Raw genomic sequence first — 57,671 nt, forward strand, 5'->3', positions numbered from 1 at the left:
CGCCACCCTGCCGCACCTGTTGCCACAGATAGGCGCGAGCAGACCGAGCCGCTCTTACTGCAGCAGCTTGAGCGACTCCCCCAGCGCCTCGGCCGAGCGGTGCAGCAGCGCGACTTCCACGTCATCCATCGGCACGTCGACCACGCGCTCCACGCCGCGGGCACCCACGATCGAGGGAACGCTCAGGGCGATGCCGTCGATGCCGCGGTATCCGTGCAGCACGCTCGACACCGGCAGGATCGCGCGCTCGTTGCGCAGCACCGCCTCGACGATGCGGGCGCCGGAGAGCCCGATCGCGTAGTTCGTCGCACCCTTGCCGGCGATGATCTTGTAGGCGGCGTGCACGACATCGTCGGTCAGCGACTCCAGCCGCTCGCGCGGGAACAGCCGCGTGCCGGCCTCGTCGGTCCAGTCGCGCAGCGGCGTCTGGCCGATCGTGGCATCCGACCAGAGCGGGAACTCGCTGTCGCCGTGCTCGCCGACGATGAGCGCGTGCACATTCTGGGACGCGATCCCGGCCGCCTCGGCAATCAGCCAGCGCAGCCGGGCCGAATCCAGCACGGTGCCGGAGGAGAAGACCCGGCCAGGCGGAAGATCGACGAGCCCCTCGGCGACCACCGTGAGCACGTCGCAGGGGTTGGTGACGAGCACGAACACGGCGTTCGGGGCGAGGGCGACGAGGCGCGGCATGAGCTGCTCGAGGATGCGCGCATTGGTCCCGGCGAGCGCCAGACGCGTCTGCCCCGGCTCCTGTTTGGCGCCCGCGGTGATGACCACGACATCCGAATCGGCGACGAGTTCGATGTCGCTGCCGCCGCTGATTCGGGATGCCCCGGTGAACGGGGTCCCGTGCGCCAGGTCGAGCACCTCCGCCTCCGCTTTGGCCTGGTTCACGTCGTACAGCACCACCCGCTGGGCCGAGTTGCGGATCAGCGCGGCGTAGGCGAGGGAGGACCCCACGCTCCCGGCGCCGATGACGGACAGTTTGGTCTCGCGCACGAAGCTCATGGCTCCATTGTTGCGGCTGCTCCGGCCTCCGCACGAGCCTCCGTCCCGGATCTCCCGCCCGATCCCCCGACCCGGCGCCCGAGTCCCGGCCGCGCCCTGTGGCCAACTCAGGAGAATCGGGAGATTGCGGGGGCGGGCCCGCGGAATCACGCGGCCGCGGTCTGCGACATGACGGAATCTCCTGAGTTAGCCACAGCGCGCGGGGCCGACGACGGATGCCGGAGCCGATCTCGGCACGCTCGATCTCCGGGTCACGACAGGTGCCCTGTGGCCAACTCAGGAGAATCGGGAGATAGTGCGTTCGGGCCCGCGGAATCACGCGGCCGCGGTCGGCGACCCAACGGAATCTCCTGAGTTAGCCACCGGGCGCGGCGAGCACTCGGGCGGCGGGATCCGGGCGGGCTCGATCACCGGACGGACTCGATCACCCGACGGGCTCGATCACCGGGCCCTCGCCCAGCGCAATTGGGTAGTGTGAAGGGAATCCTACACGGCCCTGCCCGGGCCCCAACCGGAGGAGTTTCATGCCCATCACCGTTCAAGGCGTCATCGTTCGTTCGAAGGGTGCCCCGGTGGAACTCACCGACATCGTGATCCCCGACCCCGGACCCGGCGAGGTCGTCGTCGATATCGAGACCTGCGGCGTCTGCCACACCGACTTCCACTACAAGGAGGGCGGCATCGGCGACGACTTCCCGTACCTCCTCGGCCACGAGGCCGCCGGCCGGGTCAGCGTGCTCGGCGCCGGCGTCACCCACGTCGCCGTCGGCGACTTCGTCGTGCTCAACTGGCGCGCGGTCTGCGGCGACTGCCGCGCCTGCAAGCGCGCCGAGCCCTGGTACTGCTTCAACACCTTCAACGCGGGCCAGAAGATGACCCTCGCCGACGGCACCGAACTCAGCCCGGCCCTCGGCATCGGCGCCTTCGCCGAGAAGACCCTCGTGCACGAGAAGCAGTGCACCAGGGTGGACGCGAGCGCCGACCCCGCAGCGGTCGGGCTCCTCGGCTGCGGCATCATGGCCGGCATCGGCGCGGCCATGAACACGGGCAACGTGAGCCACGGTGACTCGGTCGCCGTGATCGGATGCGGCGGCGTCGGCAACGCGGCGGTCGTCGGGTCGAAGCTGGCCGGGGCATCCGTCATCATCGCCATCGACCGCGACGCGAAGAAGCTGCACAAGGCCGAGCAGCTCGGCGCCACGCACACGATCGACTCGTCGGGCCTCGACGAGGCCGGCGTCGTCGCGGCCGTGCAGGCCCTGACCGGCGGTTTCGGCGCGGATGTCGTCATCGACGCGGTCGGACGTCCCGAGACCTGGCGCCAGGCGTTCTACGCCCGCGACCTCGCCGGCACGGTCGTGCTGGTCGGCGTGCCGACGCCCGAGATGATGCTCGAGATCCCGCTGCTCGACGTGTTCGGGCGCGGCGGCTCACTCAAGTCGTCCTGGTACGGCGACTGCCTGCCCGAGCGCGACTTCCCGATGCTCACCGACCTGTATCTGCAGGGCCGGCTGCCGCTCGAGCAGTTCGTCAGCGAGCGCATCGGCATCGGCCACATCGAGGAGGCCTTCGAGAAGATGGCCCGCGGCGAGGTCTTGCGCTCCGTGGTGGTGCTCTGATGGGCGCGCGCATCGAGCACCTCGTCACGTCGGGGACCTTCAGCCTCGACGGCGGCACCTGGGCCGTCGACAACAACGTCTGGATCGTCGGCGACGATGCCGAGTGCGTCGTGATCGACGCCGCCCACGACGCCGACGCCATCCTCGCCGCCGTAGGTAGCCGCAAGCTGCTCGGCATCCTCTGCACGCACGCGCACGACGACCACATCGGCGCCGTGGGCGAGGTGCTGGCGGCGCGCGATGCCCCCGTTTTTCTGCACCCGCGCGACGCGATGCTGTGGGACTCGATGTACCCGGATGCCCCGCCGCACCCCCTCGCCGATGGCCAGCGGATCGCGGTGGCCGGCCTCGAGCTCGAGGTGCTGCACACCCCCGGCCACTCCCCCGGCGCGGTCTGCTTCTACGCGCCGGCGCTCGGCGCATCGGGCACGCTGTTCAGCGGCGACACGCTGTTCCACGGCGGCCCCGGCGCGACCGGCCGCTCGTTCAGCGACTTCCCGACGATCGTCGAGTCGATCACGAGCAAGCTGCTGACCCTTCCCGCCGAGACGGTCGTGCTCACGGGGCACGGCGAGTCAACGACGATCGGCAACGAGGCCGGGCACCTGGAGGAGTGGATCGCCCGCGGCCACTAGCGCCGGCCGGTTGTCCGGCAGGACGGGTAGGCCGGTTTTTTGCTGCGGGCTAAGATCCCCTGCCGGCGCCGCTCACCGGTGGCCGCGCTGACGCGTGGCCAACTCAGGAGATTCCGTTGTCGCGCCGCACGCAACCCCGTGTTTCCGGGCCCGGATGACACTGCGTACCCGATTCTCCTGAATTAGCCACCATGGGAGGCGATGCCCAGCCGGGGCCGTGGTGGCCGCGCCGGCCTGTGGCTAACTCAGGAGATTCCGTCGTCGCGCCAGGCGCGACCGCGTGTTTCCGCGGCCGGAAACCGCGGCGCACCCGATTCTCCTGAGTTGGCCACCGTTCGGGGCGGGTAATCCAGGGTGGGCGGGGGCGTGCAGGGGCTACGGCGGGTCAGCGGCGCACGACGGAGCGCATCAGGCGCAGGGCCACCGAGAGGGATGCCATGTCGTCGCGTCCGAGGGCGTTGACCTCCTCGAAGACGCTCCGTGACCGGCTCAGCTGCTCCGCGTTGAGGGCCTCCCAGGCGAGCATGCGTTCCTCCGCGGTGCCGGCATCCGTGGATTCCAGCACGCGCGTGGTCATATCGGCCACCGTCGAATAGAGGTCGTCGCGCAGGGCCGCGCGGGCCAGCGCCTGCCAGCGGTCCTTGCGCGGCAGCGCCGTGATGCGCTCGAGCAGGTTGTCCACCCGGAAGCGGTCGTAGACCGTGTAGTACACCGCGGCAACATCCTGCATCGGCGCGTTGGCCTGGGTGGCGATCTTGGCCACGTCCAGAAGCGCGAAGGCCTCGAAGAGCTCGATCCACCGGCGTCCGAGATCCTCCGGAACGCCCCAGTCCTTCGCCGTCTGCAGCAGGGAGTGCATGCGCTTGAGGTCCTCGCCCTGCACGTAGTCCACGAGGTGTGCGCGCATGACGTCGGTCTGCGGCTTGTACTGGGCGACGACCTCCGCCACGGCGGGCGACCCGCCCTGGTTGACCTGCCAGCGCACGGCACGGTCGAGCAGGCGACGGATGTCGAGGTGGATCGCCGACCAGTGTTCGGTCGGGAACGACGACGGCAGCGCGTTGAGCTCGCCGACCATGATGTCCAGCTCGAAGACCTCGCGCAGGGCGACGAACGCCCGCGCAATCGTGGCCGGGTTCGCGGAGGTCTCCTCCATCGTGCGGAAGGCGAAGGTCACGCCGCCGAGGTTGATCATGTCGTTGGCCACGACCGTGGCGATGATCTCACGGCGCAGCGGATGCGTGTCGATTTCGGCGTCGAAACGCTCCGACAGCTGCCTCGGGAAGTAGCGTCGCAGGGTCTTGCCGAACCACGGGTCGTCGGCCAGGTCGCTGTCCCGCAGCGCCGTGGCCAGCTCGATCTTGGCGTAGGCGGCCAGCACGGACAGCTCCGGCGAGGTCAGGCCCTGCCCCTGCTCCAGCCGTTCCCGCAGCGTCGCCGTCGTCGGCAGCGCCTCGAGGTCGCGCTTGAGATCGCCGGATGCCTCCAGCCAGTCCATCAGCCGTTCGTAGCTGGGGCTCCAGTTGACGACCTTCACCCGGTCGTTGAGCAGCAGGATGTTCTGGTCAACGTTGTCCACCAGCACCAGCCGCCCGACCTCGTCGGTCATCGAGGCGAGGAACTCGGTCCGCTCCGCTGCGTCGAGCTTGCCCGCCGCGACCATCCGGTCGACGAAGATCTTGATGTTGACCTCGTGGTCGGAGCAGTCCACCCCGGCGGAGTTGTCGATCGCGTCGGTGTTCAGGATGACGCCGTTCAGGGCCGCCTCGATTCGACCGAGCTGGGTCATCCCGAGGTTTCCGCCCTCGCCAACGACCTTCACGCGCAACTCCCGGCCATCGACACGGATGGCGTCGTTCGCCTTGTCGCCAACCTGCGCGGCCGTCTCACTGCTCGCCTTGACGTAGGTTCCGATGCCGCCGTTGTAGAGCAGGTACGCCGGCGCCGTGAGGATGGCGCGGAGCAGTTCCGGCGGGCTGATCTTCGTCGTGCCGCCCGGCAGTCCGAGCGCCACCTGCACCTCGGCGGAGATCGGGACCACCTTGGCGTGGCGCGGATAGACCCCGCCGCCCGCGCTGATCAGGGCCTCGTCGTAGTCGCCCCAGGAGGAACGCGGCAGGTCAAAGAGCCGCCGGCGTTCGGCGAAGGAGGCCGCGGCATCCGGGTTCGGGTCCAGGAAGATGTGCCGGTGATCGAAGGCCGCGATGAGACGGATGTGCTCCGACAGCAGCATGCCGTTCCCGAACACGTCGCCGGACATGTCGCCCACCCCGACGACGGTGAAGTCCTCGGTCTGGGTGTCGACGCCGAGCTCGCTGAAGTGGCGCTTGACCGACTCCCACGCGCCGCGGGCCGTGATGCCCATGGCCTTGTGGTCGTAGCCGACCGAGCCGCCCGAGGCGAAAGCGTCGCCCAGCCAGAAGCCGTAGTCGGCGGCCAGCCCGTTGGCGATGTCGGAGAAGGATGCCGTTCCCTTGTCGGCGGCGACGACCAGGTACGAGTCGTCGTCGTCGTGTCGCACGACGCTGGCCGGCGGCACGACCTGTTCGCCGTCGGCCGTGGCGACCAGGTTGTCGGTGAGGTCCAGCAGTCCGCTGATGAAGGTCTTGTAGCTCTCGACGCCCTCGGCCATCCAGGCCGCGCGGTCGACGGCGGGGTCGGGGAGCTTCTTGGCGAAGAATCCGCCCTTGGCGCCGGTGGGCACGATGACGGCGTTCTTGACCGTCTGTGCCTTGACCAGGCCGAGGATTTCGGTGCGGAAGTCCTCCCGGCGGTCCGACCAGCGCAGGCCGCCGCGGGCGACCTTGCCGAAGCGCAGGTGCACGCCCTCGACGCGCGGCGAGTACACCCAGATCTCGTACTTCGGCCGTGGGAAGGGCAGCGACTCGATCAGGGTCGGGTCGAGCTTGATGCTCAGGTACGGCTTCTGCTGGAAGAAGTTGGTGCGGAGCGACGCTTCGATCAGGTCGATGAAGGTGCGCAGCACGCGGTCGGCGTCGAGGGTCGCGACCTGCTCCATGGCGGCGGTGAGCTCGGCGCGCACGTGCGCCAGGCCGACGGTGCGTTCGTCGTCGGTCAGCTTGGGGTCGAAGCGCGCCTCGAAGAGCGACACCAGGCCGCCGGCGACGGCCGGGTTGGCGAGCAGCGTGTCGGCGACGAACTCGTAGGAGTTCGTGTTGCCCATCTGGCGCATGTACTTGGCGTAGCTGCGCAGGATGACGACCCGGTGCCAGGCCATGCCCTCCCGGAGCACCAGGCGGTCGAGGCCGTCCGATTCGACGGCGCCGCGCACGGCGGCGCCGAAGGAGTCGGCCAGGAGCCGGCCGGTCGCGACCGGGTCGACGCCGGCCGGGTAGTTCAGGCCCAGGTCGTAGAGGAAGAAGTCGCGCCCGTCGGAGGTCTCGATCTCGAAGGGGACCTCGTCGAGAACCTCGAGGCCGAGGTTCTGGAAGTACGGCAGGATCTGGCTGAGGCTCTGCGACTCCATCATGTAGAGCTTGACCCGGGCGTCTTCCGCCTCGGGTTCGTCACGCGACGCATCCGGCAGATACACGTACAGCCCCGGCGCCGCGGGCCCGTCGCCGGATGCCGCGGCCGCGGTGGCCGCGGTCGCGCACGCCTCGAACCTGCCGATGTCCTCGAGCGCATCCTCGATCTCGTAGTCGACCCGGTAACTGTCGGGGAACGCCTCGGCCCAGAGGGCGGACAGGTGCTCCGCCTCATCGAGCGAGCGGTGTTCGCGGAGTTCCTCGGTGATGCCCTCCGACCAGGCACGCACGGCCATGACCAGGCGGCGCTCGAGCGCGACGGCGTCGACGCCCGCGACCTGGGCATCCTTCGGCAGGCGGATGCGGAAGAACAGGCGGGCCAGGGCGGATTCGGTCATCCGGGCCTCGAAGTCGAGGGACTCCGCGTGGAAGGTCTCGCGCAGTTCCTTCTCGATGCGCAGACGCACGGCCGTGGTGTACCGGTCGCGGGGCAGGAAGACCATCGCGGACATGAAACGGCCGTAGATGTCGGGGCGCAGGAAGAGGCGGGTGCGGCGGCGTTCCTGCAGGCGCTGGATGGCGAGGGCCGTGGTGACCAGGGCGTCGACATCCATCTGGAACAGCTCGTCGCGCGGGTAGGTTTCGAGGATGCCGAGGAGGTCTTTGTCGCTGTGCGACCCGACCGGGAAGCCGATCTTGGCCATCACGGCGTCGACCTTTTCGCGCAGGATCGGCACGGCCCGCACGGAGCTCGTGTAGGCGCTGGCGGCGAAGAGTCCGATGAAGCGCTGCTCGCCGTTGACGTTGCCGTTCTCGTCGAAGCTCTTGATGCCGATGTAGTCGAAGTAGGCGGGGCGGTGCACGCTGGAGCGCGAGTTCGCCTTCGTGATCACCAGGGCGCGTCGCTCGCGCGCCATCAGGCGGCCGGCCTCGGTGAGGTGCTGGATCTGGTGGCCGTCTTCGGAGGAGCGCAGCAGGCCGAGGCCGCTGCCGTCACGGATGGTGAGCACGTCTTCGCCGTCAACGGTGCCCAGGTCGTACTCCCGGTAGCCGAGGAAGGTGAAGTTGTCCCGGTCGAGCCAGCGCAGCAGTTCCTGGGTCTGGTTGAGGTCCGGGATGCCCTCGGCGTGGGCGACCTTGCCGAGCGCGTCGGCGATCAGCACGGACTTCGCGCGCATCGGCTGCCAGTCGTCCACCGCGGCGCGCACGTCGCTGAGCACCCGGGTGAGGCCGGCGATGAGCTTGCCCTGCTGCTCGTCGGTGGCGCGGTCGATCTCGATCGCGATCCAGGACTCGAGGTGCGGGGCGTCGTCGTCGTTGCCGAGCAGGTGCGAGATGTCGGGCATCGCGGAGGTGTCGCCGCTGGAGATGCCGACGCTGGACGGAATCCGGTTGACGTCGATGAGGTCGTTGGTGACCCGGTTGCGGGTGACCGCGAGGAGGGGGTGCACGACCAGGTGGATGGCCGAGTGCTGGCGCACGAGTTCGGCGTTGACCGAGTCGACGAGGAAGGGCATGTCGTCGGTGACGATGTAGACGACGCTGCGGCCGGATTCGTCGCGGATCTCGACGTTCGCGGTCTTGGGCCGCCGGTTGCGGGCCACCTGCCAGTGATAGCCGGCCCGGGCGCGCAGCACGTTCACGTCGTAGGCCTGGGCGTCTTCACCCGCCAGGTGCTCGTAGTAGTCGGCGATGAAGGCCTCGAGCTCGCTACCCGTCGGGGACTGACCCGTACGGGTGGATTCTGACGACATGAAAAGAAACGCCTCCATTATGTGCTCTGATCTTCGCTGATCGGGCCTGCCGATCCGGCGGTAAACGTGGAGGCCCCTTGCTCAACCCATCGTAGTTTCGTTGAGCAGGATGCGCACATCGAACCACCGCAGGGTCTGCGATTTTGCGGTGGTGATCGGGCTTGTCGAGATCCCGCAAGCCCCGAGTGTCAGAGGCCGGTGTGACAGCAGATCTACAAGCTCACTCCCGAGGAAGGCCACCCTATGTCGACGACCACCACCAGCATCTGCCCCAAATGCGGCAACGACACCGGCATCTCGATCGCGTACGGGACTGCTCGGCATTGAGCTCCTGGAGTCCGCCCAGCGAGGCGAAGTCGCTCTCGGCGGATGCATCGTGATGCCCGAGAATCCGCGGTGGCGGTGCACGCATGCTGGGTGCGCGCACGCATGGCGAGCGTCCGTCGCGCGCGCTCATTCGGGGCGCTGCCGCAGGTCAGCTGACACGCCGGCGATTGCGCAAGCCGCAGGGAGCACTCCGATAGGATCAAACAAGAATGAGCGCACGCGAGATCAGAGTCCTAGACCTATTTGCTGGAGCAGGCGGGCTAACGGCCGGCTTTCACTCAGCCTCTTCACGATTCACGACTGTACGAGCAGTCGAGATGGATCGTGCGGCGGCGGCTTCGTACGAGGCAACGTTTGGCAAGGGCATCGTCTACCCGGGCTCCATTCAAGACTGGTTGGCGAACGAGACCGTCCCGGAAGTAGACGTCATCATCGGCGGCCCCCCGTGTCAGGGTTTTTCCACCCTGGGCAAGCAGGACGTAGAGGACACGCGCAATTCACTTTGGAAGCAATACGCGGAGACAATCATTCGCGCCAAGCCGAAGTACTTCGTTGTCGAAAACGTGGCGGCCTTCCGCAAGTCTCATCAATACCAGGACTTCGTTGACGCGACCGAGAAGGGCGGTCTCCTTGAGAACTACACGTTCGAGGATGACGTTCTCAACGCAGCCGACTTCGGCGCCTTTCAAGCACGGAAGCGAGCGGTGCTGATTGGGTACAGAAGCGACGTTGAGCCGTCCGGTCTCCCCCGAGCGACACATGCCGGCAATCACAAGACCGTTCGTGAGGCATTCGAGGGAATCGCCTTGGGCGCCCCCGCATTCGACCTTCCTCAAAGCCGCAAGATTCGTTTCGATGGAGAGACGTTCAATGGGGCGTTCATCGCAAGCGAACTTCATTTTGGTCGAAATTACAGGCAGCTGTCGCTAGATAGATTCGATGCGATACCTCCAGGCGGAAACCGATTCAATCTCCCGGAGGATCTCAAGTCGCCGTGTTGGAAGAAACACACGACCGGGTCGGGCGACGTGATGGGTCGGTTGCACTGGGACAAGCCATCCGTGACCATCCGGACAGAGTTTTTCAAGCCTGAGAAGGGTCGATACTTGCACCCCACTGCCAGGCGTGCGATCACTCACTATGAGGCAGCCGTCCTGCAAGGATTCCCGCCGGACCATCGGTTCGTTGGATCCAAGATCGCGATTGCGCGCCAGATTGGCAATGCCGTTCCCATACCTCTGGGCGCCGCGATTGCGCGCTCCCTTGACGCGCGCCTCTAAGGACGCTCATACGGCGGCGAAATCACTTGCCGGGATGAGGAGCCCCGGGGACTATTCGCTATAGCTGCCTTCGAATCTGCGATCAGCTCGCAGATCGCCCTGCGGCCAGGATTGAATCAAAGAATCCGGGGGTTCCGTCCGATCCAACAACGAGACTGCGATCGAGGAAGAGGTTTGAGTTCTCGCATGATGTCTCGGGAGCGAGCGCGCATCCGTGACATGCAGCAAGGTTTAGAGCGTTCATGCCTTGTCCTTTGCTCTCGCGGCAAACCGGATCATTCGAGCACCAATCGCTGTCCTCAATCGCTGCCAGCAGCATGCGGGCTAGCCGGGGCGGTTCCCCCTGACGAACAAGCCCGCCCAAGGTGCCTTCGCTGTCACCCGAGGCTGTGTAGATGAGAATCCCTGCCTGGCGATCGGCCCCTGCGACACTTGAATAGACCCTTTCCCGCAGAGCCGCCGACGCATAGCCGCTGTTGAAGGCAAGTCGGCGCATGATGAGGTGGGCGAGCGTGTGGAGCATGACCGATCTCGGCGTAACTTCATTGTGCCGAGACGCAATGTGTGAATCCAGCCGCCGTCGCTCGAGCACGGATGTGCGCTCCTGGACCGACTGCGCAGATTCCCAGTTCGACATTGCAGCTTCGGCTATTGAGAAGAAGATCCCTTCGCCAAACGATTCCATCGCTGGGTACCACTGCTCCGTTCCCTTTGGGGCGAAGCTCACCGGTATGACATTCGAGTCGGGCGAATACCGCCGGAACCCTGTCATCGCCCGAACCTCCCGCAAACGTCGTACAAGCACGACGGAGGAAATGAGATCGCCGAGCTTCTGGAGAACGGGTGCGTCTGAGTGACGCACGAAACCTGTCGCCTCCGTGATGAAGTCGGGGCTGGCCGCAGTGGAGGGCGTCTGGAATGCTGCCCATTCTCCGTCGAGAAGGCCAGACCTTGCGGTGGCAAGGTTTCCATCCGAGATCGCGTCATTTGACATCGCAACTGCCTTGACGATTTCCGGTGGAACGTCAAGCTCCTTCGCGATCAGCTCGCGCAGATACTCCGAGATTGGGCCGTCAGGGTCGGAGCTCAGCGCACCAAAAGAGCCGTGGTTCCGGACCTTCTCGGCATGGACAAGACTCATCGGTTTGGCCTCAGGGATGTCTATGGCTGAGATCACGTCCGCCATATGGACGTTCGTTGCCCCGCGTTGCACTACCTGTACGGTTGCGTCGCAGTCAATTGCCTCAAACTTTGACTGCCAAGGCTGCTTGCCGCTGCACTTGATGCCATCGCCCTTCAATGCGCCCTTCGCGGACAACTCTCCAAAGTTGCGCCGAACACCGCAGGATTTGCAGTGAACGCTCAACCCCGAGAGCCCCTCATTCCCGTTCTCGGACGTGCGGAAGAATAGGTTCTCACTATCGACACATTTTTGCTGCGCTAGAACTGTCGCGGCTCGGTGGGCCCACCACCTCCAGGAAATGTCCTGTACGTGACTGCCCTTGTCGCACAGCGCGATGAAGCGCATCGGAACCCGCGGGCCAGCGCATTTCGCGCATCGCGGCGATTTTCCCGTCTCCTCTCCCGCGTTCAACTGTCGGAGCGCCCTGCAGTTCTGACAGAACAGCCACGAGGGGAATCGCTGAAAGGTAAGCCCGGGTGTCTTCTTAGAGGGATATGACGGCACGCTGGGCGGCGATTTGAGGGCCCTCCCGCGAAGCTCCCGCTCAAGGCGATCACAGGTCAAGCGAGGTGAGTTCTTGGGCCACCAGCTAATGTCTGTCGCCATCAACGAGTCACCCGCAATATCGACAATTGCACCGACCCCGAAGGGTGCAATTGTCTCGCTGAGTCGCAGGGTCCTCAAACCGTCCTGCGTCATGCGGGGGCTTTCTCGCCGCGCACGATTACCCGCACCGCGCGGTCAACTGACCGCATTGAGTTCATGACGGGCCACGCCTCACCCGAATCTCCAAAGTTTTTAAGCAACGATGTCCCTTTCTTTGCTTCGTACTGCAGCGTTTCCCCTTCTGCGGCCGCGTCTGCCACCCTCATCGTCCAGTGGGAGATGAGGGCATCGAGCTGTGCGAATGCATTGTCGGCTTCATCCGGGTCGACCTTCTTGAGGAGAGTCTTTAGAACCGTGATCGCATGATTCACCTGCAGATTGGAGGCGTCGAAGTCCCCACACGCACTGTTCGTCCGCAGCCCAGCGCCGTGCCGAACAAGCAACACGAGGGCGGCTGCCAAGGCGCGATTCCGGGACTGTACCGACCACGGCGTCACGCTCGTCGGCTCGACATAGCGATAGAGCGCTTCGTGGTAGCCACGGAAGGTCTCATAGTGGGATCTATCCCGCGGTTTCGTGGCACGGAACAGGGTAACCACGATCCCAGGAACGTCACGCCCTCGTCCCACACGACTCGTAGCCTGGATGTATTCGGAAGTCGTCTTTGGCTGGCCATTCATGAGCATGACGCCGAGCCGACTAACGTCAATCCCGACCGAGAGCATATTCGTCGTTGCAGCAACATCCACGGCCTCGCCAGAACCGTATCGACGTTCGAGCCGCGCGAGAATCTTTGGAAGCTGATCCGCCTGCACATGGCTTGTGAGTTCCTCGACGCCGTCTCCGCGGATGCTTCGGACTTTCTCGCCTCCGACGCCGCGAGTGCGCAGCAGGCTCTCGACGTCGTCGCGTGCGATTGTCACGGTCCGACCGAGCTCACGAAGGCTGTTGTGATAGGCCACGACTGTCCAGTACGCGTCGAGATCGTCGTCTGTGGCATCCAGGAGGGAGAGAGGAGCTTCCAGTAGCCCAGTCAGACTGCGCACAACCGATGAAGATTGGGTGAACGCTTGAGGCATCAGTCCGATGTACAGACGTCCCGGAGCGTCCCTGTCAACCCTGGCAAAGTAACTGTCGTCAGCCGAAATGCCACTCGCCGGGTACAACTCGACCTCAGCCGCGAACAGGCCCCTAACTTGCTCCGACGCCGCTCGGATTGTGGCCGTTGATGCGACTATTTTCGGCGGCGACCCGCCCCAGCTCAGCACGCCCTGGATCGCCGCCTCGTAGACGGCAACAGTCGTCCCCAACGGCCCCGACAGGAGGTGCAACTCATCCTGAATGATGAGCGACGGCGCATCGAATGGGGACGACCCACGTCCCAGGAGCGAGCCTGCCGATTCAGAAAGCGGCAGGCGCGCGAACTTGTCCACCGTGCCCATGAGCATCGTCGGAGGCGTCCGATACATCTGTTCGTCGACAACGTCAATCGGCAAGCGGGTCGAGAAAGCACATTCTCGGTGCGGGCAGTAGAGATAGAAGTCGTTCTTAGTTGCGTTCGCGCCGTAGGCACTTCTGTCGTCCACGCGAGTGTCGGGAATGATGTTGGTTCCGCACCAGGGGCAGGCCTCCAGCTGGAAGGGGTTCTCCGGCTTGAGAGCCTTGTAGGTCTCGTCCAGCCGGCTCAGCGCATCGTTGAGCTTGTTCGGGGTTGTCGCGTCGCCAAGCCACAATCCGATGGTGAAGGCGGGGAGCCGCTGAAGGTCCGGCTCTCGCGCCCGGAGGAGCTCAAGCGCACAAATGAGGGTTGCCGCCCGTTGAAACTGCTGAGTGGTGAGGAGCCGCAGCGTGTACCTGGTGATCACGGCCGTGCCGCCTCCATCGACTCCTCGCGTGAGCCGGCGTCTCACCATTTCGAACGCAGCGAGCGCCAAGTACGCTTCGGTCTTGCCGCCACCGGTCGGAAACCAAATCAGGTCCACGACTGAGCGATCTTCATGCCCCTCATACGCGGTCGATTCCAAGGACACGAGAAGGAAGCCCAATTGAAAGGGAAACCACTCAGGTTCCCTGAGACCGACAGGTCGAGCGATCAGCGGATGGCTTCGCTTTCCTGGATTTGTACGGGCGTGTCCGGATTGCAACATCTGCTCCCGCATTGCGACCATCGCGAGCCGAAAGGACCTCAAGACGATTGGATCGGTTTTCAACACCTTGATGCTACCGCGCATACGACGAACTGCCCGACGCATCCGTTCGATGAGACGCAGCGCTGCCTCTGAATGCTCAGCGGGAAGACCACGTGATTCGACCTCCCGCTCATCGACCCATCTCTCGTAGTCAGATACGAAGTCGTTGAGGTGTTCCGCCAGTGTTTCGGGGCGCACGGAAGTATCGCTCAGGAAGGACAGTTGAAGTGTGTCTCCAGCGCCAGCCACAGCGGCAATTGCGGGCACTGTCACTGTTGGAAGAAAATCAATCGCAACTGATCGCACGGATCCATCACGGGCGTCCCAAGCTGCGGAGGTTCCATGCCCAACGGCATACACGCGCGCATCCCGATAACGGAGCGCAAGCTCACATTCCTCGGGGTCCATGTTCACCGAAGCCGTGGTGCGATAGGGCAAGACTTCGCCGCCGATCGGCACGCACAAGAGCTGAGTCTGGAAGATGCAGTCCTGAGTTTCGATCTTGTCCTCGGGATCGCTGCGTTCGATTAGGTTCTCGATCGCAACTGTCACCATCCATTGGTCGAGGACTCGCCTCCACCTTGAGGTGACGCGCACTCGGGCACCCGCTACCTCCGGGATGAAGAAACTCTTGCCGGGGCTCAACGAAAATGCCGGCACAGTGACGGGCGACCTTCGCCAGCTTGATCCGGGGCCCTCATTGTCTTGCTTCGCATAGGTCGCGAATGCTGCCGTGCACTCAAGAGAATCGCCATCATGGATGAACGACAAGGCGGCGGAGGACGGATGCCAGTCGTTGGCGGCCTCAATCGCTTCATCCCCGTCTTCGCTCCCCACGTCACCGTCGTTCACATCCACGTCCGGATCAGTTGCCGCCCTCCCTCGGGGGAAGAGCGTGCCGACGAGATAGGTCTTGTCGGGTTTGCTGGCGAGTAGCTCGTCGTTCTCGCCGGAAGGGCCTAGATACTGAGACCTCAGGTAATCGACGTACTGCTGTCTGCGTTCTGTCTTTGCATCCAAGGGTCTAGATTCCTTTCCCGGCCAGCGCCGGCCCGCGGGTGCGTAGTTGCTTCCACGCGCGGTCTGAATACGCGACCCAAAGGCTCACGCGCGGGCGGGTCATGGCTACGTAGAGTTTCGGCAGCGCCGCTTCTGCATCGAGGTCGTCCACGTCGATGACGCATACGTGTGGCGCTTCCAGACCCTTGATTTCCTCCGGACGATAGAGCGTCGCAGAACCAGTGCGGCGACCTTCCGCGGCAAGTACGATCCCTTTCCGGCCGTAGGCCGCGCTGCGAACTGCGGCGCTCGCTTCGCCATACGGACGCAACGAAACGATTGCCACATCCTCCAAATCGACGCCTTGTTCGACAAGCATCGCCAATCTCGCGTCAAGGGCGGCTCCAGCAATCGAGTCGTTTCCGACCGCGAGCGACACCACCTTCGGCCCTGCGCCGACCCTTGGAGTACCCAGATCCGCCCCAGTCAGCATCTGTGTCTGGATAATCACGGGCGCGGTATTGCGGCAATTCAGAGTTAACCGACTGCGGCTCGCCAGACTTCTAATCTCATTGTGGGTTGCCTCTGAAAACCGACCGTCAACGTGCGCCTGGTTATTCGTGTCGCAGAAGAGCCGCCAGCTTCCAGCCTCGATTCCGCCCTCAACTGCCGAATCGAGAAGGAGTATGTCCAACTCATTCATGACGTCTTGCGCCTCGTCAACGACAAGAACCTCACAAGGCCCGCTTGTCGGAAGCTGCGAGAATGCGACACATCTGACCGTCGTCTCGGATAGCAGAGCGGCGACGTAATCGACCACGGCCTTAGATCGGCAAACGAAGAGCACATTCTTGCCTGCCGCGGCTGCACGGCGCGCTGTCTCTGCAGCGAGAAGCGTCTTGCCCGTGCCCGCCCCTCCCTCACACAGAATTCGCGCGTTGTCCTCCGCCGCGAGCAGCACCGCATATTGGGCCTCCACGAGCGCTATGTACTCCCGCTCGAGAGCCTCCGCTTGAACGCTCAGCCGCGGCACGCGATCGAAGTCGGGGCGAAGAATCTGGAGAAGTCGGCTGTATTCCTGCCCACGAGGCACTCGAGAGTTAGCCTTGCGGGCATGGGATCGAGCTTGATCCAGAACCTTCTTCAAACCGTTCACAGTCATCGACATAGGCCCGGCATGTTCCCACGGCTCCCACTCGGTGTCGTTAGGTAACGCCTGGTCGGGAGTGATGACGAGGAAGGCGAAGGACACGTCCAGAGCATGATCCACTTTCTCGAGACGTTCCTTGAGAGCGAACATCGCTGACCGAGCCTGATCAAATGGCCCCTCCGCCCTGAAGGTCTGCTCTCCATGTCGATTCGTGAAGCTCCAAGAGCCGCCAGCGCGGGCAACGCGCCCACCCTTCACCTCGATGGCGAGGACGCAGTCCTCCCAGACGACGACAAAGTCGACTTCCGACATCCGTTTGTATTCGTGTTCGGTCAGGTGAACGGAGTAGAAACACGCCACCGGTTCCTCATACCCAATCTGGGAGATTAGGTGGGCGACACGGATTTCGGCGTTGCTCTTGACATGAGTGAAGGAGCTTTCGGGCGGGAGCATTCTCATTTCGTCGCCGCCTCGGTGCTATCCCACAGCCCATCAAACTCAGTGAAATCAAGGTTTCCGGAGAAGTTGGAAAAGGTATCCTTCAGATTGACGATGAGGCACTCGGCCTCTCCGCCGTTCAATGGGCCGCGCAAGCCTCTACCGACCATCTGAATATATGCATTTGGACTCAGTGTCGGCCTGGCGATGTACAAGGCGCGCACGCCGGGAGCGTCGAAGCCCTGCGTGAGTACGTCGCAGTTCGCCAACACTCGGATCTTGCGATCCTTGAAATCCTGAATTATTCGGCGCCGTTCTTGGCGTCGCGTATTCCCACTCACAGATGCAGCCGAAATACCTTGCGCCTGCAACAGAGCCGCCAGCACTTGGGCTGAAACAACGGAGGAGGTGAAGACTAGAACCGGCCACGTCGGGTCAAGTTCGCTGATATGTTCAACAATCCGAATCGTGCGGTCTTCGTCGTTGCCGACGCGTGTCATGACAGTGAATGAAAGTCGAGACCAGCTCGCCGCGTCCTCAAGCTCCTGTGGGCTCAATTCGACATCAGCACCTCGCAGTTCGTCGTACCGCACCTTGGCCAACACGCCCATGTCCTGCAGAGCCCCATAAGGATCCGACCCAAGAGCGTTCAGCCGATTGCGCCCGAAGCGCGCCACCAAACTCTTAGTTCGACCCTCGCTTCGGTTCTTGAATGTCGTGGCACTCAACCCCAGAAGTGGCTTTTCGGCCGACCGACCATCGACGCCAAGCCAACGGAAAATCCTCGTGTAACGCGGAGAGTCGCCCGCCACATGGGCCTCGTCTACGATCACAGCGGTAGCTTCTGCCAACCACTTGTACTCAAACTTCCCAAGAAGCTTTTCCAGCTTCGCGTCGGTCGCGACAATAATGCTCAAGTCATTTTCGAAATCGCTAACAGTGTTTGATCCCCAGAGCCGGCCGATCGTCAGGGTTCGGGAATCCGCGAGTTCACGCCAAACGGCACTCCATGTCTGAACTGCCTGTTCACACAACTCCTCGGACTGCGCGATCCAAAGCACGGGTCCAACGAGGCCATCCTCAAGGAACGCCTGCACGATTGCCTCGACAGTAACCCGGGTCTTTCCCGCACCAGTTGGCAGGAAGAGCATCGCTTTCGCCTCGTCTCCCCGTTTCGCCCTAAGAACGTCCCTGATTTTGTGCGCAAGTTCGACTTGATACCCGTGAAGCGCAGGCAATTCCGGCCGGCCCAACACCTGGATCGAAGCGGCGAGGGGGCCGCCCTTCTCCTGAGCGTAGGCAGGCTTGAATCCGAGGTCTCGGACGAACTTGAGCGCGTCGAGGGATCCTGCCCAGCGATCCGGGCAAGGAAAACCCTTGCGGACGAAGTCGTTCTTGAGGACGTTTAGGGAGTCAAACCCATGCACGTTCAAGAAGAGTCGAGACACGTCCGTGGGGCGCGTTGGCGCTCCAAGCCGTCGAACGGATTTCAGAAGTCCGACCGGTAAGGCCGTTTCAAGCTCATCTGATGTGAAGAGCATCAAGAGTCTCTTGACTTCGTCATCCTCGAGTTGGCAACGCTCCATCAGCAGCTTCATGTCGAGTTCGATGGAGACGTTGAGCAGCTTGGATAGTTCGGGGACACTCAGTCCGAGAATGAATTCTTTGTTGATCAGGAACATCAGTTCATCGGGAACCAGGTCACGCTGGTAGTAAATCGTCGATCCCTGACGGTAGTGCGTGATCGGCTCGTCCTCGACGCCGCCAGCTGCAGTAACGCGCTTCGCAATTCGATCACACGCGATGAGCTGAACGTCTCTGAGGGCGGCGCCAGGAAGGCGTTTGAAGCCTCGGTAGCGGTCCCATAGGAGCGCAGCTTCTGAGACGCCTTCGGTCACCACGCTGAAAGCTACCTGCTCGCTCGCCCGCAAGGCGCCCAGACGCTCGACGAGGTACTCCGCCTCGTCATCCTCGACGATGTGAAGGAATGGAGTGGCCTTTGCCAGCAAGAATGTGATCTCCTGCACCGTCGTCGCGACCTGCACATCTGCGGCATCAACAACGGAAACGCCCGCGCCGATAATTGCCGGAATGCGACTTATTGGGAACGACGGCGGAAGCCTACGGGCGGCCGCGAGAACTAGCGCACCCAGGTTCTGCGGGTTGACCGCATGAGGCACAGTCTCAAGGAACTTTTCCCACACCGGCGGTGGGACGTCCTTCAACTCCTTGGCGAGGCCCAACTTGGTTGCCTGCCCGGTGAGGGCAACCGGTAGGTAGTCACGATACTGAATGAGAGCTGGGTCCAGCGCGAACTTGGCCTCAATGGGACCCCAGGTCGTGGCGACAAGCCCGTATTTCTTGATCGCCCAAAGGTGCGGTGCGATGAAGTCCATGGGGCTCGCTCGAGGATCCCCTACTCGCGTCATGGACCACGTTCGATCAGCATCAGCTCGAAGGAGAGCGGCCGACCAATCCGCCTGCGCTTCGCTGTCGCCATCCGTGTGGAGGCGCTGCAGAAGCTGAATTGGACCCGGACCCTCCTCCTCCACGAAGGTGGCTTCTCCCGTCGTTGCAGTGGAGTCTCTTGACAGGCGCTGCTGATACTTTTCGTTGGCCCAGGCTCGGTACTCCTGGTACAACGGCTCGTATCGAATCGGGAACCGGGCATCGACGCCGCACACCACTCCCATCGACTTCAAGACCTCGACATTTGAACCGTGAAATGTTGTGTCCAGGCGCAAGCGAAGATCAGCCGGGGCGAAGTTTGTACCCGTGGCTAACATCAGCGAGCGTGAATCCCGCCAGGAACCATCCTGAGCGCGCAACTTCATGGCACCGTCGCCGCGTTGGTGCATGGAGAGAAGCTGGCGCGCTTCCGGGATCGGAACGTCGTCCATGACGTTCCAGAGCTCCTCCCACTGGGCATCGCTCCAATCCTCGGCCACCGTACGGAGCAATGCCCGGAACTCCTGCGACGGAGTGAGGTTATGAAAATCCAGCGCTTTGAGGATCTCTTCGACTTTTGGAAGCGCTAAGAACCGCGGGTCGACTAGTTCAAGATCGGATATCCGCCCGACACTCTCGCCGCGCAAGTACAGCTCAAACGTCGCATTGGCCTTGAACAATTTGCCAGATGCAGATGGAACGATGCGCGCTTCCGTTCCGAGTACGCGAGTGGTGCGGTCCCTCTGGAAATTCAGGATCCGCAAAGCGATCTGAAGACTCTGAAAGTCAGAACCATGAGCGAGGACGGTCAGCCATTCCGCGAAACCGAGCTCCCTGCGGAACTCTGGGTCAGCGCGGGAGTCATTCCGAACAAGGTTCTCAAGACGCTTTCGCCGCTCCGCCGTGGAGAAACATCTGAAATGGGCGAACTCATCTGGCGAGGCAGGCGCGGTCTGCCAGAGTTCCATCACGCCAGGGTCCATCGCGTAATCGAGCGACAGGAGCCTTAGCTCGCTCCCCGGGCACAAGGCTCCTGTGGCGTCGGGAACCAGATCCTCCGCCGCCGCGAGCACTGGGATTCTCTGGGTGAAGTATTGGTCACCATCACTGCGGATTTCCTTGCCTCGGCCGGGCATGTAATCGAAATGCCGAGCTGGATCGTCGAGGGAGGACAGAAGCGGGAGAACTTCCACGAACATCTGCGCGAACTGCTCGTATATCTCATTGTTGTACAGCCCCGGAAGGAGAGACGTACGGTCATCATTGACTCTCCATGGCGCATTGAACAAGCCTCGCGCCGTCGTCTCGTCGCGAAGCGGAAAGTACGCCCAAAACTGGCCAAGGGTCTGAACTGATTGCAGCGGCGCTGCGTATGTGATTTTGACCTCTTTACGGGCCACCGCTTCGCCGACTTCGGCGCGGGCGCGGGAGGACGGCTTGTGCATGCGCTCATTGATGAGCCACTCTGTTCTCGAGCCGTCGGGCGCGCTAATTTCTACTCGACCGGGCGCCACTGCAATGCATGTGTGTTCGAGATCCATGTCATCTTTGCCGCCCTCATCGATGACGAGCCTCAGCGTGGAAACGGCAGATGCGAAGAGCAGGAACTCAGTCTTAAATGCCGTCAACTGGTTCTTAAGGCGATCGGCATGATCGACGTTCGGCAGTCGAATAATCGTGGTCGCCCATGTCGCGAGCTCGGCCGCTACGCTGTCATTGTCGAAGACCGTTTGAGGATCAAGCACTGTAGGCACTCGCAGCTGCGGGAGCTGCTGTCGTCCGGGACCAAACTCGCTCATCGCGATTCGGGCATCAGAGGAATTGAACTCGAGCGAAATTGTTTGGCTGAGAATTTGAGCATTGTCAGTGACGCTCAGGACCGATTTGAACCCGAGCCCGAAGCGACCAATCTCGTCACCGCGTTTTCCGCTCAGAAAGGCATGCGTAACGGCCTTGAGGCCGTCACTCGTGAAGGCCTCACCTTCGTTTGCGCAGTAGAGGTTTCCTCCGCTCAGTCGAAGCTCAACGCGCCCTGGTTTCTTTCCCCGGACGTTGGCATCTGCCGCGTTTTGGACGAGTTCAAAAAGCTGGCGCTCCGCGTACCCGCCAGTCCGGTAACTCTCCTCCTGATTGATGTGCTCTTGAATCAGATTGGGGTTTCGCCGATACACATCGAGCGCCGTTGCGCGATGATCATGCACTTCTGCCACAAGGGAGGGAGTAGGACGCTGCCAATTGCCGGAGGTGCTCATCGTTTGATTCTTTCTTGAGTGGTGAGTCGGCCAAGGCCGACTCGCTTCATACCCGGCAATCCGTCCACCCCAGTTAGGGGACCCCGAGCATTGTGATTTGGCTGTTGCCCGATAAGCCGCTGCGAGTGCCATTCGAGATACGACTCCCGAGGAGTGACTGACCCCTCCTCAATCTGGAGCCGGCTAACGAGAACGTCGATTCCGAAGTTTCGGGCCACGATCGGGTCACGGCGGATCGCCATCTCGAGCGCCGGCGCCAGCGCCAATGTCATGTCGGGCTGCACTGAGATCAGGAAGGTATCGAAGGCCGCGTCATGAGTGGGACAGAGCGCTAGACCATTTAAATAGTCGAGTCGTTCCTTGTTGGAACTGTGCCGCCACGGCTTGATATGGCTTGCGACGAGCATTCGAGCCGGCGGGAGCCCCGTACCGACGAGAGTCAAACCGCAAAAAGCACACCGCTGCCTCCAATTGGCGAGCACGGCCCGTGCGAATCGCGCCTGTCCGATTCGTGCCGACCCCATCAGCAATCGCTCAGTCGTGACAAGCTCGATATCGGGTCTCTCCCGGAGCCACTTGTCAGCTTGCTGCTCAACTTGCGCAGCCAGCTCATCCGAAGTCACTCTGTCTGCGTCCAAAACGCGCTGCATCGATTCGCGCTCCAGGCCCAGGAAATCGGGAAGCGCTTGGGTATCGAGGCCAAGTAGCCGAGCAGCGTCGAAGATTGTTTCGTACAGCTGAAAGTAGCGGGACAGGTCTCCGCCGAGCATGCTTGCGAGTTCAATTTCGTTGCGGGCCCCATTCGTCCTGGATCCGTCGAGGTTGCCCATCTTGGCAAGAATGCTCGATATTGACCGCCTAAAAAGGCGGGCCACTGTTGGCACCGGCTCCGGGACTTTGTCGAGGTTTGCCGTTCCGTAGCTTCCGCGATTCACCACAAACGCCAGCCCGAAAGTCAGAAGCGTTTCGACCGGCGTATACGCTACTTGACGGCGTCCGGCCGCTGGGAGGTCGCGGCGCAGGATCGTCGACCATTGCTCGACCGCAGCCTGACGGGAGAGGCGCAAATAGTCGACGAGGTCAGTCACTTTATACCGCCGGTCCCGCACGCGAATCCGCCTCGCGATGTCGGGGCAAGGCTGTCACCACTCTCCAATCGGAGCGGCGTAGCGTTGGCCACATGCCCGACGTTTTGACTCCAGAGCAACGCAGCAAGACGATGTCGCGAATTCGTTCGGTCGATACTAAACCCGAGATGACCGTCAGACGGATGCTCCACGCGCTCGGCTACCGTTACCGATTGCACGTTCGGGACCTGCCCGGGACGCCCGACATTGTCTTCACCAGTCGACACAAAGTTGTGTTCGTGAATGGCTGCTTTTGGCACTCCCACTCGTGCCGCTGGGGGCAATCGACACCCGCGAGCAACGTGGATTTCTGGGCGAACAAGCGATCCATCACCCTGGCACGAGACCTGCGTAACAGAGAGGATCTCGCGACGCGCGGTTGGCGCGTACACACGGTTTGGGAATGCGAATTGCGCGACAGTGAAAAGCTCGAAAGCACGCTTATTGCGTTCCTCGAGAGCTAGGCTTGCGCGCTCCCCCACCGAGGGTTCCGACGACGCCATATTGCCGAATTCCCCTCGAATCCATGCCCGTACTTCCCCCTCGCTTCTTCGCAAGGACCTGGTGGCACTCTATCCATCCCGCGGCACTCCCCCGTCCGCGCCGCGCCTGACCTTGCTCGATTGAGGTCTCTCTTGACCACACAATCACCGGGCCGGTTGTTACGGATCCCCGCGAGACACTGACCCGCAGCATATGCCCGAGCATCTGGCGTGGCGGCCCCGCCCGACGGGGCTACTCCGGCCGACAAAGAGCACAGGCCCAACTCGGGCAGTAACCGCGAGCAAACCGCCGACGCCCTGCCGCACCCGGATGTCTATCCCGAGGGCGTTCCCTGCGTGCCTGTACCCCCGCGCTATGAGCGCGGCACCCGCGCACCACCGAATGAAGTCTCTTCGGTCGCCACCCGCCGTTAGAACCGCTAAAACAAGCACGAACTCCAGCGAGGGAGGCCCTCATCATGAGGCTAGCACCAGGAACCATCGGCTTACCGCCCTTAGACTCGCACTCGTTTCGGTACTTTTCGTGCTCGGGAGCAGCGCGGATGTCACGGAGCGGGCGGCGAGTCCGACAGCCGAGGGCGCCCAGACGTCGTCGTCGCCCGCTGCGGCATCGCTCGGCGGAGGGCGGCACTCGATCCCCGTGCTAGCTGGCGCGGCAGGACGACCCTGGCGGGGCATCCGGTTCGGATGCGACTCCGGCGAACATCCAGGGCTCGAACAACCTAGGTTCGGCCGGAAACATCCAGGACTTTGCTGGCCATTTTCACGACGCCGATGCGTACTGGACCGGCGTGTTTGAGGAGGAGAGCAGGCCCCGGCAGCGTTCCGTGCCTCGGCCAGCGCGCCGTCGAGCATCCTTTCGGTGATGCGGCGGAAGGCGCCGTCTCTCTTGCGCACGTGCTGGTAGCTCACCGGAGGGACACTCCGGCTTCGCGGGCGATGTCGTCCATCGTGGCCGTGAAGCAGGCGTAGGCGGAGTAGGGGTTCGCGGGTCTCGACAAGCTCGATTACCGGCTGGGCGGACGGGTCTCGACGGGCTCGACCACCGGCCGGGACGAGCGGTCCGACTCCGCGCAACCGTTCATTTTGACCGACCCCTGGTTGAAGTGAGCAGTTTTTATGCACATTTCTTGCGTAAGTGCGCAGTGTGTGGCACAGTCATTTCACTTGACAGCATCGTCATGGGTCGGTTACCAGCGGTGAGCGCCTTTCCGCGCTTTCCAGGAACGGAAGGTTTGAAATGGCTTCACTGCGTAAATACACACGGACGGGCGCAGTCCTGGCGAGTGTGGCGATCCTGGGCCTCGGCCTCTCCGGCTGCGCGCCTGCAGCGAACAAGTCTTCCTCAGAGACCAAGGGCGTGACGATCACCGTCGCCCTGTTCACGGCTCCGCCGCCCAAGGCCGCTCTTGCCGAGTTCACCAAGGACACGGGCATCAAGGTCAAGTGGTCGACCATCGACTGGGACAGCCTCCAGACCAAGATCGCTGCCTCATCGGCCGCCAAGACCTACTTCGCCGACGCGACAGACGTGGACTGGTCCCGGGTCGGGCAGCTGGGCACGCTGAAGTGGTTCGAGCCCCTCGAGGACTATCTGGACACGGACTCCTACAAGAAGGACATGCCGCAGCTGGACTCCTTCGTGTCGGACGGGCACGTTGTCGGCATCCCCTTCGACGCCTCCTTCCTCACCACGACGGTGAACACGGAGATGTTCGAGAAGGCCGGGATCACGACGATGCCGACCACCATCGCGGAATACACCGCGGACCTGGAGAAGCTGAAGTCGAGCGGCGTAGCCGAGCACCCCCTGAACATCCCCTTCGCCGCTGCGGAAGGGCTGTCCACATACTGGTACCAGACCACGGCCGCCTTCGGTGGAACCGTTCTCGACGGCGACGGCAAGCCCCAGTTCTCTGACCCCGATTCCGCCGGCTACAAGGCGGCCGAGTGGATGGTCAACGGCGTCAAGTCCGGGCTCGTTCCCCCGGGAAACATCAACGTGAGCGACACGCAGGGCCAGCAGACGCTCATGGCCAAGGGAGGCGTCGCATCCACGTTCGCTGACTACTCCGGCAACGTCGGCAGCCTCTACGACATCCCCGACACGTCCAGCGTCGTCGGCAAGGTCACCTACCTGCCCACGCCCGGCGTCGACGGTGTCGGACCGAACGTCAGCAACCCGGATGGCATCGGGATTCCCGTCACCGCCAAGTACAAGGAGGCGGCCGCCAAGTTCATCGAGTGGTTCACCTCCCAGAAGGCCCAGTACGGATTCGCGGGCGGCGAAGGCCCCGACAACGTCTTCCCCGGCTACTTCCTGCCCTCCCGCCTGAGCGCCATCGAGCAGCTCACCGCGGACGGCAAGCTGGCCGGCGGAGACGTGCTGACCTCGATCCTGAAGGACAGCGCCCGGCCGGTCTTCCCCGAGGGTGCGCCCGCCTGGTACCCCGAATTCTCCCGAGCGGTCAACACCAACCTGCACGCGGCCGCAGCGGGCAGCATGAGCGTCAAGGATGCGATGAAGGCGATCTCCGACACCGCTGACAAGCTCTCAAGCGGCTCGTGACCCGAACCCGACGCGCAACCCGACCCGAAACGCAACGGTGAACGCTGATACCCGGGTCAAGAACGCCCCAGTCGTAGGCCCTGGGGGACGCGCGAAGCTCGCGTCCCCCGGGGCCAAACGGCGCGGCCGATTCGACATCCTGCCCTACGCCCTCGTCACCCCGCTCGCACTCTTCATCATCAGCCTCGCCCTGATCCCCGCGCTCTTCACGATCGTGGCCTCGTTCTTCAAGGACCAGGCGCTGAATCCGCCCGTGCGGTTCAACGGCTTTGAAAACTTCGTCAACCTGTTCAACGACGCCGGCGTGCTCTCGAGCATGGGTAACACGGTGATCTACGTGCTCGTCGGCGTCATCCTGTCGACGGTGCTCGCGGTGTTCTTCGCGGTCATCCTGCGCAAGAAGTTCCTCGGCCGCTCCCTGCTCATCGCCGTGCTGATTCTGCCCTGGGCCCTCCCGGGCGTGGTCAACGGGATCATCTGGAGCAACATCTGGGACAGCAATACCGGCCTGGTCAACAGCCTGCTGACGTCCATGCACCTGATCGACACGTACCAGGTCTTCCTCGGCCAGAACAAATTCATGACAATCCTGGCCATCGAGATGGTGCAGGTCTGGCAGATCACCCCGCTTTCCACGCTGCTCGTGCTGGCCTCAATGCAGAACATCCCCGATGAACTCTATGAAGCCGCGAGCCTGGACGGCGGTTCGCCGTGGAAGGTGTTCTGGTCGGTCACCCTGCCGCTCACCGCGCCGGGCATCACCATCGCGATGGTGCAGGCGGTGATCGCGACCCTCAACATCTTCGACCAGCCCTACATTCTCAACGGTGCTGCCAGCACCGGAGCATCCGTCACCATGCAGACCTACTTCATCAGCTTCCAAAACCTTGACTTCGGGCAGGGATACGCGTTGTCGCTCATCATCACGATCGTCACGCTGGTGCTGTCGCTCGGAATTCTCAAGCTCGTCTACCGCCCTGTGGAGTACTGATGAATCGCCGCCCGCACTGGTTCCGATGGTTCGGAGTCGCCTTCATCGTGATCTGGTCGCTCGTGCCCGTGTACTGGGCGCTGAACACCAGCCTTCAAACGGATGCCCAGGTGAGCTCGAAGCCCTCGAATTACGTTCCGCCCACTCCGACGTTGTCCAACTACCTGGCGCTGCTCACCGGCGAGGGTGAGACAGCAGCGGCCATTCGCCAGTCCTCCATCAACATCCTGATCGAGTGCACGCTGGCCACAGTGATCACCGTCGTGCTGGCGACGCTCGCGGCGTACGCATTCGCCCGGATGAAGTTCCGGGGCGGGAAGATCCTCTTCTACGCCGTGCTCGCCACGATGGCATTCCCGGCGTACACGACCCTGATCCCGATCTACCGCATCCTGAGCACATTCGGCCTCGTAAACACGTATACGGGCATCGTGCTCGTGTACGTCTCGGGGTTCCTCCCGCTCGCGACCTGGATTCTCTACAACTACATGTCGAGTCTTCCGTTGGCCATTGAGGAAGCCGGCACCATGGATGGCGCCAGCCGGATGAAGATCCTGTGGCACATCGTGATTCCCCTGGCGCTGCCCGGAATCATCTCCACCGCGATCATCACGTTCCTGTTCGCGTGGGGTCAGTTCCTGTTCCCGCTCGTGCTGTCGAGCGACCTGTCGACGCAGCCTTTGACTGTCGTCATCGCCGCGCTGCAGGGCAGGCACGTCGTGCCCTTCTCGCTGCTCAGCGCCGCCGGAATCATCGCCATCGCCGTTCCCGCGGCCATCGCCCTGCTCCTGAACAAGTACATCGTCAGTGGGCTGCTCGCCGGAAGCGTGAAGTAGCCGGGGCCGGCTAAGCGTCCGGGGAGGCGGCCTTCGCCTGCTTGAGGCGTGACGGCCGCGCCCCGGTGAGATCGACGACGTGCACCTGCACGCCGGCGTCGGCGATGCGCTCCAGCTCGACCGGGTCTGCATTCGAGTCGGTGACAAAGTCGCTGATCTGGGACAGGTCCGCCATTTTCGCCAGGGTCACCCGCCCGACCTTCGAACCGTCCGCGACCACGATCACTCGCTGGGCGCTGGCGACCATCGCGTTGTTCGTGCGGGCCTCGGTGTCATCGTGCGTCGTCACCCCGCCGGCGGCCGTGATGCCGTCGGTGCCGAGGATGGCCGTGCCCACGTTGATCGCCTTGAACGTGTTCTCCGACAGTGACCCGACGGCCTCGAACGAACTCAACCGCACGACCCCGCCGGTGATGATCACCTTGAGCTGGGGCCGCGCCGCGCACTCCAAAGCGGTCGTGAGCGAGTTGGTCACGATCGTCAACTCCGTGCGATTGCCGAGGGCCCTGGCGACCTCCGCCGTGGTGGTGCCGCCACTGATCGCCACGGCATACGGGCCGGAGGGGATCATTTCGACCGCGCGCCTGGCGATACGTTGTTTGGCTTCCCTGAACTGGGTGTCGCGAAGCCGGACCGGAATCTCGCTGTGGGATTCCAATGCGCGGGCGCCTCCGTGGGTGCGCACGAGAAGGCCCTGCTCGTCGAGGTCGGCCAGATCCCGCCGGAGAGTCGCGGCCGACACCCCGAGGTCCCTGGCGAGAGAGGCCAGGGACATTGTGTTCTGCTCCTGAAGCGCGGACAGGACCGCTCGCATCCGGTCGGAGCGCTTCGCGGATACTGCGCGAGGATGGGCTTCGAAGTAGCCGTCAGTGGACATGATTCGCTTTCTTGTCTCAAATGCGCATTGTTTGTGCCCACTTTAGCGCCAAAACGCTCGTGATATTGCGTGAAGCACGCAGTATGTCGCAGTATTTACTAATGACTAGTCCGCTCACCTCACCCGGCGTCCTCACCCCCGGCCCCGGCTCTGTAGCCACGGTCCGCGAGATCCTCCAGCAGCCCGAGGTCTGGGGCGAGGCCGCATCCGCGATCGCGGCTCTGCGCCAGGATCTGGATGCATTCCTCGCGCCGCTGCTGGCCCGCCCCGATCTGCGCATCGTGCTGACCGGAGCCGGCACGTCCGCCTTCGTCGGGCAGATCGCGGCTCCGGCCCTCTCCCGGCTTCTCGACCGTCGCGTCGACGCCCTCGCGACCACGGACATCGTCTCGAACCCGCGGGACGCTCTCGCGGAGGATCTGCCCACACTGCTCATCTCCTTTGCCCGATCGGGCAACAGCCCGGAGAGTATCGCCGCAACCCGCCTGGCCGACGAATGCCTCACCGACGTGAGCCACCTGGTGCTGACCTGCGACCGGGTCGGCGGCCTCTACCGGGAGCACGAGGGTCGCGAGAAGTCCATGACCGTGCTGATGCCCGAGCGCTCCAACGACGAGGGGTTCGCGATGACCTCGAGCTTCACGTCGATGCTGCTGTCGTGCCTGCTCATCCTGGGGGGCGAGAATGACGCAGCAGTCAGCGCCCTCGCCGCCGCCGCGACGCAGGTCATCCAGTCCCGGCAGCAGGCGATCCGCCAGCTCGCCGCGGGCGGATACGACCGGATCGTGTACCTGGGAAGCGGCCCGCTGACCGGCCTGGCTCGCGAATCGGCCCTGAAGCTCCTGGAGCTCACCGCGGGCCGGGTCGTCACCTACTTCGACTCCGCATTGGGCTTTCGCCACGGCCCCAAGGCCGTGCTCGACGACCGCACGCTCGTGCTCGTCTACGTGTCATCGGACCCGTACACCCGCCAGTACGACCTGGACATCATCGCCGAGCTCCGCTCAACCCAGAAGCCGGAAAGCGTCATCGCGATCGCCTCAGAGCCGCTGCCTGCGTCGCTCGGCGAATCGTGGGTTCTCGAGGGGCTGGCCGGCCTGAACGACGCGTACCTTGCCGTAGGCTACGTCGTCGTGGCACAGATCCTGGGTTTGTCGTTCGCCCTAGAGCTCGGCACGACGGCAGACAACCCGTTCCCCGGAGGCGACGTCAACCGCGTTGTGCAGGGCGTCACCATCCACCCGTTGGCGCCTGCCGCGGGCGAAGCCGCGGGCGCGAGCGCGCGGCTGTGACTCTGTTCCTGGGCGTCGACGGTGGCGGCTCAAAGACCGCCTTCGTGCTCCTCGACGACTCGGGACAGATCCTGGCCGAGGCACAAACGCAGAGCTGCTACTACTTCACCGAGGGAATCGAGCTCGTCGAACGGGTGCTCGCTGACGGTGTCGGCCAGGTGTGCCGCTCTGCGGGCGTCGAACCAGCGGACATCCGTCAAGCCTTCTTCAGCCTGCCCGGCTACGGCGAGGCGAGCGGCGACGTGGAAACCCTGAACGCGCTTCCCCGTAACGTTCTCGGCCACGACAGGTACTCCTGCGACAACGACATGGTCTGCGGCTGGGCCGGATCACTGGGCGGCATCGACGGCATCAACGTCATCAGCGGAACCGGCTCCATGACCTATGGAGAGCGTGACGGCCTGGGCTATCGAGCCGGCGGATGGGGCGAGCTGTTCGGCGACGAAGGCTCTGCGTACTGGATCGCCATCCGAGGCCTGAACGCCTTCACCCGGATGAGTGATGGCCGGCTCCCCCGCGGCCCCCTGTACGACGCGATCAAGTCGCGGGTCGGCGTGACGAGCGACCTCGACCTGATCCACATCGTGGTCGACCGCTGGCAGGGCCGGCGAAGCGATATCGCCGACCTGTCCCGGACGGTCGTCGATGCGGAGTTGCAGGGTGACGCCGTTGCGGCCGGCATTCTGACCGACGCGTGCGTTGAACTGGCCGCGATCGTCGAAACCACACGTGTCGAGCTCGGCTTCGGCGTGGACGACCTTGTCCCGGTGTCGTACTCGGGCGGGATGTTCAACGCGGAGTTCATTCGCCGGGGCTTCGAAGACGCCCTGGTCGCGGACAATCCGAACTACGACCTGCGCCCACCCCTGTTCAGCCCCGTCGTGGGCGCCGCGCTCTATGCGGCAAAGCGAGCCGGCACCCCGTTATCGGAGAAGGCGCTCGCGGTTCTTCGCTCTCGCTGAGGGGTGTCCGGTGAACCTGGGTCGACCACCGAGGGCTCGACCACCGAGGGCTCGACCACCGGGGTGAACGTCAGGAGAACACGCCTCCGGGCTTCACGCTGGGCAGCCGGGACACCCCTACTGTTGGGGTAGACAGATTCGATTCGTTGGAATCGGTCCCGTGGGGCGTGCACACAAGAGTGCGTGGTGGACGCCCGTTGATCGTGGGACCGGGGGCTCTCTTTCTTTGGGTGAATCAGGCCAGGGGCGCAGGTGGCCAACGCCCAGAAACCCGATGTGCAGCATCGGAGACCGCGCCCACCGCGGCCCTGCCCAATCCGCATCCTGCGGGTCCATTGAGAGGGAGAGCACCATGACCAAATTCCAGCTTCTATCCACCCCGCGCAAACGGCTTCTGGCTGCCCTGGTGGCCATCGCGGTGGTCGGAGTCGGCAGCGCCGGCCTCGGCGGAGCAGCCGTCGCGAGCCCCACCCCCCAGGCGCCCGTCGCCCTCGGCGTTGCCGGCACCTTCGCGATCCTGTCACAGACCGGGGTGACGGATGTCCCCTCCTCGGCCGTCACCGGCAACGTCGGGTCGAGCCCGATCACCGGTGCCGCCATCCTGCTGAGCTGCCCAGAGGTGACCGGCACCATCTACTCGGTTGACGCCGCCGGCCCGCCGTGTGCGGTCACGGATGCCACGCTGCTCACGACCGCCGTCGGCGACATGGGCATTGCGTACACGGATGCGGCCGGTCGCGTGAACCCGGACTTCGTCAACCTCGGTGCCGGAGAGATCGGCGGACGCACCCTCGTCCCGGGCCTCTACAAGTGGAGCACCGACGTTTCGATCTCCAACGACGTCAAACTCTCCGGGGGTCCGGACGACGTCTTCGTCTTCCAGGTCTCCGGCAACATCGACCAGGCGCCGGCCAAGAACGTGACCCTCGTGGGCGGCATTCAGGCCAAGAACGTGTTCTGGCAGACCGCCGGCGCTGTGACGCTGGGCACGACCGCCCACTTCGAGGGCACCATCCTGAGCAAGACCATGATCGCCATGAACACCGGCGCATCGATCAACGGCCGCCTGCTGGCGCAGACGGCGGTCACCCTGCAGAGCAACACAGTCACCGAACCGGCGAACTAGCTACTACTTCGCAGGCCAGGAGCTGGGGCCGGAGAGACGACGTTCGTCGTTTCGCCGGCCCTTCGCGATTCGGCCAGCGTCGCGGCGGGTCTCGACCGGCTCGACCACCGGTGCGACTCGACGACCGCGAGTGGGACGCTCGTAGGATGAGCGCATGCGCGCAATCCTCGTGAACGCCCCCGGCGGGCCCGAAGCCCTTTCCCTCGCCACAGTGGACGACCTGCCTGTCGGCGCCAGGGACATCCGGATTCAGGTGGCCGCGGCGGGCGTCAACCGCGCGGACGTTGCGCAGCGGCAGGGGCGCTACCCGTCGCCGGCCGGGGCGCCGCAGTGGCCGGGGCTCGAGGTGTCGGGTGTGGTGACCGAGGTCGGGGCCGAGGCGACGCAGTTCGCGGTCGGCGACCGGGTGTGCGCGCTGCTCGCCGGCGGCGGCTACGCCACAGAGGCCGTGGTGCACGAGGACCTCGCGCTGCCGGTTCCGGACTCGCTCGACCTCGTCGAGGCGGCCGGGCTGCCCGAGGCGCTGGCGACGGTGTGGTCGAACGTGTTCATGAGCGCGGGCCTGACCGCCGGCGAGACGCTGCTCGTTCACGGCGGCGCCAGCGGCATCGGCACGACCGCGATCCAGCTGGGCGTGCTGGCCGGCGCGCGGGTGGCCGTGACGGCCGGATCGGCTTCGAAACTCGCTGTGTGCCGCAGCCTCGGGGCGGAGATCCTGATCAACTACCGCGAGCAGGACTTCCCGGCCGAAATCGCGGCCGCGACCGACGGGCACGGGGCCGACGTGATTCTCGACATCATCGGCGGCTCGTACGCGGCGCGCAATGTGGCGGCGCTGGCGATGGGCGGACGCATCATGGTGATCGCCAACCAGAGCGGCGAGAACGCGAGCTTCAACCCGTTCCACCTCATGCAGAAGCGGGGCCGGTACTGGGGCACCACGCTGCGCTCGCGCCCGTTCGAGGAGAAGGCCGCGATCATGCGCGGCATCCGAACGGATGTCTGGCCCTGGGTCGAATCCGGAGCCTTCCGCCCGGTGATCGACAGCCGATTCCCGTTCTCGTCGGCGGCGGATGCGCACCGGCGGATGGAGTCGTCGGCGCACGTGGGGAAGATCCTGCTGGCGCCCTGAGGGGTGGTGTCGGAGCGGACTGGTGCCGGAGTCCGCGGCTGCCCTTCCTCCACAGGCGCCAACCCGCCGGAGTTATCCACAGAAAATGCGGCTGACCGGTGCTTTGTCGGTAGGAATGTCGGTGGTTCGGCGGAGACTTAACGTATGGACACCCCCACCGAAGCCCCTGAGTCAGCCGCCGGATCGGCCGCCGCCGACGGTGCGGATGCGCTCGCGTCGCTGGCCGTGGCCACCGCGCAGATCGGTGAGGCGCTGCGCTGTTCGGACGTGCGGGGCTTCGGCGACGACGGGCTGCTGAGGGTGACCGCGGCGATCGAGGAGGCGGGCCGTCGGGTCGATGCCCTCCGGGTGGCGGCGGCCGCGGAGATCGCCGACCGGTCCCGATTCGAGCTCGGCACCGGCCGGCTCTCGGCGAAGAAGGGCTGCCGCACCCCGTCGGAGCTGGTGCAGCGGATGACCCTGGTGTCCGGGTCGACCGCGAACCGGCGGATGCGCATCGGATCGCAGGTGCGCACCGACTACTCCATCGTCGGCGAGGCTCTGCCGCCGAAGTTCCCGGCGACCGCGGCGGGCCTGGCCACCGGGGCGCTCGGCCTCGACGCGGCCGAAGCCATCCTCGGCTCCCTCACTCCGACACTGAACCGCGCAAACCTCGAAAACGTCCAGCTGGCCGAAACCGAACTCGTCGCCGCGGCGACCGGCCAGAGCATGGACACCTGCGTGCCGGCCACGGCCGATGAGATCCGGCTGCAGGCATCCGTGTGGAAGCCGGTGCTCGATCCCGACGGCGCCCGCCCCGACGATGAGCGTGCCTTCCAGGAACGCGGGCTGCGCCTCGGGCGCGCGCAGGGCGGAACGATCCCGGTCTCCGGCCGGTTGCTGCCCGAGATCGGCGGGCAGCTGCAGCGCCTCTTCGACGCGTATCTCTCGCCCAAGTCCGCCCCGGTCGCGTTCCTCACCCCGGAGCAGGCGCAGGAAGAACTCGAACGGTCGGTGCTCGAGCGAGACGACCGCACCTTCGACCAGCGGCGGCACGACGTGCTCGCTGTCATCCTCGACGTCGCGGCGCGCAGCGCCGAGGCCCCCACCATCGGAGGCGCCGCCCCCACCGTTCTCGTCACCGTCCGGCAGAAAGACCTTCTTCAGGAACAGGGAGTGGGCTGGATCGACGGCATCGAGGTCCCGCTGTCGATGCGGGCCGTGAAGCAGAAGGTCTGCACCGGCGGCATCCAGCCCGTTGTCTTCGGCGACGAAAACGCGATCTGCTCGCTCGGTGTGCCCGACCGTTGCTTCAATCGGGAGCAGCGCCGGGCGATCTCCGCCCGGGACGGCGGCTGCATCATCCCCGGCTGTCAGATCCCGGCCAGCTGGAGCGAGATCCACCACGTCATCCCGGACGCCTTCGGCGGCGATACCCACACCGATAACGGGGTGCTTCTCTGCTGGTTCCACCATCGAACGATCGAGACCTCAGGCTGGAAGATCCGCATGCTGAGAGGCGTCCCCCAGCTCAAGGCGCCACCCTGGCTCGACCCCGGCGGCGGCAAATGGCGCTACGTCACCACCTCCCGCACAAGGATCGCGGATGCACTCGATCTCCGCCTGGCCCAATCGGACTAGGGCGTGTCTCCTAATTCGTGTAACCAGATGGTGATGGCACGGAGGACGACGCCTCCGCGGTAGGTGAGGGCGAGTTTGTCGTAGCGAGTGGCGANGCGCCGGGCGATCTCCGCCCGGGACGGTGGCTGCATCATCCCCGGCTGTCAGATCCCGGCCAGCTGGAGCGAGATCCATCACGTCATCCCGGATGCTTGGGGCGGCGACACCCACACCGATAACGGGGTGCTTCTCTGTTGGTTCCATCACAGAACGATCGAGACCTCCGGCTGGAAGATCCGCATGCTCCGAGGCGTTCCCCAGCTCAAGGCACCCCCCTGGCTCGACCCCGGCGGCGGCAAATGGCGCTACGTCACCACCTCCCGCACAAGGATCGCGGATGCCCTCGATCTTCGTATGGGCCAATCGGACTGAGGACGGGGCGCCGGGTTGCGGCACTGGCTTGCGGCACTGGCTTGTGGCCTGGCTTGCGGCCTGGGGTAGGCGGCACTCGGGTAGCCGGCACTCGGGTAGCCGGCGAGGCCACCCCTTGTTCTCGCATACACCTGGCCATCGTGCCTGTCCACGGTCTGGCCGCCCGATCCAGACCGCCGCATGATGGCAGCGCGAATTCGAACAGAGGAGATACTGATGGCACCGATCAGCGACCTGGGCACCCTGGCTGATGAGATCATGGCCCTCGACGGGAAGCTCAACGCCCTCTCGGAAGAGGGCAAGGGCATGAGCGACCCGGAGTGGAGCCGGACGGACGATCGACTGACGGCAATCGGTGAGGAACTCCACGCCGAGGGTGGTGAGGCGCTCATGCAGACTGCACTGCAGCTTGCCGTGCAGAAGGGAATGCGCGGCCGCTACGTTGAACGTCACTGGACCGGCATCGGCAGCTGGATGGGATAGTAGGAACCCTACGGCGCCATGTCGTCATGCGTCATGCGTCACGCAGCAGAGTTCGATCCCGCCGCCCGGCAGCGGCCAGTGGTGCAGGCTTCTGGTGGCCCTCGATCTTCGCCTGGGCCAATCGGGCTACGCGCCAGCCGGACTAAGTGCTGGGGCGAGGTGCGGCGGTGACGCTGCGTCGCCGCAGCCAGGAGTCGATCAGGAACAGCACGCCGATGACGACCGTGGGTCCGGTCACCAACGGGGCGTATGCCCACTCGGGGTAGTAGCTGAAGACCATCACGACTGAATACGCGAGGAACCCGATGGCTCCGACCAGCGGCCAGCGCCAGCCCAGCGCGACGGAGGCGACCAGCAGCAGGGTGGGGAGAACGTGCGTCGTGATCGCCCATTGCTCAAGCCAATCCCCCTGGTCTCCGCGGGCTTGAACTTCATTCCACCAGCCATACGACTGGAGCAACACGAACAGGAGGCCGAGGACCAGAGCGACCCAGCCCGCCAGCGTTACTTTTCGTGCGCTCATCGCCGATTCCTTCCATCGATGGTGCTGCAGCGGATAGTAGCCTCGTTAGCAAATGGGCGGAACTGGCCCGGGCTCGCCGCGGCGTGATTGAATGCGACCGGCAGGAGCGCGGGGACCCACGCCCGACGATCAAGGAGGATCGATGACGCAGACGGTGATTATCACGGGCGGCGCGGGTGGCATGGGCCTGGCGACAGCGAAGATCATGGGGCGCGACCATCGCGTGGTCATCGCGGACGTGAACCGGGAGCGGCTCGACGCCGCCGTCGCAGAGCTGACCGGGCTCGGCATCGAGGCCGAGGGCGTCGTCTGCGACATCACCGACCGGGCATCTGTGGACGCGCTGTTCGCGACAGCGACAAGGTCCGGCACGGGCACCGGCACGGGCACGGGCACCGGCACCGGCACGGTGCGCGCCGTGGTGCACTCCGCGGGCGTCAGCCCGCAGATGGGCACCGCGGAGCAGATCATCCGGATCAACGCGCTCGGGACCGTGAATGTCACTCAAGCGGCCCTCGCGATCGCCGGCGAGGGCTTCGCCCTGGTGAACGTCGCGTCGATCGCCGGCCACATGACGCCGAAGTTGCTCACACCCACGCGCTCCTTCCGGCTCGCTCTGACCGATCTGCCGCGATTCGTCCGGAAGCTGACCTCGGCAGCGAAGCTCGCGCCGAAGTCGATGCACTCGGGCTCGGCGTACTCCGTGAGCAAGGGCTTCGTCATCTGGTACAGCCAGGAGATGGCTGCGGCGTTCGGTGCGAAGGGAGCCCGCATCGTGTCCGTCTCACCCGGTAGCTTCGACACCGCGATGGGCCGCCTCGAGGAGGCGAAGGCCTCGGGAAAGCTCGTCGAGTACGCCGCTCTGAAGCGGTTCGGCAAGCCGGAGGAGGTCGCCGAAGTACTCGCGTTCTGCGCGAGCGACAAGCCCGGCTACCTGACCGGAGTGGACATCCTCTGCGACGGCGGCACGAAGGCGGGGCTCGACTTCGAGAGCATGATCGCGATGGCCCGGGCATCCTGAGGCTCGTGACTTGAACACGCAGGAGCCGGCGTCATCCCGACGCATCCCGCGCCGCGAGCGTACTCTGGGCGCATGACGGATGCCGCGCTGATCGGTCCGGTGACCGAGCCCGACCTGCACGTGATGACGTACAACATCCGTCGGCGTTCCCGCAATCTCCTGCCGGGGAGTCCCGATCGCTGGGCCACGCGGAAGCCGCTCGTTCGACGCATCCTCGCCGCCGAGCAGCCGACGCTTCTCGGCGTGCAGGAGGGGTTGGCCGACCAGGTCGACTTCGTTTCCGACGCCCTCGGACCACACTACCAGTGGGTAGGCCACGGCCGCTACGCCTCCGGACGGGACGAGCGGTGTGCTGTGTTCTACGACTCGCGGCGGCTGGAGCTGACCGCCTGGCAGCAACGGGCCCTGTCCGCGACGCCGGAGAAGCCCGGGTCCAGATCGTGGGGCAATCTGACGCCGCGCATCGTCGTGTCAGCGGACTTCACGGATACCGCGACCGGAGCACGGCTCCTCGCCTTCAACACCCATTTCGATCACCTCTCGTGGCGGTCGAGGCTCGAATCGGCGAACTTCATCCTGGACCTCGTGCTGGCCGCTCGCTCCGCAGAGCCGGACGCCGCGATCGTGGTGATCGGCGACTTCAACGCCGACGCGGACTCGGCCGTCTACCGCCGGCTGACGGCAGACGGGCCGCTCAGGGACACCTGGGAGGAGGCGGCCGAGCGGGTGACGCCGCAGTGGGGCACCTTCTCGAACTACCGACGCCGCCGCCCGGGCGGCAAACGCATCGACCTCATCCTGGTGGGGAACGGCGTAGACGTGATGAGCACGGGCATCAACGCCGCGCGATTCGACGGCAGCGCGGCATCCGACCACGAACCCGTGCAGGCGGTGCTGCGCTACGGAGACCGTTCGGCCGGGGCGTCCGACTCGGCTAGAGTGCTGCCATGATCCGGACATACCTGCCGGCTCCGACGGGAGCCGCCGAGACGGTCGCCGACGCGCTGCGGATGCTGGCTGCGATCGGCATCGTGGTCGCAGGCGTCGGCTGGGGCCCGGCCGCGGGGTTCAGCCTCGCGTTCGTGACGGTCGGGATGTTCCTTCCCCGGCTGCTGGGCGTTCGGCCGGGCTTCGACATCGCGTTCGGCATCGTGGTCCTGGCCTCCGTGTGGAGCAGCGTGCTGGACATCTACATCTCGACGCGCTGGTGGGATCTTCCGATGCACTTCCTCACCAACGGACTCTGCGCCGCACTGGTCTACATCGGGCTCGTACGGCTCGGACTCCTGGCCGACGCCGCGACGCTCCTGAGGCCGATGGCGTCGACCGCCGTGATGACCTTCGCTCTGGGGCTGTCTCTCGGAGTGCTCTGGGAGATCTTCGAGTGGTTCGGGCACACCTACATCGACGAGGAGATCTTCGTTGGCTACGTCGATTCGATCGGGGACCTGGCCTGGGGCGGTATCGGCGCCCTGCTCGCAGGGTTGAGCAGGCCGCTCATGGAGGGCCAGTCTGCGACGGCGAGGCCGCGAGCCACGAGCTCCCCTCTTGGGTGAGGGCCCCCTGGACACACCGTGGCGCCGAGCGCTCCCCGACACGATCGAGACAGCCGCGGCGGGACTGTCCGAGCGACTGCGTGAGCGACTGCGCGAGCGGCCGCGTGAGAGGCTGCGTGAGCCGGGCGGGCGCATCCTGCTGGGCCTCTGCGGTCCGCCGGGGGCCGGCAAGTCCACCCTGGCCGCCGAGCTGGCCCGGATCCTCGGCCCCGACACGGCCATCGTCGTGCCGATGGATGGCTTCCACCTCGCGACTGAAATCATCCGGGGCACGCCGCTGGCCGAGCGCCGCGGCGCCATCGACACCTTCGACCCGGGCTCGTACCTGTCGCTGCTGCGCCGGCTGCGCGCCCGCGACGAGGACGTGGTCTACGCGCCGTCATTCCGCCGCGGCCTGGAGGAGCCGATCGCGGCATCCATCGCGATCCCCCGTAGCGTCCCGGTGGTCATCACCGAGGGCAACTACCTGCTTGCGGATGTCCCCGCGTGGCGCGCGATCCGCGGGGAGCTCGACTCGGTCTGGTACCTCGAGGTGCCGGCATCGGTGCGGCTCCCGCGCCTGATCGGGCGGCACGTGGAGTTCGGGCGCGGCGAGGCGGATGCCGCGGCCTTCGCGCGCGGCAGCGACCAGAGCAACGCGGACCTCATCGAGTCGACCCGGGAGGATGCCGACCTGATCGTGGTCCTTCGGGGCTGAGGGCTGGGGGCTGAGGGCTGAGAGTCAGAGGTCTGGGGCCCTGAGATCCCGAGGGTCGTCCCGAGGGTTAAGTTGCGGAGAAAGTACCTTCGTTTGCCGCGGGAAGGTACTTTCTCCGCAACTCAATTGGGTGGGCGAACACGCGGGTGGGCGAACACGCGGGTGGGCGAACACGCGGGTGGGCGAACACGCGGGTGGGCGAGCACGCGGGTGGGCGAGCACAGGGGCAGGCGCACGGGTGGGCACACGCACGGGACGCGGGACGGGACGCGGCAGGCGCGACGTCCGGGGAACTAGCTCGTCGCGATGATCACCGCGAGCACACTGAGGACCAGGGCGAGCGGGCCCATCGTGTACCGCTCGGGCCGGCTGCGCGAGAGGAAGTTCATCACCACGCCGAGCAGCAGGTATCCGGCGATCACCCACATCAGCACGGCGATGAAGCCGTCGCTCGGGATGAGGTCGATCAGGCCCACTCGTTCGAACGCGACGAAGGCGAAGGCCGCATAGAGCAGGATCGACACCACGCTCCCCCAGCGCAGTCGAGCAGGCAGAACGCGGTTCTGGCCGCCCCACGCGAAGCGGCCGAGGGGCGCGCCGGCAATCAGCAGGATCTGGAACACGGCAAGCGCGGCCAGCAGGGCGCAGAACAGGTACACCGCGATCGTCGTCATGGATCAGGATTCTAGGGGCTGGACGGTCCTCCGCCGGGACATCCGCCGGGAAACCCGCCGGCGCATCCGCCGCACCCAGGGTTCAGAGCTCGGCGCTTGAAGGCTCGGCGGGCTCAGAGGTCGGCGCGCATCGCGAGCCCGCGCACATAGGCGGCCTGGCCCGCGTGCTCCAGGTCGTCGGCGATGATGCTGACCAGGCGCACCGCGACCGTGACCGGCGGGTTCCACCCGCGGTCGACCACCCGCGCGAAATCCGCCTCGGCCAGGGTCGGCAGGTACGCGATCGTGCGGGCATGCACGGCGTCGAAGTACCCGCCCAGCAGCTCGGCGCTCGACCGCACGGCCGCGACCTCGTCGGCCGTGTGCCCGTACCCCGTGGCGCTGGGCCCGAACGGCAACGCGAACCTCACCGACCATCCCTCGGCGGTCCAGACCTGTTCCTCCCCGATGAGGGGCGCGATCTGCGCATCCTGGATGCGGGCCAGGTGCCAGACCAGCCAGGCGATCGTGTTCGCCTCCGGGTCGGGCCGGTAACCGAGCACCCCCGGACCGGCATCCTGCAGCACCGCATGCACGACGCCCGACACCCGGTCGAACGCGTCAATCAGCAGGTCTGACGACAGCATCCACAACTCCCCTCGCACCGGAACCGCGCGTGGCTGCGACGCTGTCGCGGCGCCGCTCGGTTCGCGCTCATTCTGCCCGGGAAAACGGATGCCCGGAAGGCGTTCCCTGGCGACAGCGTACGGCCAGCGTGGGGGCTCAGCGCCCGGGCGTGAGTGCGGCGCGGGCGAGGGTCTGTGCGCCGATCGAGTCGAGGCGGCTGGGCGCGTACATCTGCACCCGGAACGGTCGCGGATCCGCCAGCGTTCCCGAAGCCGCCCACTCGAGCGCCTCCCGGGTATGCCGCGGCTTGTAGACCGCGGACCCGTTCCCGTAGCGGCCGTTGCCTTCGAGCTGCATGCCGGCCACGGCGCTGACCAGATCCAGTGACTTGCCGAGGGCGATGAAAGACCCCACTTCCCCGGCCGCGACCAGCAGCAGCAGCAGGAGGGCGGCATCGCTTGCCTGCTCTTGGCGCTCCACCGGAAGCCGGGAGGCGATGTGGCGCCACAGCGCGAGCGGCGACTCGCGCACAGCCAGCCCGAGCTTCGTCGGAAGCAACATGCCGTTGCGTTTCCGCACCAGGCCGAGCTCCGTCACGGTCTGGCGCAGATCGAGCAGCGGCCGCGTGTTGGCCTCGCGATTCGCCTTGCCGTACGCCTTCTTGTCCGGATCGAGCTCCGCCATCAGCGCGATCACGGCCGCAGGCTGCAGGAATCCGGCCTTGCTGAGCTGGAGGCCGTCGCCGACGTGCCGCAGGAAGGTGCGGATGACGAGCGTCGCCGACTCCGCCGCTGCCTCATCGATCTCGAGCGGCTCCATCAGGCGGGCACTGGCCACGAAACCGGCAAGGTAGCGCTGAGCCTCCTCGCCGACTCTCGCGATCAGGTCCGCAATCGGCGAACCGGCCCCTCCGCGGCTGGCGCGCAGCCAGGCCAGGGCGGCATCCGCTCCGGCGAGGCGGTCGAGACCCCGGTTGATCGCGTCGAGGTCGATGTCGTCCGTGACGCTGAACAGGTCGTGGTAGGCGATCGTCTCGATCAGGTCCGAGTAGGCCGGGTCGCGCGGGTTCAACGCCGCCGCCAGGACTTGCTCGTAGCTGTGCATTCCGCTGATGTCCTCCGGCGGCCCCAGGCGCCGTCCGGCAAGGCAGCGGACGGTGGCATCCGTCGGCGCGCCGGCCTTGGGCGGCTCGGCCGCTTCGACCGCTTCGACCGCTTCGAGGGTGACCGTGTGTTCCCAGTTGTCGCCGAAATCGTAGGTGTAGCGCAGGGTGTCGCCCGTGCTCGCGAGGAACTGGTCGAGCCGCAGCTCGCTCTCGAGCACGCCCACGTCGCCCTCTTCCACGTCGAACGGGGTGAGGATGCCCACCGTCTCCTCTCCGTGCGGGTCGTCGGTGAGCGTGAACTGGTGCAGGTGGCTGTTGGTCCAGCCGAACGCGGTTTGCAGCACGTCGTGCAGCCGGTCGAGGGCCAGGTTCGAGGGCAGGCTCAACCGACGCCAGATCGGAGGTTTCGAGTCGACGAGATCAACGCGCACACGGAAGCGCACGGGCGTTGCGGGCGGTGTCAGCAGGGGCAGCGGCTTCTTCGGCCGGTCGCGGCGGGCGCGCGAGGCATCCTGCATCGCCTGCTGCATCGAGTCGGCGTCGCTGTCGGCCGCTGCGGCCAGGAAGCGCCGTCTGGCGTCCTCGAGGTCGATCACGTTGTCGGGCTCGGATGTCGGTGGTCCGGACTTCGATGGCCCGGAATTCGATTGCTCAATCATCCCGACACAGTGTACGGCGGCTGCGGCCCCCGCCCGCGTGTTCACTTGCGGAGAAAGTACCTTCGTTTTCGAAATGAAGGGTGTTTGTCCGCAACTCAGCGGGCTGGGCTGGCTGGGCAGGGCTGGCGGGCGGCAGCTAGATGCTGAAGTCGCCGGCAGCGCCCGGCGTGGGGGCGGCATCCGGCAGGGTCACGGTGCTCTCGTGCGTGTACGTCGAGGTCACCAGGATCGGCATGTGGTCAGAGGTGCCGCTGGGCAGGGTCTCCACGTTGTCGATGGTGAGGCCGATGGATGTCGCCAGGTCGAAGTGTCCGCGGAAGAACTTGTAGCGCGTGTAGGTCCTGCTGTCGCTCAGGGTGAGGTCGTAGCCCGACTTCTTCACGTGGGCGCTGAGGTGGTCCTTGAACATCGGGTAGTTGTAGTCGCCCACCATGAGGGTCGGCAGTCCCGGCCCGAGGGTGTGCAGTTCCTCGTGGGCGGACCGGATCTGGTTGCGCCGCAACGAGTTCAAGGCTGTCAGCGGGGCAGCGTGGAAGGATGCCACGACCAGCTCCCGCTGGGCCACATCGTCGATCAGGCGGGTGCCGATCAGGCGCTCGTGCGCCGGCGTGAGCACGCGGTCGTGCAGTGACTTTTTCAACGCGAAGGTTTGCGTCTCGACCGCCGTGAAGCGGTCCTTGCGGTAGTAGATGGCGAGGCCGAGCCGGTTGCGCGTGGTCGAGTCGGCCAGGTGCAGCAGCCCGATTTCGTCGGGGATGTCGAGAGTGTCGCACTCCTGCAGGCAGAGGAGGTCGGGCTCGTAGCGCTCGACCAGCGCGATGAGTTCACCGATCGCGCTGTGCTTGCGCAGGTTGTAGCTGATGACCTTCACGACAGATCCGTTCCAGTTCGAGGGGCAGGAACAGCCTACTTTCCGTTACCCCGAACGTGGAATCGAAAGTCGTGGCATCACGGTAAATCCCTTGCGGACGCACAGCAACTCCCTGCAGAGGTCCGTGGCGAAGGGCGGAGGCGTCGGGGGTACCCGATGTGGGGGCTGCGTGATTCTCCCTCAGCTTCTAGGCTCGGAGGGGCACCGCCGCCCCAAACGAAGGACACACCTGTGACTATTCCGAACCCAGGCTGGTATCCAAACCCGGAAAACGGCCGGCAGGTTCGCTGGTGGAACGGCGTCAGCTGGTCGGAACAGCGCAAGGTTCGAGTGGCCGAGGGGGACGGTCTCGCCGGTTCCGGCGCCGACATCCCGGCCGTGTCGCACATCACGAATGCGACCGTGATCGCGGACCGGGACCGCCCGTGACCGCTCCCGCTCCCGGTCCCGCAACCTTCCGCCGCGTTCGCCGCGCCCGCCCGCCCGCGAGCACGTGGGTGCTCGGCGGCAGCGCCCTCTACCTGGCACTGGTCGGACTCCTCACCGGCGGACCGGCCGGTTTCCTCCTCGTGGTCGGCGTGACGGGGCTGGTCACGGCCAGCTACGCCCTGCTCACGGGACGACGCAGCTGGGCGCTCCTCCCGTCCCCCGGGGTCGCCGCCGCGTCCCTCGCGGCCTGCCTGATCCTCACCTCGTTCGGGGCGGCGCTCTCGCACCCCGGTGACGACGACCTGGACCTGGCAGCGAACAGCTCCTCCAGTGCCGCGTCCCCGGAAACGGCTGAGGGCTCGAGAGCCGAACCGGCGTCGGCGTCGGCATCGGCATCGGCATCGGCATCGGCGAAGGCAGCCCCCGCTTCCCCGGCCGAAACCACCATCGACACGGCGCGTGTGGCGCCCCCGATCATCGCCGAACGCACGGTCATCGGCACGGCCGGCGGAGCCATCGGCAGCTCAGCCATGACCCTGCTGGAAGAGCTCCCGACGCAGAACGCCTGCCGGTCGGCCCTGCCCTCGCCCTGCCGGATTCCGGACTGACCGGCAAAGCACTAACCAGCAAGCCGCGCCAGGCAGCAAGCGACGCGAAGCAGAAGCAGCACTGGCCAGAAACAGCACTAGCCGGCGAACAGCTGCAGCACCTCGAGGGCCACACCCGCCGCCACCACAACACCGAGCAGCACCCAGAGTGCGCGGCGCAGGTGCGCGGCGCGAACATCCGCGTCGAGCTCGGTAAACCGGGCCATGGGGTCGTCAGCGGGCTCCGCCGAGACCCGGTAGGACGGCAACGAATCGCGGGAGGACTGCGACGACGGCTGCGACGGCGACGACCGCACCGACGACACGACGGGCCCCGGCACTGTCACGGGCGGCCTGCGCCAGCTCGCGGGGTTGTCGACGACGGCCGTGATCTCCATTCGCTCCGGCCAGGCGAGGGTCGGCGGAAGGCTCAGCAGCCAGCGCCGCAGATGGCGCGCGTCGATGACCGTCACGGATGCGGGCTGCTCCCGGATGCTCAGCTGCTTCGGGCCGACGAACGCCACGACGGGGCGGGCCGGCGCGCTCCGCGGCATCCGCTGCCGAACGAGCCCGGTGACTCGCTCGGCCTCGAGTTCCGCGTCGCGGATGTAGCGGGTCTTGCGGCCGGACACCAGCAGGCTGCGGCCCGCTACCCACACGGACTGGCCGCGGTGGTGCTTGGTATTGATGGTGAAGACCCCCGCCGGGCCGACGACGACATGGTCGATGTCGGAGCCCCTCCCGCCCACCGGCAGCGCGTGGAAGACGGCCCACTCCGGCGGCAGCGACTCGAGGAGCGACCCCACGGCCCGCTCCCCCTTCGCGCCGAGGTACCAGGGCACGCTGTCGGCGCCCAGCGGAGACTGGCCGAACACTCGGGCGAGCGTCGTGCGCGGCGGAACATCGCCCTGCACGCGCAGCAGCTCCTCGATGACCGCTTGCGCCGCAAAACGGTGCCGCATGGTGTCCGCGCTTGTTGCCATGACTCTCCCTTACTGCCGAAACTACCGGCGCCGGGGCAGGGGCGGGCATCCCCAGAATGGCCGCGGGCGGCCCCAAAACGGGCGTGAGAACGGCTGTCTACGGGCGGGTTGTCTATGGGCCGTGCTGTCTATGGGCCGTGCTGTCTACCGTACGGGCCGTCTGGCTGTCTGTCCTCTTCCGCCGGCCCTCTCCCCAGAGCCCTCCGACTACGCGCGGCCCGCGTTGTCGTGGAAGGTGCTGAGCATCGGCGGGTCGGCCGCGCGCGGGGCGGGTCGGCCGTGGGGGCGCGTCGGCCCGGGGGTCAGGCCCTGGCTGCGATTCCGGGCGCGAAGTCCGGCCGGGAACGCCATGTGCCCGGGCCGTCGACGATGGCGTCGAGTTCCATCAGCTCCGGCTCGGTCAGCACCGGCTGGAGCTGCATGAGCCAGCGGCGCAGGTCCCCCGCGTGCACGACCTTGACCTGCTCCGGACGGTCGTGGATGATGAGCTGCTTCGGTTCGACGACAGCGATCACCGGCTGCACGGGGGCGACCAGCGGCATCCGTTCGCGAACCAGCGTCGTGACCCGGGCCGCCTCGAATTCGGCGGCGCGGATGCTCGGCACCGGCCGGCCGGCCACCGTCATGCCGTGCTTTCCGACGCCGATGACCTTGCTGCCGAAGTGCTTCGTGGAGATCGTGAAGACGCCGCCGGGGCCGACGACGAGGTGGTCGATGGCCGAACTCCGGGCGCCGATCGGGAGGGCGTGCAGCACGGTCCACTCCGGCGGAAGGCTGTCCAGGATCGAGCCGACGATCCGCTCGCCTTTCGCGCCGAGGTACCGGGCGACGCCGCGGCTGCTGAGGGATGAGCGACCGAGCGGCAGGAGCCTCTCGATGACCGACTGTGCGGCAAGACGCTGCCGCAGGGTGGGGATGTCGGTGGTCACAGAACTCCTCTTTGGCTGTGATGAATCTAGCCGCCCGGCCCCGTGCCGCGCAGCCCCCGAATGGGTGTAGTTTGCGCCGGATTGGTGCGCATCTGAGCACCGAGAATCGCCGCTTCCGCCTAGAATCACCGCCCCACCGGGGATTCTCGGCAGGAACGGCGATTCTCGGCGGGAGCGGCGGCGGGAGCGGCGGCGGGCGAGTGGTCCGCGGCCGGGAGACGGCTGCGCCGAGCTGCCCTGTTCCGGTCGAGTTTGCCCGGCGCACCAGGCAAACTCGACCGCAACCGTCAAGCTCGGCGGGATGCTCCGGCGCCCACTTGCCGGAACTTGTCGACTCTTCTCACCAGCAGTTCATCGACCGACAGGCCTGCCAACGCGGACAGCTCGTATTCCACGGCCAGCGCCATCCGGCCGCAGAACGCCCTGCCCTCCTGGGCGGCATCCGGTCGCTCGTCGACAATGTGATCGACGAGCCCGTTGGCGTACAGGGACGCCACGTGCACGCCCTGCGAGGCGGACATCTCCGGTGCCATGTCGACGGTCCGATGCACAATCGCGCTGGCTCCCTCGGGCGGCAGCGGCGAGAGCCAGGCGTGCTGCGCGGCGATGGTGCGGTCGGCCGGCAACAGCGCGAGCGCGGCCCCGCCTGCCCCCTGCCCGAGCAGCACCGACACCGTGGGCGAGCGCAGGCCGATGAGGTCGTGCAGCGACCGGGCGATCTCCCCGGCCAGGCCGCCCTCCTCCGCCTCCTTGCTCAGCGCGGCGCCGGCCGTGTCGATGACGGTGAGCAGCGGCAACCCGAGCTCCTCCGCCAGGCGCATGCCCCGGCGCGCCTCGCGCAGCGACGCCGGTCCCATCGCCGCGTCCCGAGGCCGCTTCGGCCGGTTGTGACCCAGCACGATGCAGGACTGGCTGCCGAACCGGGCGATGGCCAGCAGCAGCCGCGGGTCATTCTCCCCCTGCCCGGTGCCGTTGAGCGGCAGCACGTCGCTCGCCCCGTGGGTGAGCAGCTGGCGCAGGTCCGGCCGGCGGGGATTGCGGGAGATTTCAACGGATGTCCAGGCCGGCACGGTCGACGGCCTCACCTCGAGCGTGGCCGGGGCCGGCACGGGCGCGGCCGGCTCCTGCACCAGCATCGACAGCGCACGATCGACGATCTGCGGCAGCTGGTCGGGCGGGACGACCGCGTCCACGAGCCCCTTGTCGAAGAGGTTCTCCGCGACCTGCACGCCCTCCGGGAAGGGTTCGCCGTACAGCGCTTCATAGACCCGAGGGCCGAGGAAGCCGAGGAGCGCGCCGGGTTCCGCCACGGTGACGTGCCCGAGGGAGCCCCACGAGGCCATCACACCGCCGGTCGTCGGGTGGCGCAGGTAGACCAGGTACGGCAGCGCGGCCTGCCGGTGTGCCCGCACGGCGGCCGTGATCCTGACCATGGCGAGGAACGCCATGGTTCCCTCCTGCATTCGGGTGCCGCCCGAGGCGGGCCCGGCCAGAAGCGGCAGCCTCTCCCGGGTGGCCCGCTCGACGGCGTCCACGATCCGGTCGGCGGCGGCCTGCCCGATCGAGCCGGCCAGGAATGCGAACTCGCTGACGATGACCGCGACCCGGCGCCCGCGAATCAGCCCCTCCCCCGTGATGACGGACTCGTCCACCCCGCTCTTCGACCGGGCCCGCTCGAGGTCCGCCAGGTAGGCCGGGTCGGGGTCCGGTTCGGTGACGGGGCCATCCCAGCGGGTGAAGGAGCCCTCGTCCAGGACGACGTCGATCAATTCAGAGGCGCTCAGGTGCCTGGTCTTCTCGGTCAGCATGTCAACTTCTTTCCAGCGAGCGGCTGAGCCAGCTCCGGATCTGGTCCCCGTGCTGATTGAGCACGGGAGGGGCCGCGTGGGTGGTATTCGTCAGTTCGCGGCTGTCGGCCGGGCCGAAGAACCGAAGCGGCGGCCCCGGGAGACTGATCTGCCCGAGCACCGAGTGGTCGACGTCGATCAGCAGGCCCTGCGAGAGAACCTGATCCCATTCGTACACTTCCTCCAGCGTGCGCACCTTGCCGGCCGGGATGCCGGCCGCACCAAGCTTCTCGAGCAAGGGCGCGGCATCGAAGCGGCCGAAGGCATCCTGGATCTCACCCTTGAGCATGTCCCGGTTGCGCACCCTGTCGGCGTTCGACGCGAACTCGGGCCGGCTCGCGTCGAGGCCGAAGGCGCCGGCGAACGTGGCCCACAGCTTCTCGCTGCCGATGCTGATCTGCACGCTCCCGTCGCGGCAGGTGAAGAGGCCGTAGGGAGCGATCGACGGATGATGGTTGCCCTGCGCCTCGGGCACCTCACCGGCCACGGTGGCCCGGGTCCCCTGGAACGCGTGCACGCCGACGAGCGCCGCCAGCAGCGACGTGCGGACGACCTGCCCCTGGCCGGTGCGTTCCCGCTGCAGCAGTGCCGCGAGCAGCCCGAAGGCGCCGTACATGCCCGAGAGCAGGTCGGCGATGGGCACCCCCACCCGCTGCGGGTCGTCCGGGCCCGAACCGGTCAACGACATGAGCCCGGCCTCGCCCTGGAGGATCTGGTCGTAGCCGCTCCGGCTCGACTCCGGACCGTCGTGACCGAATCCGGTGATCGACAGGATGACCAGGGCCGGGTTCAGCTCGTGCATCGCGGCCGGAGAGAACCCCAGCCGGTCCAGGACCCCGGGGCGGAAGTTCTCGACGACGATGTCGGCCCGCTCGATCAGGTCGCGCAGCACCTCACGCCCGTCGTCGCTCTTCAGGTCCAGTGCGATCGATTCCTTGTTGCGATTGCAGGAGAGGAAGTAGGTGGACTGCGGGTCGTCGGCGGGGCCGACGAACGGCGGCCCCCAGCCCCGCGTGTCGTCGCCCGATTCCGGGTTCTCCACCTTGATGACGCGGGCCCCCAGGTCGGCGAGCATCATGCTCGCGTGGGGGCCGGCGAGGGCCCGGCTCAGGTCCACCACCAGGTATCCGGCCAGGGGGCCTTCACTCGTGCCGGGTGCTTGTGTCGGTTCGGTGCTCATGATGCGTTTCCTCTCACGTGGTGGTAGCCGGATGCCGCGCTCGGCCTACATCCAGCCGGGGACGACCATCACCAGCCAGGCGATGGCGGGGCCGACGACGACCACGATCCCGCTGTAGGCGAGGATCTGCTTGTAGAAGCGTTCCTTGTTCACGTCCTCCGGCGCGTTGGCCAGCACGAGCGCGCCGTTGGTCGAGAACGGCGACACATCGACGATCGTCGAGGCGACGGCCAGGGCGCAGATGACCCCGACGGCCCCGATCTGGCCGGAGGCGAGGAACGGCACGGCCAGCGGAATCAAGGCGGCGAGGATGGCGGTCGAGGAGGCGAACGCCGACACCACGGCGCCGATGTAGCAGATCAGGAGCGCGGCCAGCAGCGGCATCCCCAGGCTGGCGACGCCGTCGGAGACGTAGGCAATCGTTCCGGCCTCCTCGAGGACGCCGACGAAGGTCAGCATGCCGCAGATGAGCAGCACGGTCGACCAGCTGATCTTGTTCACGGCGCCCTTCTGCGCCTTCGGCGAGACGAGCGCGAGGATGACGGCGATCGTGATGGCGACGAAGCCGACGTCGACCTTGAAGCCGAGCGCGATCACGGCCAGGGCGATGAGGCCGGCAATGGTGACGAGCTGCGGCATCCGTTCGGCGCGGCTCTTCGTGGCCGCCTCACCGTCTCCGGCGGGGTCGCGGGGTCCATAGATTCCGGAACCGAAGCCCTTGAAGTCCACGTCTCCGCCGGCGCGCATGCCCGCGCTGACCAGCATGCGGGCCTCGGCCGCCTGCTCGACGAAGTCACTGACCCGGGCCGACACGAGCTTCCGGCCACCGAGCACGGCGAAGAGGACCAGGGCGATCAGGAAGTTGAAGACGAGGCTGGACAGGAACAGGGCGGTCGGGTTGGACTCCAGTCCGGTGCCCTCCATGATTCCGTTGACCGTGACGCCGTAGACGGCGATCGGCGAGAAACCGCCGGCCTGCGCGCCGTGGATGACCATCATGCCCATGAGCAGCGGGCTGATCTTGTACTTGCCGGCGAAGCTCAGCGCGATGGGCGCGATGATCGCGACGGCGGCCGGGGACAGGGCGCCGACCGAGGTGATCAGAGCCGTCACGGCGAACATGACCCACGGGATGAAGGCGACCCGATTGCCGACCATCTTCACGGCGCCGCGCACCAGGAGATCGATGGTGCCGTTGTTCTGCGCGATGGCGAAGAGATAGGTCACGCCGACGATGGTCAGGAACAGACCGCCGGGGAAGTTGGCCAGGATGTCCTCGGTGGGCATGCCGAGGAAGACGGCGCCGAGGAGGAATGCTCCGACGAAGGCCAGTGCGCCCATGTTGACGGGGAGTACGGTGGCCAGCAGGAACATCACCGCCAGAATGATGATCGACAGGACGGGAGCGGACATCGTTGTTCCTCCATTGGCTTCGGATGTGACGTGGACCAAAGGACCACTGGCCTAGCCTCCTAGACAGTAGGTGAGTTGTCAAGCGCGCGGTAGGCTGGACTCCACGGAAACACCGTCACGACCGACGTGGAGGCAGCAGTGGCCCAGGACTTCACCCCCCAGCAGCTCACGCGTGTGTCCAAACCTCGCCTGTACGAACAGCTGGTGGAACAGATCCTCGGCTACATCCAGTCTGCCCGGCTCGGCCCTGGCGATCTCCTGCCGGCCGAACGCGACCTGGCGGAACGCCTCGGAGTGTCCCGGGCGACACTGGCCCAGGCCCTGGTGGCCCTGGAGGTCCTCGGCGTCATCGACGTGCAACACGGCACGGGCGCGGTGCTGGTCTATCGGCCGAGCATCGCGACCGTCATCAGGGAACTCCGCGCGCACCGCAGCCGGCTCCCCGACATCGTCGAGGCCAGGAGCACCCTCGAGGTGAAACTGGCCGGGCTCGCCGCGGTTCGGCGCACCGAGGAGGACATGCTCGCCATCGATGCGTCCCTGGACGCCATGGCGGCCGAGATCGCCGGCGGCGACAAGGGCGCCCACGGTGACGAGCTCTTCCACCAGGCGGTCACGCGCGCCGCGCACTCCTCGGTGCTGGCGCAGCTCATGACGTTCATCGCCGAAATGATCCTGGAGACGAGGCTGGAATCCCTCGGCCAGCCAGGACGCCCCGAGCAGTCGCTGGCCTCGCACCGCGCGATTGCGGACGCGATCCGCGGGCAAGACGCGCAAGCAGCGCAGGACGCGATGCAGTCCCACATCGATCTCGTCTCGGACGTCGCGCTGCTCAAGTGATCGGCCGTATCCGTGCGCGCCGAGCTGCCCTGTTCCGGTCGAGTTTGCCCGGCACACCAAGCAAACTCGACCGCAACCGTCAACCTCGGCGGGAGGCGTCGCGCGTCCGCCGCCGGACGGCCTTCAGCAGCGGGGGCACGACCAGGAAGACCGCGATCACCGCGTAGAGCACGATCGCCAGCGGTTCGCTCACGAGCGCGGCCGGGTCGCCGGAGCTGATCTGCAGCGAGCGGCGCAGCTGGCGTTCCATCTCCGGGCCGAGGATGGCGCCGACGATGATCGGCAGCACCGGGAACCCGTAGCGCCTGGCCATGTAGCCGAGCGCCCCGATCAGCAGCAGGATGACGATGTTGAACGACTGCATCCCGGCCGCATACGCGCCCAGGGTGGCGAAGAACAGGATCCCCGCGTACAGGTACGGCCGCGGAATCCGCAGCAGCTTCGCCCAGAACGGCGCGAGCGGCAGGTTCAGCAGGAGCAGCAGCGTGTTGCCGATGAAGAGGCTCGCGATCAGGGTCCAGACCAGCACCGGTTCGGTCGTGAACAGGAGCGGCCCCGGGTGGATGCCGTACTGGTTGAACGCGGCGATCATCACGGCGGCGGTCGCCGTGGTCGGCAGGCCGAGCGTCAGCAGCGGCACGAGGGTTCCGGCGGCGGACGCGTTGTTCGCGGCCTCCGGGCCGGCAACGCCCTCGATGGCGCCGTGCCCGAACTCCTCCGGATGCTTCGAGAGCTTCTTCTCGGTGACATAGGAAAGGAAGGTGGGTATCTCCGCTCCGCCGGCCGGGATGGCGCCGAACGGGAAGCCGATCACCGTGCCGCGCAGCCACGGCTTCCAGCTGCGCTTCCAGTCGTCCTTGCCCATCCAGGGCACGCCCACCGGGATCGTCGCCTGCTTGCCCTGCCGCAGGTGCGCCGCGATCCAGAGGGCCTCACCGACGGCGAACAGCGCGACGGCGATCACCACGACGTCGATCCCGCCGGAGAGCAGCGGCTGGCCGAACGTCAGCCGGGGCTGGCCGGTGGTGGGGTCCATCCCGACCAGGCCGATCGTCAGCCCGATGAAGAGCGCCGCGAGCCCGCGGATCCGGGACGAACCGAGCACCGTGCTCACCGCGATGAACGCGAACACCATCATCGCGAAGTACGACGGGGCACCGAGGCTGATCGCGATCGACACGATGAACGGGGCGACGAAGACCAGGGCGGCGGTGGCGATGGTGCCGGCCACGAAGGATCCGATCGCCGCCGTCGCGAGCGCCTGGGCGCCTCGTCCGGCCTTGGCCATCTTGTTGCCTTCGAGCGCCGTGACCACGGAGGAGCTCTCCCCCGGTGTGTTCAGCAGGATCGAGGTCGTCGACCCGCCGTACATCCCGCCGTAGTAGATCCCGGCGAACATGATCAGCGAACCGGTCACGTCGAGGGCGTACGTGAGCGGCAGCAGCAGGGCCACCGTCATCGCCGGGCCGATCCCGGGCAGCACGCCCACCGCCGTGCCGAGCAGCACACCGATCAGCGCGAAAAGCAGGTTCTGGAGGGTCAGCGCGTTCGTGAACCCCTCCATCAGCAGAGCGAGGTTGTCCATCAGAGAATTCCCGTCAGCAGGCCGGCCGGCAGGGGGATGCCGAGGCCAAGTACGAAACCGTAGAACGTCGCCACGGACAGCGCGACGCCGATGAGCAGGGCCCAGACGAAGCGCCGGGAGCCGAGCAGCAACGCCGAACCGTAGAAGAGGAGGCTGCTGGCGACCACATAGCCGAGCGGGTCGAGCACCAGCGCGTAGCCGAGGATCAGGCCGGCCAGGCCGAAGACCGTCGGCCAGTGTGCCGGGATGGAGAGGTCGATGTCTTCGCCCTCTTCGGGGTCGGCGTGCCCTCCGCGCAGAACGCTGATCGCCAGCGCGATCGCGCACAGGGCCAGGCCGGTCGCGATGATGGCGGGAACGACCTGCGGGCCCATCACGCCGGAGTTGACGGCGGTCTGGCGGATGTTGGCGGTGTCGACGGCGACGATCACCGCAAGCGCCCCGAGCAGGGCGGCGACGCCCAGCTCGGAGCGACCGTGCAGCAGTCCTGGTCCACCCCGAGAGCTGGGGGTGGTCACACCAGTCCCAGGTCGGTGAGCACGGTTGCGACGCGCTCGTCCTGCTCGGTCAGGAAGGAGGCGAAGTCGTCTCCGGTGATGAAGGCATCCGTCCAGCCGTTGTCCTCGAGCACCTGTGCCCACTCGTCACTGTCGTGCATGGCCGTGACGGCCGTGACGAGCCTGGCCGTCTCGGCCTTGCTCAGGCCCGGGGCCGCAAGCAGTCCGCGCCAGTTGGTGAAGACCAGGTCGACGTCCTGCTCCTTGAGGGTGGGGGCATCCGGCAGGACGGGGACTCGCTCTTCGCTGGTCACGGCGAGAACGCGCAGTTCGCCTGCCTTGACCTGCTCGAGGAATTCGCCGTAGCCGGAGGCCGCGAACTGCAACTTGCCGCCGAGGATCGCCGGCAGCAGCTCGCCGCCGCCGTCGTAGCTGACGAAGTTCACGTCGCCCGCCTCGATGCCGACGGCGTCGGCGAGCTGCATCGGCAGCAGGTGGTCGGGCCCGCCGGGCGAGGATCCGCCGCCGACCGGGAACGCGCCGGGGTTCTTCTTCCAGGCGACGATGAGGTCGTCGAGGGTCTTGTACGGGGAGTCGGTCGGCACGAAGATGGCGCCGGCCTCCTCGATCAGGCGGGCNGTACGGGGAGTCGGTCGGCACGAAGATGGCGCCGGCCTCCTCGATCAGGCGGGCGATGGGAGTCGCATCCGCGACCTTGGCATCCGTCTCGTTCGTGTACGCGGCGCCGACGACGCCGAGGCCCATCATCAGCAGGAAGTCTTTGTTGCCCTTCTCGGTGATGGTGCGGGCCAGGCCGACCGTGCCGCCGGCCCCGGCCAGGTTGGTGACCTCGGTGCCGGTGGTGACGCCGATTTCGTCCATCACCTTGACCGCGGCGCGGCCGGTGACGTCGTAGCCGCTGCCCGGGGCGTTGGGGATCATCACCTGGATGTTCTTGAGCGGGCCGTCGGCCGTTGCCTCCGCGGTGCTCGCGGTGGTGCCGGTGACGCCGCAGGCGCTGAGCGCCAGGATGAGTGTGGCGGCGACGGCCGTGGTGCCGATCAGACGCGTGGGTGCTGGCTTGAGCCGGGCTGATGTGCGCATTGCAATCCTCTTCGATTGAAGGCCGGCATCGTCGCCGACCGTGACCATGATGCGCAGGAGCGCCGCAGCCCCTGCAACTTGTGGTGTTAGAGGACGTTGTGTAGCTTGTGGCCGAGTTTCCTTCCTTCCCCATTCTGAGGGACTATTTGTTAGGGCCGCCGCGCGCGGCCCGTGCGCCGGGGCCGACGATGGCCCGGGCCGGCCGACGGGAGGGCAGATGCAGTCACAGTCGCCGTCCTCTGCACCGTCGCAGGCGCGCCCCCGCCTCAGCCTCACCCGCCAGTTGCTCGTCTTCCAGCTCACCCTGCTCGCCATCGTGCTCGTCGCCGTGACCGCCATCTCGCTCGAACAGACCCGCAACATTTTCGACAGCGGCCAGCAGCGACGGATGCTCACCGTCGCCGAATACACGGCCGCCAATCCCCTGCTCCGCAGCCTGCTCGCCAGCGACTCGGCGCCGCGGAAACTCGCCTCGCCGGTGGAGTCGCTGCGCACCACGACCGGGGTCGACGAACTCATCGTGACGGATGCCGCCGGCCTGGTGCTCGCCTCCCCCGCCGACCCGCGCATGCTCGGCACCACCGTGCAGCTCAATGTCGACCGGAAGGGCTACGACGGCGCCTGGGCCGGAGTGGCGCAGCTCGGGACCGTCGACCATGTCGTCGGCCGGGTGCCCGTGCTCTCGAACTCGGGCGAACTCATCGGCACGGTCGTCGCCGGGCGCCGGTTCCCCACCCTGGCCGGCCTGTTCTCGGTTGCGGCCCCGAACCTGCTCACCTACCTCGGCGTCGCCGGCATCCTCGGCGCCGCCGGCTCGTGGTGGCTCGCCGCCCGGGTCAAACGCCAGACCCTGGGCCTGGAGCCGGAGCAGATCGGCCGCCTGGTCGAGCACCGGGAGGCCATGCTGCACGGCATCCGTGAGGGCGTCATCGCGGTCGACGCGGACGGCATCATCACCCTCGCCAACGACAGCGCCCGGTCGCTGCTCGGGCTGCCCGACGACGCGGTCGGCCGTCCCGTCGACGGTGTCGGGCTGGGCGGAGAGGCCGAGCGGGCGCTGCGTTCGCACGGTGCCAACGACCGCGACACGCCCCTGGTCAACCGCGGGGTGCTGCTCGTGCTCAACCAGACCACGATTCATCCGCCCCGCTCCAAACCCGAGGTGGTGACGACGCTCCGCGACCGCACCGAGCTGGTCACGCTGCAGCACGACCTGGGCAGCAGCAGGCAGGCAACCGAAACCCTGCGCGCGCAGACCCACGAGTTCGCGAACCGGCTGCACACGATCTCGATGCTGATGCAGCTCGGCGACACGGATGCGGCCGTCGACTACATCGATGCGGTCTCCCGCGACCGCTCCGAGCTGGACAGCACGGTGCTCACCCGGATCAACGAACCCGCGGTCGCCGCGCTGCTGATCGCGAAGACGTCGCTCGCCCGCGAGCGCGGAGCCGACCTCACGCTCACGGCCGATTCCGCGCTGCCCAGGGTGGACGAGGCGATGTCGGTCGACCTCGTGACGGTGATCGGCAACCTCGTCGACAACGCCCTGGACGCGGTGACCGGGGCGGCGACCCGGCACGTCTCGGTCGACGTGCGGGTGGTGGGGCCGGGTGCGGCGGGGCCGGATGCTGCGGGGGCGGATGCTGCCGGTGCTCTGGTTCGCGTCGTCGTGCGCGACACCGGGCCCGGGGTCGACTCCGCCCTGATCGACCGCGTGTTCGAGGCCGGGGTCACATCGAAATCGACGTCGTCGGGCGCCGCCGACCACGGCTTCGGCCTGGCGATCGTGCACCTCGTCGCCACCCGCCGCGGCGGCCGGGTCGGCTACCGAAACGACGGCGGAGCGGTGTTCGAGGCGGTCCTGCCGACCGTCGCGCGCGCATCCGGAGCCCCCGGCGAACCCGTCGAGCCCACAGGCCTCGAGCCCACAGGCCTCGAGCCCACAGGTCGGGAGACCCTCCATGTATGACGTGCTGATCGTTGACGACGACTTCATGGTCGCTCGCGCCCACGAGCGCATCGTCGAACAGCTGCCCGGTTTTCGCGTCGTGGGGGTGGCGCATTCCGGCGCTGAGGCACTGGACCTGATCGGCACGCTGCGGCCACAGCTCGTGCTGCTGGACATCTACCTTCCGGACACGACCGGGCTCGACGTCATCCGTCGCGCCCGCGAGCACGGGTACGACCTGGACTTCCTCGTGCTCAGCGCCGCCCGCGAGTCGGAGACGGTCAGCGCTGCGCTGCAGGGGGGCATCGTGAGCTACCTGCTCAAACCGTTCAAGATCACCGAGCTGCAGGCACGGCTCGCCGGGTACGCCGAACGCCGGCGCGTGCTCGGGCGCCCCGGCGACCTCAGCCAGAGCGACCTGGACCAGGCCCTCGGCTCGGCGTCGGGCGTGGCCCCGCTGCCGCCCCTGCCCAAGGGGCTGAGCAAGGAGACCGCCGTGCTGATCGAACGTGCGCTGAAGGACTCCGACCTGGACCTGGCCGCGTCCGAGTGCGCCGAGGAGCTGGGCCTGTCGCGGGTCGTGGCCCGCAAATACCTGGAGCACTTCGTGCTGCTCGGGCAGGCCGCCGTTTCCCTGCGCTATGGCCAGACCGGACGCCCCCAGCGCCGCTACTCCTGGCTCGGCCCGGCGCCCCGGTAGCGACCGCACCCGGCTCGCCCGCCCCGCGCTGCGCGGGTAGTGCGCCACTTCGCGGGTGGCGCAACTCACGCGCACCGGCGCAGTGCCCGCGTAACTCCCCCGCAGCGATACCCGCGCGACTGCTACCCGACGGGGGTCTAGCGGAAGGCGGGAATGCCCGTGATGTGGTTGCCGATGATCAGCGTGTGCACCTCGTCGGTCCCCTCGTAGGTGCGCACGCTCTCGAGGTTGTTCGCGTGGCGCAGCGGGGAGTAGTCAAGGGTGATGCCGTTGCCGCCGAGCACGGTGCGCGCCTCACGGCAGATGGCGATCGCCTCGCGGGTGTTGTTCAGCTTGCCGATCGAGATCTGGTGCGGCTGCAGGGTGCCGGCGTCTTTCAGCCGGCCGAGGTGCAGGGCGAGCAGGGTGCCCTTGTTGATCTCCAGGGCCATGTCGACGAGCTTCGACTGCGTCAGCTGGTAGCCCGACAGGGGCTTGCCGAACTGCATGCGCTCGCCGGCATATTCGAGGGCGGTGAGGTAGCTGTCGCGCGCGGCGCCCATGACGCCCCAGATGATGCCGTAGCGCGCCTCGTTCAGGCAGGAGAACGGGCCGCTCAGCCCTTTGGCC

General features: G+C 66.3%; 44 protein-coding genes and 1 pseudogene (1 of these 45 only partly in view). 23 read left to right on the top strand and 22 right to left on the bottom strand.

The features are described 5' to 3' along the window. Window positions 1-54: 54 nt before the first annotated feature. Window positions 55-1,008, bottom strand: a complete 954-nt coding sequence (locus E3T33_RS04735; RefSeq protein WP_092321107.1) for an L-lactate dehydrogenase — start codon at window positions 1,006-1,008, stop codon at window positions 55-57. Between the two features lie 524 nt (window positions 1,009-1,532). Between E3T33_RS04735 and E3T33_RS04740 the strand changes: the two genes are divergently transcribed. Both E3T33_RS04740 and E3T33_RS04745 read left to right on the top strand, forming a co-directional pair. Then, on the top strand, window positions 1,533-2,627 hold the full coding sequence (locus tag E3T33_RS04740; RefSeq protein ID WP_134574863.1) for an S-(hydroxymethyl)mycothiol dehydrogenase: 1,095 nt from the start codon (window positions 1,533-1,535) through the stop codon (window positions 2,625-2,627). Further along, window positions 2,627-3,262 carry an MBL fold metallo-hydrolase gene (locus E3T33_RS04745; RefSeq protein ID WP_134475698.1) on the top strand — a complete coding sequence of 212 codons (636 nt, stop codon included), beginning with the start codon at window positions 2,627-2,629 and terminating at the stop codon, window positions 3,260-3,262. Before E3T33_RS04740 ends, E3T33_RS04745 begins: the two co-directional genes overlap by 1 nt. Before the next feature lie 385 nt (window positions 3,263-3,647). Here the strand turns inward: E3T33_RS04745 and E3T33_RS04750 are convergent, their stop codons facing one another. Next, window positions 3,648-8,504, bottom strand: coding sequence for an NAD-glutamate dehydrogenase (locus tag E3T33_RS04750; protein ID WP_134574864.1), 4,857 nt, complete (start codon window positions 8,502-8,504; stop codon window positions 3,648-3,650). A 536-nt stretch (window positions 8,505-9,040) separates the two neighbouring features. On the opposite strand from E3T33_RS04750, the gene E3T33_RS04755 reads away from it, so the two are divergent. Continuing rightward, the gene (locus E3T33_RS04755; protein ID WP_134574865.1) at window positions 9,041-10,111 is read left to right on the top strand and encodes a DNA cytosine methyltransferase; all 1,071 of its coding nucleotides are present in this window, start codon (window positions 9,041-9,043) and stop codon (window positions 10,109-10,111) included. 82 nt (window positions 10,112-10,193) lie between these two features. On the opposite strand, the gene E3T33_RS04760 is transcribed toward E3T33_RS04755, so the two are convergent. From E3T33_RS04760 to E3T33_RS04780, 5 genes are read right to left on the bottom strand one after another with little or no spacing between them, the layout of a single operon-like run. Next, window positions 10,194-11,993, bottom strand: coding sequence for a DUF1998 domain-containing protein (locus E3T33_RS04760; RefSeq protein WP_206750192.1), 1,800 nt, complete (start codon window positions 11,991-11,993; stop codon window positions 10,194-10,196). Beyond that, window positions 11,990-15,109 carry a helicase-related protein gene (locus E3T33_RS04765; protein ID WP_134574867.1) on the bottom strand — a complete coding sequence of 1,040 codons (3,120 nt, stop codon included), beginning with the start codon at window positions 15,107-15,109 and terminating at the stop codon, window positions 11,990-11,992. Before E3T33_RS04765 ends, E3T33_RS04760 begins: the two co-directional genes overlap by 4 nt. 4 nt (window positions 15,110-15,113) lie before the next feature. Next, window positions 15,114-16,697, bottom strand: a complete 1,584-nt coding sequence (locus E3T33_RS04770) for a nuclease-related domain-containing protein (protein ID WP_134574868.1) — start codon at window positions 16,695-16,697, stop codon at window positions 15,114-15,116. Then, entirely contained in the window at window positions 16,694-21,376 is a 4,683-nt protein-coding gene (locus E3T33_RS04775) for a helicase-related protein (RefSeq protein ID WP_166784396.1), read from the bottom strand. The genes E3T33_RS04770 and E3T33_RS04775 overlap by 4 nt, the downstream gene beginning before the upstream one ends. Next, window positions 21,373-22,464 (bottom strand): HNH endonuclease, encoded by a 1,092-nt coding sequence (locus E3T33_RS04780; protein WP_134574870.1) that lies wholly within the window; start codon window positions 22,462-22,464, stop codon window positions 21,373-21,375. The genes E3T33_RS04775 and E3T33_RS04780 overlap by 4 nt, the downstream gene beginning before the upstream one ends. Window positions 22,465-22,556: 92 nt before the next feature. Here E3T33_RS04780 and E3T33_RS04785 point away from each other — a divergent pair, with 92 nt between their 5' ends. The 4 genes from E3T33_RS04785 to E3T33_RS04800 all read left to right on the top strand — a co-directional run bounded on the left by E3T33_RS04785 (window position 22,557) and on the right by E3T33_RS04800 (window position 27,402). After that, window positions 22,557-22,967 (top strand): very short patch repair endonuclease, encoded by a 411-nt coding sequence (locus E3T33_RS04785; protein ID WP_134574871.1) that lies wholly within the window; start codon window positions 22,557-22,559, stop codon window positions 22,965-22,967. A gap of 1,279 nt (window positions 22,968-24,246) precedes the next feature. After that, a complete protein-coding gene (locus E3T33_RS04790) occupies window positions 24,247-25,575 on the top strand; it encodes an extracellular solute-binding protein (protein ID WP_134574872.1) in 1,329 nt (442 codons plus the stop codon). A gap of 37 nt (window positions 25,576-25,612) precedes the next feature. Next, entirely contained in the window at window positions 25,613-26,566 is a 954-nt protein-coding gene (locus E3T33_RS04795; protein ID WP_092321102.1) for a sugar ABC transporter permease, read from the top strand. After that, complete coding sequence (locus E3T33_RS04800) at window positions 26,566-27,402, top strand: carbohydrate ABC transporter permease (protein ID WP_134574873.1); 837 nt, start codon at window positions 26,566-26,568, stop codon at window positions 27,400-27,402. Before E3T33_RS04795 ends, E3T33_RS04800 begins: the two co-directional genes overlap by 1 nt. A 10-nt stretch (window positions 27,403-27,412) precedes the next feature. Here the strand turns inward: E3T33_RS04800 and E3T33_RS04805 are convergent, their stop codons facing one another. After that, entirely contained in the window at window positions 27,413-28,279 is an 867-nt protein-coding gene (locus E3T33_RS04805) for a DeoR/GlpR family DNA-binding transcription regulator (RefSeq protein ID WP_134574874.1), read from the bottom strand. 101 nt (window positions 28,280-28,380) lie between these two features. Here E3T33_RS04805 and E3T33_RS04810 point away from each other — a divergent pair, with 101 nt between their 5' ends. The 7 genes from E3T33_RS04810 to E3T33_RS04845 all read left to right on the top strand — a co-directional run bounded on the left by E3T33_RS04810 (window position 28,381) and on the right by E3T33_RS04845 (window position 35,305). Then, window positions 28,381-29,571: an SIS domain-containing protein gene (locus E3T33_RS04810; protein ID WP_134574875.1), complete on the top strand. Its 1,191-nt coding sequence runs from the start codon at window positions 28,381-28,383 to the stop codon at window positions 29,569-29,571. Beyond that, the gene (locus E3T33_RS04815; protein WP_198417244.1) at window positions 29,568-30,533 is read left to right on the top strand and encodes a BadF/BadG/BcrA/BcrD ATPase family protein; all 966 of its coding nucleotides are present in this window, start codon (window positions 29,568-29,570) and stop codon (window positions 30,531-30,533) included. The genes E3T33_RS04810 and E3T33_RS04815 overlap by 4 nt, the downstream gene beginning before the upstream one ends. A gap of 352 nt (window positions 30,534-30,885) precedes the next feature. Continuing rightward, complete coding sequence (locus E3T33_RS04820; protein WP_092321098.1) at window positions 30,886-31,659, top strand: ice-binding family protein; 774 nt, start codon at window positions 30,886-30,888, stop codon at window positions 31,657-31,659. 154 nt (window positions 31,660-31,813) lie between these two features. After that, window positions 31,814-32,791 (top strand): NAD(P)H-quinone oxidoreductase, encoded by a 978-nt coding sequence (locus E3T33_RS04825; protein ID WP_092321097.1) that lies wholly within the window; start codon window positions 31,814-31,816, stop codon window positions 32,789-32,791. A 144-nt stretch (window positions 32,792-32,935) separates the two neighbouring features. Beyond that, on the top strand, window positions 32,936-34,411 hold the full coding sequence (locus E3T33_RS04830) for an HNH endonuclease signature motif containing protein (RefSeq protein ID WP_134574876.1): 1,476 nt from the start codon (window positions 32,936-32,938) through the stop codon (window positions 34,409-34,411). Window positions 34,412-34,498: 87 nt separating this feature from the next. Then, window positions 34,499-34,822, top strand: coding sequence for an HNH endonuclease signature motif containing protein (locus E3T33_RS04840; RefSeq protein ID WP_134574877.1), 324 nt, complete (start codon window positions 34,499-34,501; stop codon window positions 34,820-34,822). A 216-nt stretch (window positions 34,823-35,038) separates the two neighbouring features. Next, window positions 35,039-35,305 carry a hypothetical protein gene (locus E3T33_RS04845; RefSeq protein WP_092321095.1) on the top strand — a complete coding sequence of 89 codons (267 nt, stop codon included), beginning with the start codon at window positions 35,039-35,041 and terminating at the stop codon, window positions 35,303-35,305. A 142-nt stretch (window positions 35,306-35,447) separates the two neighbouring features. On the opposite strand, the gene E3T33_RS04850 is transcribed toward E3T33_RS04845, so the two are convergent. After that, window positions 35,448-35,828 carry a hypothetical protein gene (locus E3T33_RS04850; RefSeq protein WP_092321094.1) on the bottom strand — a complete coding sequence of 127 codons (381 nt, stop codon included), beginning with the start codon at window positions 35,826-35,828 and terminating at the stop codon, window positions 35,448-35,450. A gap of 142 nt (window positions 35,829-35,970) precedes the next feature. Between E3T33_RS04850 and E3T33_RS04855 the strand changes: the two genes are divergently transcribed. The 4 genes from E3T33_RS04855 to E3T33_RS04870 all read left to right on the top strand — a co-directional run bounded on the left by E3T33_RS04855 (window position 35,971) and on the right by E3T33_RS04870 (window position 39,102). Beyond that, entirely contained in the window at window positions 35,971-36,849 is an 879-nt protein-coding gene (locus E3T33_RS04855) for an SDR family oxidoreductase (protein WP_134574878.1), read from the top strand. A gap of 72 nt (window positions 36,850-36,921) precedes the next feature. Next, a complete protein-coding gene (locus tag E3T33_RS04860) occupies window positions 36,922-37,800 on the top strand; it encodes an endonuclease/exonuclease/phosphatase family protein (protein WP_092321092.1) in 879 nt (292 codons plus the stop codon). Beyond that, window positions 37,797-38,405 carry a hypothetical protein gene (locus tag E3T33_RS04865; RefSeq protein ID WP_092321091.1) on the top strand — a complete coding sequence of 203 codons (609 nt, stop codon included), beginning with the start codon at window positions 37,797-37,799 and terminating at the stop codon, window positions 38,403-38,405. Before E3T33_RS04860 ends, E3T33_RS04865 begins: the two co-directional genes overlap by 4 nt. Continuing rightward, on the top strand, window positions 38,398-39,102 hold the full coding sequence (locus E3T33_RS04870) for a nucleoside/nucleotide kinase family protein (RefSeq protein WP_241982824.1): 705 nt from the start codon (window positions 38,398-38,400) through the stop codon (window positions 39,100-39,102). The genes E3T33_RS04865 and E3T33_RS04870 overlap by 8 nt, the downstream gene beginning before the upstream one ends. A gap of 293 nt (window positions 39,103-39,395) precedes the next feature. Here the strand turns inward: E3T33_RS04870 and E3T33_RS04875 are convergent, their stop codons facing one another. The 4 genes from E3T33_RS04875 to E3T33_RS04890 form a co-directional block, all read right to left on the bottom strand. Beyond that, window positions 39,396-39,776 (bottom strand): hypothetical protein, encoded by a 381-nt coding sequence (locus E3T33_RS04875; RefSeq protein ID WP_134574879.1) that lies wholly within the window; start codon window positions 39,774-39,776, stop codon window positions 39,396-39,398. A 113-nt stretch (window positions 39,777-39,889) separates the two neighbouring features. Continuing rightward, window positions 39,890-40,402 (bottom strand): DinB family protein, encoded by a 513-nt coding sequence (locus tag E3T33_RS04880; RefSeq protein ID WP_134574880.1) that lies wholly within the window; start codon window positions 40,400-40,402, stop codon window positions 39,890-39,892. 136 nt (window positions 40,403-40,538) lie between these two features. Next, complete coding sequence (locus tag E3T33_RS04885) at window positions 40,539-42,146, bottom strand: plasmid pRiA4b ORF-3 family protein (protein ID WP_166784397.1); 1,608 nt, start codon at window positions 42,144-42,146, stop codon at window positions 40,539-40,541. Window positions 42,147-42,282: 136 nt separating this feature from the next. Next, complete coding sequence (locus tag E3T33_RS04890; RefSeq protein WP_092321086.1) at window positions 42,283-43,017, bottom strand: endonuclease/exonuclease/phosphatase family protein; 735 nt, start codon at window positions 43,015-43,017, stop codon at window positions 42,283-42,285. Between the two features lie 231 nt (window positions 43,018-43,248). Between E3T33_RS04890 and E3T33_RS04895 the strand changes: the two genes are divergently transcribed. Further along, window positions 43,249-43,446, top strand: a complete 198-nt coding sequence (locus E3T33_RS04895) for a DUF2510 domain-containing protein (RefSeq protein WP_166784398.1) — start codon at window positions 43,249-43,251, stop codon at window positions 43,444-43,446. Then, a complete protein-coding gene (locus E3T33_RS15190; protein ID WP_166784399.1) occupies window positions 43,443-44,054 on the top strand; it encodes a hypothetical protein in 612 nt (203 codons plus the stop codon). Before E3T33_RS04895 ends, E3T33_RS15190 begins: the two co-directional genes overlap by 4 nt. A 77-nt stretch (window positions 44,055-44,131) precedes the next feature. Here E3T33_RS15190 and E3T33_RS04905 read toward each other — a convergent pair whose 3' ends face one another. The 5 genes from E3T33_RS04905 to E3T33_RS04925 all read right to left on the bottom strand — a co-directional run bounded on the left by E3T33_RS04905 (window position 44,132) and on the right by E3T33_RS04925 (window position 50,385). After that, a complete protein-coding gene (locus tag E3T33_RS04905) occupies window positions 44,132-45,016 on the bottom strand; it encodes a nuclease-related domain-containing protein (RefSeq protein WP_134574884.1) in 885 nt (294 codons plus the stop codon). A gap of 302 nt (window positions 45,017-45,318) precedes the next feature. Then, window positions 45,319-45,945, bottom strand: coding sequence for a nuclease-related domain-containing protein (locus tag E3T33_RS04910; protein ID WP_166784400.1), 627 nt, complete (start codon window positions 45,943-45,945; stop codon window positions 45,319-45,321). 287 nt (window positions 45,946-46,232) lie between these two features. Further along, on the bottom strand, window positions 46,233-47,753 hold the full coding sequence (locus tag E3T33_RS04915; protein ID WP_092321080.1) for a carboxyl transferase domain-containing protein: 1,521 nt from the start codon (window positions 47,751-47,753) through the stop codon (window positions 46,233-46,235). A gap of 1 nt (window position 47,754) precedes the next feature. Next, entirely contained in the window at window positions 47,755-48,972 is a 1,218-nt protein-coding gene (locus E3T33_RS04920; RefSeq protein ID WP_134574886.1) for a CoA transferase, read from the bottom strand. A 45-nt stretch (window positions 48,973-49,017) separates the two neighbouring features. Continuing rightward, entirely contained in the window at window positions 49,018-50,385 is a 1,368-nt protein-coding gene (locus E3T33_RS04925; protein ID WP_092321078.1) for an SLC13 family permease, read from the bottom strand. 138 nt (window positions 50,386-50,523) lie between these two features. On the opposite strand from E3T33_RS04925, the gene E3T33_RS04930 reads away from it, so the two are divergent. Further along, a complete protein-coding gene (locus tag E3T33_RS04930) occupies window positions 50,524-51,225 on the top strand; it encodes a FadR/GntR family transcriptional regulator (RefSeq protein WP_092321077.1) in 702 nt (233 codons plus the stop codon). A 79-nt stretch (window positions 51,226-51,304) separates the two neighbouring features. Here the strand turns inward: E3T33_RS04930 and E3T33_RS04935 are convergent, their stop codons facing one another. The 3 genes and pseudogenes from E3T33_RS04935 to E3T33_RS04945 all read right to left on the bottom strand — a co-directional run bounded on the left by E3T33_RS04935 (window position 51,305) and on the right by E3T33_RS04945 (window position 54,336). Then, the gene (locus E3T33_RS04935) at window positions 51,305-52,810 is read right to left on the bottom strand and encodes a tripartite tricarboxylate transporter permease (RefSeq protein WP_134574887.1); all 1,506 of its coding nucleotides are present in this window, start codon (window positions 52,808-52,810) and stop codon (window positions 51,305-51,307) included. Further along, window positions 52,810-53,328 carry a tripartite tricarboxylate transporter TctB family protein gene (locus E3T33_RS04940; RefSeq protein ID WP_241982825.1) on the bottom strand — a complete coding sequence of 173 codons (519 nt, stop codon included), beginning with the start codon at window positions 53,326-53,328 and terminating at the stop codon, window positions 52,810-52,812. Before E3T33_RS04940 ends, E3T33_RS04935 begins: the two co-directional genes overlap by 1 nt. After that, a pseudogene (locus tag E3T33_RS04945) lies at window positions 53,325-54,336 on the bottom strand (tripartite tricarboxylate transporter substrate-binding protein). The gene E3T33_RS04940 and the pseudogene E3T33_RS04945 overlap by 4 nt, the downstream one beginning before the upstream one ends. A gap of 292 nt (window positions 54,337-54,628) precedes the next feature. On the opposite strand from E3T33_RS04945, the gene E3T33_RS04950 reads away from it, so the two are divergent. Together E3T33_RS04950 and E3T33_RS04955 are read left to right on the top strand one after the other, a co-directional pair. After that, a complete protein-coding gene (locus E3T33_RS04950; protein WP_166784401.1) occupies window positions 54,629-56,383 on the top strand; it encodes an ATP-binding protein in 1,755 nt (584 codons plus the stop codon). Further along, complete coding sequence (locus tag E3T33_RS04955) at window positions 56,376-57,062, top strand: response regulator (protein ID WP_134476606.1); 687 nt, start codon at window positions 56,376-56,378, stop codon at window positions 57,060-57,062. Before E3T33_RS04950 ends, E3T33_RS04955 begins: the two co-directional genes overlap by 8 nt. A gap of 137 nt (window positions 57,063-57,199) precedes the next feature. On the opposite strand, the gene E3T33_RS04960 is transcribed toward E3T33_RS04955, so the two are convergent. Continuing rightward, window positions 57,200-57,671, bottom strand: the 3' end of a protein-coding gene (locus E3T33_RS04960) for an acyl-CoA dehydrogenase family protein (RefSeq protein ID WP_174775392.1). The gene runs 689 nt beyond the window's last position; only the last 472 of its 1,161 coding nucleotides appear in the window; the start codon falls outside the window, past its right edge; its stop codon occupies window positions 57,200-57,202.

The sequence above is a fragment of the Cryobacterium sp. TMT1-2-1 genome (genome assembly GCF_004403955.1).
GTDB lineage: Bacteria > Actinomycetota > Actinomycetes > Actinomycetales > Microbacteriaceae > Cryobacterium > Cryobacterium psychrotolerans.

Coding starts and splice junctions, on each gene's coding strand:
- E3T33_RS04735 (WP_092321107.1), bottom strand. CDS start 1,008: ATGAGCTTCGTGCGCGAGACCAAACTGTCCGTCATCGGCGCCGGGAGC.
- E3T33_RS04740 (WP_134574863.1), top strand. CDS start 1,533: ATGCCCATCACCGTTCAAGGCGTCATCGTTCGTTCGAAGGGTGCCCCG.
- E3T33_RS04745 (WP_134475698.1), top strand. CDS start 2,627: ATGGGCGCGCGCATCGAGCACCTCGTCACGTCGGGGACCTTCAGCCTC.
- E3T33_RS04750 (WP_134574864.1), bottom strand. CDS start 8,504: ATGTCGTCAGAATCCACCCGTACGGGTCAGTCCCCGACGGGTAGCGAG.
- E3T33_RS04755 (WP_134574865.1), top strand. CDS start 9,041: ATGAGCGCACGCGAGATCAGAGTCCTAGACCTATTTGCTGGAGCAGGC.
- E3T33_RS04760 (WP_206750192.1), bottom strand. CDS start 11,993: ATGACGCAGGACGGTTTGAGGACCCTGCGACTCAGCGAGACAATTGCA.
- E3T33_RS04770 (WP_134574868.1), bottom strand. CDS start 16,697: ATGAGAATGCTCCCGCCCGAAAGCTCCTTCACTCATGTCAAGAGCAAC.
- E3T33_RS04775 (WP_166784396.1), bottom strand. CDS start 21,376: ATGAGCACCTCCGGCAATTGGCAGCGTCCTACTCCCTCCCTTGTGGCA.
- E3T33_RS04785 (WP_134574871.1), top strand. CDS start 22,557: ATGCCCGACGTTTTGACTCCAGAGCAACGCAGCAAGACGATGTCGCGA.
- E3T33_RS04790 (WP_134574872.1), top strand. CDS start 24,247: ATGGCTTCACTGCGTAAATACACACGGACGGGCGCAGTCCTGGCGAGT.
- E3T33_RS04800 (WP_134574873.1), top strand. CDS start 26,566: ATGAATCGCCGCCCGCACTGGTTCCGATGGTTCGGAGTCGCCTTCATC.
- E3T33_RS04805 (WP_134574874.1), bottom strand. CDS start 28,279: ATGTCCACTGACGGCTACTTCGAAGCCCATCCTCGCGCAGTATCCGCG.
- E3T33_RS04810 (WP_134574875.1), top strand. CDS start 28,381: ATGACTAGTCCGCTCACCTCACCCGGCGTCCTCACCCCCGGCCCCGGC.
- E3T33_RS04820 (WP_092321098.1), top strand. CDS start 30,886: ATGACCAAATTCCAGCTTCTATCCACCCCGCGCAAACGGCTTCTGGCT.
- E3T33_RS04825 (WP_092321097.1), top strand. CDS start 31,814: ATGCGCGCAATCCTCGTGAACGCCCCCGGCGGGCCCGAAGCCCTTTCC.
- E3T33_RS04830 (WP_134574876.1), top strand. CDS start 32,936: ATGGACACCCCCACCGAAGCCCCTGAGTCAGCCGCCGGATCGGCCGCC.
- E3T33_RS04845 (WP_092321095.1), top strand. CDS start 35,039: ATGGCACCGATCAGCGACCTGGGCACCCTGGCTGATGAGATCATGGCC.
- E3T33_RS04850 (WP_092321094.1), bottom strand. CDS start 35,828: ATGAGCGCACGAAAAGTAACGCTGGCGGGCTGGGTCGCTCTGGTCCTC.
- E3T33_RS04855 (WP_134574878.1), top strand. CDS start 35,971: ATGACGCAGACGGTGATTATCACGGGCGGCGCGGGTGGCATGGGCCTG.
- E3T33_RS04860 (WP_092321092.1), top strand. CDS start 36,922: ATGACGGATGCCGCGCTGATCGGTCCGGTGACCGAGCCCGACCTGCAC.
- E3T33_RS04865 (WP_092321091.1), top strand. CDS start 37,797: ATGATCCGGACATACCTGCCGGCTCCGACGGGAGCCGCCGAGACGGTC.
- E3T33_RS04875 (WP_134574879.1), bottom strand. CDS start 39,776: ATGACGACGATCGCGGTGTACCTGTTCTGCGCCCTGCTGGCCGCGCTT.
- E3T33_RS04880 (WP_134574880.1), bottom strand. CDS start 40,402: ATGCTGTCGTCAGACCTGCTGATTGACGCGTTCGACCGGGTGTCGGGC.
- E3T33_RS04885 (WP_166784397.1), bottom strand. CDS start 42,146: ATGATTGAGCAATCGAATTCCGGGCCATCGAAGTCCGGACCACCGACA.
- E3T33_RS04905 (WP_134574884.1), bottom strand. CDS start 45,016: ATGGCAACAAGCGCGGACACCATGCGGCACCGTTTTGCGGCGCAAGCG.
- E3T33_RS04915 (WP_092321080.1), bottom strand. CDS start 47,753: ATGCTGACCGAGAAGACCAGGCACCTGAGCGCCTCTGAATTGATCGAC.
- E3T33_RS04920 (WP_134574886.1), bottom strand. CDS start 48,972: ATGAGCACCGAACCGACACAAGCACCCGGCACGAGTGAAGGCCCCCTG.
- E3T33_RS04925 (WP_092321078.1), bottom strand. CDS start 50,385: ATGTCCGCTCCCGTCCTGTCGATCATCATTCTGGCGGTGATGTTCCTG.
- E3T33_RS04935 (WP_134574887.1), bottom strand. CDS start 52,810: ATGGACAACCTCGCTCTGCTGATGGAGGGGTTCACGAACGCGCTGACC.
- E3T33_RS04950 (WP_166784401.1), top strand. CDS start 54,629: ATGCAGTCACAGTCGCCGTCCTCTGCACCGTCGCAGGCGCGCCCCCGC.
- E3T33_RS04955 (WP_134476606.1), top strand. CDS start 56,376: ATGTATGACGTGCTGATCGTTGACGACGACTTCATGGTCGCTCGCGCC.